General features: G+C 41.0%; 47 protein-coding genes (2 of these 47 running past the window's edge). 13 read left to right on the top strand and 34 right to left on the bottom strand.

Going from position 1 to position 57,671, the window contains the following annotated elements:
- Positions 1 to 1,173 carry the 5' portion of a sphingomyelin phosphodiesterase gene (locus ACQ96U_RS05970; protein WP_431720334.1) on the bottom strand. 555 nt of this gene lie to the left of the window's left edge, so the window shows 1,173 of its 1,728 coding nt (coding positions 1–1,173); it begins with the start codon at positions 1,171 to 1,173; its stop codon lies beyond the left edge, outside the window.
- A gap of 704 nt (positions 1,174 to 1,877) precedes the next feature.
- Here ACQ96U_RS05970 and ACQ96U_RS05965 point away from each other — a divergent pair.
- Complete coding sequence (locus tag ACQ96U_RS05965; RefSeq protein ID WP_431720333.1) at positions 1,878 to 4,823, top strand: Ig-like domain-containing protein; 2,946 nt, start codon at positions 1,878 to 1,880, stop codon at positions 4,821 to 4,823.
- Positions 4,824 to 4,894: 71 nt separating this feature from the next.
- Here ACQ96U_RS05965 and ACQ96U_RS05960 read toward each other — a convergent pair whose 3' ends face one another.
- Entirely contained in the window at positions 4,895 to 6,127 is a 1,233-nt protein-coding gene (locus ACQ96U_RS05960) for an adenylate/guanylate cyclase domain-containing protein (RefSeq protein ID WP_431720332.1), read from the bottom strand.
- A 597-nt stretch (positions 6,128 to 6,724) separates the two neighbouring features.
- On the opposite strand from ACQ96U_RS05960, the gene ACQ96U_RS05955 reads away from it, so the two are divergent.
- Together ACQ96U_RS05955 and ACQ96U_RS05950 are read left to right on the top strand one after the other, a co-directional pair.
- On the top strand, positions 6,725 to 9,247 hold the full coding sequence (locus tag ACQ96U_RS05955; protein ID WP_431720331.1) for a glycoside hydrolase family 15 protein: 2,523 nt from the start codon (positions 6,725 to 6,727) through the stop codon (positions 9,245 to 9,247).
- Positions 9,248 to 9,578: 331 nt separating this feature from the next.
- Complete coding sequence (locus ACQ96U_RS05950) at positions 9,579 to 10,265, top strand: substrate-binding periplasmic protein (protein WP_431720330.1); 687 nt, start codon at positions 9,579 to 9,581, stop codon at positions 10,263 to 10,265.
- 36 nt (positions 10,266 to 10,301) lie between these two features.
- Here ACQ96U_RS05950 and ulaR read toward each other — a convergent pair whose 3' ends face one another.
- The gene (gene ulaR / locus ACQ96U_RS05945) at positions 10,302 to 11,069 is read right to left on the bottom strand and encodes an HTH-type transcriptional regulator UlaR (RefSeq protein WP_431720329.1); all 768 of its coding nucleotides are present in this window, start codon (positions 11,067 to 11,069) and stop codon (positions 10,302 to 10,304) included.
- A 232-nt stretch (positions 11,070 to 11,301) separates the two neighbouring features.
- Between ulaR and ACQ96U_RS05940 the strand changes: the two genes are divergently transcribed.
- The 4 genes from ACQ96U_RS05940 (at position 11,302) to ACQ96U_RS05925 (ending at position 17,745) form a co-directional block, all read left to right on the top strand.
- Positions 11,302 to 11,790 carry a PTS sugar transporter subunit IIA gene (locus tag ACQ96U_RS05940; protein WP_431720328.1) on the top strand — a complete coding sequence of 163 codons (489 nt, stop codon included), beginning with the start codon at positions 11,302 to 11,304 and terminating at the stop codon, positions 11,788 to 11,790.
- A gap of 16 nt (positions 11,791 to 11,806) precedes the next feature.
- Positions 11,807 to 13,189, top strand: coding sequence for a PTS mannitol transporter subunit IICB (locus ACQ96U_RS05935; RefSeq protein WP_431720327.1), 1,383 nt, complete (start codon positions 11,807 to 11,809; stop codon positions 13,187 to 13,189).
- Positions 13,190 to 13,309: 120 nt separating this feature from the next.
- Positions 13,310 to 15,934 (top strand): phosphoenolpyruvate--protein phosphotransferase, encoded by a 2,625-nt coding sequence (gene ptsP, locus ACQ96U_RS05930; protein ID WP_431720326.1) that lies wholly within the window; start codon positions 13,310 to 13,312, stop codon positions 15,932 to 15,934.
- A 47-nt stretch (positions 15,935 to 15,981) separates the two neighbouring features.
- The gene (locus ACQ96U_RS05925) at positions 15,982 to 17,745 is read left to right on the top strand and encodes an alcohol dehydrogenase catalytic domain-containing protein (RefSeq protein WP_431720325.1); all 1,764 of its coding nucleotides are present in this window, start codon (positions 15,982 to 15,984) and stop codon (positions 17,743 to 17,745) included.
- A gap of 201 nt (positions 17,746 to 17,946) precedes the next feature.
- Here ACQ96U_RS05925 and ACQ96U_RS05920 read toward each other — a convergent pair whose 3' ends face one another.
- From ACQ96U_RS05920 to ACQ96U_RS05890, 7 genes are all read right to left on the bottom strand, one after another.
- Positions 17,947 to 18,438: a hypothetical protein gene (locus tag ACQ96U_RS05920; protein WP_431720324.1), complete on the bottom strand. Its 492-nt coding sequence runs from the start codon at positions 18,436 to 18,438 to the stop codon at positions 17,947 to 17,949.
- 230 nt (positions 18,439 to 18,668) lie between these two features.
- Positions 18,669 to 19,967: a Ni/Fe hydrogenase subunit alpha gene (locus ACQ96U_RS05915; RefSeq protein ID WP_431720323.1), complete on the bottom strand. Its 1,299-nt coding sequence runs from the start codon at positions 19,965 to 19,967 to the stop codon at positions 18,669 to 18,671.
- Positions 19,964 to 20,764, bottom strand: coding sequence for a sulfhydrogenase subunit delta (locus ACQ96U_RS05910; RefSeq protein WP_431720322.1), 801 nt, complete (start codon positions 20,762 to 20,764; stop codon positions 19,964 to 19,966). The genes ACQ96U_RS05915 and ACQ96U_RS05910 overlap by 4 nt, the downstream gene beginning before the upstream one ends.
- Positions 20,765 to 20,791: 27 nt before the next feature.
- Positions 20,792 to 21,622 (bottom strand): FAD/NAD(P)-binding protein, encoded by an 831-nt coding sequence (locus tag ACQ96U_RS05905; protein ID WP_431720321.1) that lies wholly within the window; start codon positions 21,620 to 21,622, stop codon positions 20,792 to 20,794.
- Positions 21,603 to 22,718 carry a 4Fe-4S dicluster domain-containing protein gene (locus ACQ96U_RS05900; RefSeq protein ID WP_431720320.1) on the bottom strand — a complete coding sequence of 372 codons (1,116 nt, stop codon included), beginning with the start codon at positions 22,716 to 22,718 and terminating at the stop codon, positions 21,603 to 21,605. Before ACQ96U_RS05900 ends, ACQ96U_RS05905 begins: the two co-directional genes overlap by 20 nt.
- Positions 22,711 to 23,517 carry a hydrogenase nickel incorporation protein HypB gene (gene hypB / locus ACQ96U_RS05895; RefSeq protein WP_431720319.1) on the bottom strand — a complete coding sequence of 269 codons (807 nt, stop codon included), beginning with the start codon at positions 23,515 to 23,517 and terminating at the stop codon, positions 22,711 to 22,713. The genes ACQ96U_RS05900 and hypB overlap by 8 nt, the downstream gene beginning before the upstream one ends.
- Positions 23,517 to 23,843 carry a hydrogenase maturation nickel metallochaperone HypA gene (locus tag ACQ96U_RS05890; RefSeq protein WP_431720318.1) on the bottom strand — a complete coding sequence of 109 codons (327 nt, stop codon included), beginning with the start codon at positions 23,841 to 23,843 and terminating at the stop codon, positions 23,517 to 23,519. Before ACQ96U_RS05890 ends, hypB begins: the two co-directional genes overlap by 1 nt.
- 599 nt (positions 23,844 to 24,442) lie before the next feature.
- On the opposite strand from ACQ96U_RS05890, the gene ACQ96U_RS05885 reads away from it, so the two are divergent.
- On the top strand, positions 24,443 to 25,288 hold the full coding sequence (locus tag ACQ96U_RS05885) for a hypothetical protein (protein ID WP_431720317.1): 846 nt from the start codon (positions 24,443 to 24,445) through the stop codon (positions 25,286 to 25,288).
- Between the two features lie 311 nt (positions 25,289 to 25,599).
- Here ACQ96U_RS05885 and hypE read toward each other — a convergent pair whose 3' ends face one another.
- From hypE to ACQ96U_RS05870, 3 genes are read right to left on the bottom strand one after another with little or no spacing between them, the layout of a single operon-like run.
- The gene (gene hypE / locus ACQ96U_RS05880; protein WP_431720316.1) at positions 25,600 to 26,631 is read right to left on the bottom strand and encodes a hydrogenase expression/formation protein HypE; all 1,032 of its coding nucleotides are present in this window, start codon (positions 26,629 to 26,631) and stop codon (positions 25,600 to 25,602) included.
- Positions 26,628 to 27,758, bottom strand: coding sequence for a hydrogenase formation protein HypD (gene hypD, locus ACQ96U_RS05875; protein ID WP_431720315.1), 1,131 nt, complete (start codon positions 27,756 to 27,758; stop codon positions 26,628 to 26,630). Before hypD ends, hypE begins: the two co-directional genes overlap by 4 nt.
- 37 nt (positions 27,759 to 27,795) lie before the next feature.
- Positions 27,796 to 28,035: a HypC/HybG/HupF family hydrogenase formation chaperone gene (locus ACQ96U_RS05870; protein ID WP_431720314.1), complete on the bottom strand. Its 240-nt coding sequence runs from the start codon at positions 28,033 to 28,035 to the stop codon at positions 27,796 to 27,798.
- A gap of 135 nt (positions 28,036 to 28,170) precedes the next feature.
- On the opposite strand from ACQ96U_RS05870, the gene ACQ96U_RS05865 reads away from it, so the two are divergent.
- The gene (locus ACQ96U_RS05865) at positions 28,171 to 28,773 is read left to right on the top strand and encodes a nitroreductase family protein (protein ID WP_431720313.1); all 603 of its coding nucleotides are present in this window, start codon (positions 28,171 to 28,173) and stop codon (positions 28,771 to 28,773) included.
- Between the two features lie 42 nt (positions 28,774 to 28,815).
- Here the strand turns inward: ACQ96U_RS05865 and ACQ96U_RS05860 are convergent, their stop codons facing one another.
- Positions 28,816 to 29,709, bottom strand: coding sequence for a LysR family transcriptional regulator (locus ACQ96U_RS05860; RefSeq protein WP_431720312.1), 894 nt, complete (start codon positions 29,707 to 29,709; stop codon positions 28,816 to 28,818).
- A gap of 236 nt (positions 29,710 to 29,945) precedes the next feature.
- Here ACQ96U_RS05860 and ampC point away from each other — a divergent pair, with 236 nt between their 5' ends.
- Positions 29,946 to 31,100: a class C beta-lactamase gene (ampC, locus tag ACQ96U_RS05855; RefSeq protein ID WP_431720600.1), complete on the top strand. Its 1,155-nt coding sequence runs from the start codon at positions 29,946 to 29,948 to the stop codon at positions 31,098 to 31,100.
- A 26-nt stretch (positions 31,101 to 31,126) separates the two neighbouring features.
- Here ampC and ACQ96U_RS05850 read toward each other — a convergent pair whose 3' ends face one another.
- The 14 genes from ACQ96U_RS05850 to acsA form a co-directional block, all read right to left on the bottom strand.
- Positions 31,127 to 31,867, bottom strand: coding sequence for a phosphatase PAP2 family protein (locus ACQ96U_RS05850; RefSeq protein ID WP_431720311.1), 741 nt, complete (start codon positions 31,865 to 31,867; stop codon positions 31,127 to 31,129).
- A complete protein-coding gene (locus ACQ96U_RS05845) occupies positions 31,854 to 33,473 on the bottom strand; it encodes a phosphoethanolamine transferase (RefSeq protein ID WP_431720310.1) in 1,620 nt (539 codons plus the stop codon). The genes ACQ96U_RS05850 and ACQ96U_RS05845 overlap by 14 nt, the downstream gene beginning before the upstream one ends.
- A 221-nt stretch (positions 33,474 to 33,694) precedes the next feature.
- Entirely contained in the window at positions 33,695 to 34,405 is a 711-nt protein-coding gene (locus ACQ96U_RS05840; RefSeq protein WP_431720309.1) for a lipopolysaccharide kinase InaA family protein, read from the bottom strand.
- Positions 34,406 to 34,421: 16 nt separating this feature from the next.
- Complete coding sequence (locus tag ACQ96U_RS05835) at positions 34,422 to 35,096, bottom strand: class I SAM-dependent methyltransferase (protein WP_431720308.1); 675 nt, start codon at positions 35,094 to 35,096, stop codon at positions 34,422 to 34,424.
- A gap of 86 nt (positions 35,097 to 35,182) precedes the next feature.
- Positions 35,183 to 36,460 (bottom strand): sensor histidine kinase, encoded by a 1,278-nt coding sequence (locus tag ACQ96U_RS05830; RefSeq protein WP_431720307.1) that lies wholly within the window; start codon positions 36,458 to 36,460, stop codon positions 35,183 to 35,185.
- A gap of 2 nt (positions 36,461 to 36,462) precedes the next feature.
- Positions 36,463 to 37,134: a response regulator transcription factor gene (locus ACQ96U_RS05825; RefSeq protein ID WP_431720306.1), complete on the bottom strand. Its 672-nt coding sequence runs from the start codon at positions 37,132 to 37,134 to the stop codon at positions 36,463 to 36,465.
- Positions 37,135 to 37,236: 102 nt separating this feature from the next.
- Positions 37,237 to 39,618: a carbamoyltransferase HypF gene (gene hypF, locus ACQ96U_RS05820; RefSeq protein ID WP_431720305.1), complete on the bottom strand. Its 2,382-nt coding sequence runs from the start codon at positions 39,616 to 39,618 to the stop codon at positions 37,237 to 37,239.
- Between the two features lie 36 nt (positions 39,619 to 39,654).
- Positions 39,655 to 39,849 (bottom strand): hypothetical protein, encoded by a 195-nt coding sequence (locus tag ACQ96U_RS05815; RefSeq protein ID WP_431720304.1) that lies wholly within the window; start codon positions 39,847 to 39,849, stop codon positions 39,655 to 39,657.
- A gap of 155 nt (positions 39,850 to 40,004) precedes the next feature.
- On the bottom strand, positions 40,005 to 40,508 hold the full coding sequence (locus ACQ96U_RS05810; protein WP_431720303.1) for a hydrogenase maturation protease: 504 nt from the start codon (positions 40,506 to 40,508) through the stop codon (positions 40,005 to 40,007).
- Complete coding sequence (locus ACQ96U_RS05805) at positions 40,492 to 40,740, bottom strand: acyl carrier protein (RefSeq protein ID WP_431720302.1); 249 nt, start codon at positions 40,738 to 40,740, stop codon at positions 40,492 to 40,494. The genes ACQ96U_RS05810 and ACQ96U_RS05805 overlap by 17 nt, the downstream gene beginning before the upstream one ends.
- Positions 40,737 to 42,014 carry a dihydrolipoamide acetyltransferase family protein gene (locus ACQ96U_RS05800; protein WP_431720301.1) on the bottom strand — a complete coding sequence of 426 codons (1,278 nt, stop codon included), beginning with the start codon at positions 42,012 to 42,014 and terminating at the stop codon, positions 40,737 to 40,739. The genes ACQ96U_RS05805 and ACQ96U_RS05800 overlap by 4 nt, the downstream gene beginning before the upstream one ends.
- Positions 42,011 to 42,997: an alpha-ketoacid dehydrogenase subunit beta gene (locus ACQ96U_RS05795; protein WP_431720300.1), complete on the bottom strand. Its 987-nt coding sequence runs from the start codon at positions 42,995 to 42,997 to the stop codon at positions 42,011 to 42,013. The genes ACQ96U_RS05800 and ACQ96U_RS05795 overlap by 4 nt, the downstream gene beginning before the upstream one ends.
- The gene (gene pdhA, locus ACQ96U_RS05790; RefSeq protein ID WP_431720299.1) at positions 42,997 to 43,986 is read right to left on the bottom strand and encodes a pyruvate dehydrogenase (acetyl-transferring) E1 component subunit alpha; all 990 of its coding nucleotides are present in this window, start codon (positions 43,984 to 43,986) and stop codon (positions 42,997 to 42,999) included. The genes ACQ96U_RS05795 and pdhA overlap by 1 nt, the downstream gene beginning before the upstream one ends.
- Complete coding sequence (acsA, locus tag ACQ96U_RS05785) at positions 43,983 to 45,770, bottom strand: acetate--CoA ligase (protein ID WP_431720298.1); 1,788 nt, start codon at positions 45,768 to 45,770, stop codon at positions 43,983 to 43,985. Before acsA ends, pdhA begins: the two co-directional genes overlap by 4 nt.
- Before the next feature lie 213 nt (positions 45,771 to 45,983).
- On the opposite strand from acsA, the gene ACQ96U_RS05780 reads away from it, so the two are divergent.
- Together ACQ96U_RS05780 and ACQ96U_RS05775 are read left to right on the top strand one after the other, a co-directional pair.
- Positions 45,984 to 46,688: an SGNH/GDSL hydrolase family protein gene (locus ACQ96U_RS05780; RefSeq protein WP_431720297.1), complete on the top strand. Its 705-nt coding sequence runs from the start codon at positions 45,984 to 45,986 to the stop codon at positions 46,686 to 46,688.
- Positions 46,689 to 46,999: 311 nt separating this feature from the next.
- Positions 47,000 to 47,356, top strand: a complete 357-nt coding sequence (locus ACQ96U_RS05775) for a hypothetical protein (protein ID WP_215820558.1) — start codon at positions 47,000 to 47,002, stop codon at positions 47,354 to 47,356.
- Positions 47,357 to 47,420: 64 nt separating this feature from the next.
- Here ACQ96U_RS05775 and ACQ96U_RS05770 read toward each other — a convergent pair whose 3' ends face one another.
- From ACQ96U_RS05770 to ACQ96U_RS05745, 6 genes are all read right to left on the bottom strand, one after another.
- Positions 47,421 to 50,210 (bottom strand): tetratricopeptide repeat protein, encoded by a 2,790-nt coding sequence (locus ACQ96U_RS05770; protein ID WP_431720296.1) that lies wholly within the window; start codon positions 50,208 to 50,210, stop codon positions 47,421 to 47,423.
- 2 nt (positions 50,211 to 50,212) lie between these two features.
- Positions 50,213 to 51,997, bottom strand: coding sequence for a hypothetical protein (locus ACQ96U_RS05765; RefSeq protein ID WP_431720295.1), 1,785 nt, complete (start codon positions 51,995 to 51,997; stop codon positions 50,213 to 50,215).
- A gap of 28 nt (positions 51,998 to 52,025) precedes the next feature.
- On the bottom strand, positions 52,026 to 52,442 hold the full coding sequence (locus tag ACQ96U_RS05760) for a hypothetical protein (protein ID WP_431720294.1): 417 nt from the start codon (positions 52,440 to 52,442) through the stop codon (positions 52,026 to 52,028).
- Positions 52,429 to 53,586 (bottom strand): AAA family ATPase, encoded by a 1,158-nt coding sequence (locus tag ACQ96U_RS05755; RefSeq protein ID WP_431720293.1) that lies wholly within the window; start codon positions 53,584 to 53,586, stop codon positions 52,429 to 52,431. Before ACQ96U_RS05755 ends, ACQ96U_RS05760 begins: the two co-directional genes overlap by 14 nt.
- 119 nt (positions 53,587 to 53,705) lie before the next feature.
- Positions 53,706 to 54,677 (bottom strand): GGDEF domain-containing protein, encoded by a 972-nt coding sequence (locus ACQ96U_RS05750; protein ID WP_431720292.1) that lies wholly within the window; start codon positions 54,675 to 54,677, stop codon positions 53,706 to 53,708.
- Between the two features lie 8 nt (positions 54,678 to 54,685).
- Positions 54,686 to 55,690, bottom strand: a complete 1,005-nt coding sequence (locus ACQ96U_RS05745; RefSeq protein WP_431720291.1) for a response regulator — start codon at positions 55,688 to 55,690, stop codon at positions 54,686 to 54,688.
- Positions 55,691 to 56,264: 574 nt separating this feature from the next.
- Here ACQ96U_RS05745 and ACQ96U_RS05740 point away from each other — a divergent pair.
- Positions 56,265 to 57,671: the 5' portion of an OprD family outer membrane porin gene (locus ACQ96U_RS05740; RefSeq protein WP_431720290.1), read on the top strand. The gene runs 165 nt beyond the window's last position; 1,407 of the gene's 1,572 nt are visible here — the first part of the coding sequence; the start codon lies at positions 56,265 to 56,267; its stop codon lies beyond the right edge, outside the window.

Raw genomic sequence — 57,671 nt, 5'->3', positions numbered from 1 at the left:
GGTATAAATAGCCTTATGCTGAAAAACATTCATATCTCCTGCGATGATGACAGCTTCATTGGCAGGAATATGTCGTTTGGCTATGAATTTCCCAAGTTCAGAAATTTGTGCCATCGTTTCGGTATTAGCTGTTTGCGCTTGTTTCCATACTGGGTGTGTACCAAAAACATGATAAGGTGTGCCATGCTTTAAAATCTTGACGTACCAGGCACCTTTATGCTCTTGATTAAAGTCACATGGGCATTGCGTGTAGATTATAGCGTTCTTGATTTCGTTATCCTTTGAATCCGTTGCAATGGGCCATTTGCTTAAAATAACCACTCCTCCGTCATCTTGAAATGTTTGGTTTTTGGGTAAATTAAGTGGGCCAGTCCAGTAAGGGTGGGTTTTCTGTAAAGCTTCTCGCATATCATTACGGTATTCGTCATTGAAGGTTTCTTCTAAGACAATAATATCGAATGGTTTTAAGTGAAAAGGAATTTCATTTTTACGATAGCTCGCCTTATTGGCCATTCCTCTTGGCATCCATGTATTGTAACTAATAACATCAATAACGTTCTCTCTATCTACATCTGTAGAAACAGTATAATTATCAGGGTGGTCTTGGTTCAGTATCAGGTATATTTGATCATCCCCTGTACCTGAATTGTATTGACGATATTGTGCTTGGATAGTTTGTCCGTTATCCAAGGTAAACGTAAATGTCTTAGGTTCGTAATTGTCTGTGAATTTTTTTGATCCGCTATAATTTGGGCCTTGTATTTTTGTTTTTATCGAACTTCCCTGGCCTGTACATAGACCAAAAAATTCATTGCAAGGAGCGCTGGTAATTTGAGTAGTTAGCGTTACCTTTTGTGACATGATATCTAATGTTGATACAAACTCAAATAAATTACTATACCCAAGTCCCTCATTACGATTGAGTTTTGCAATAGGGTTTTGTTCAATCCTTTTATCATCACCATTTCTTGCAGGGATTTTTCCTGGGTTATTTTCCCAATAATTATAGCTTAGGTGACCAATGGTGTTTTCTGTATTTACATAGACACTGTAGTCGGTGTTATTCGCAAAGTATATCCATGTTTCTGCATAGCTTAAGCTTGCTATGAAGAAACATGAAATACCGAGCATTATTTTTTTTATTGTTATTGATGGAGTATCTGAGTCACTCATATAGAGCCTATTAGGAGTTTAGATAGATAATTATGTATTAAAAAGAGGTTAAGAGGATTTTTTGAGAGCATCAACGCAGGAATACAGACTGATAAAAATTATTACACCTGCCATATTATTTTCTGATTTTTATATATAATTTATTATTTTATTAATATTTTATTACCAATAAGATAGGTGAATAATAGGCATGAGAAGGATAGTTTATGATGTTGAATATTGGATTTTACATAAAGGAACATAGGACGATAGTAGGATTATGGTAGACCTGTTGGCTAGGAGGTTAAACTGTTTAAAATACAGCCACCCTATTCCTTGATGGTATATTGACAACAAGTTAAGTATGCGCACTGCATCACAAAAAAATAAACTCAGTTGAACTTAAAACTAACCAACCTGATATTATTGCCCCGCGATTAAATAATGTGTTCTCTATTTTTGTTTGAATGATTTGTTTTTACACACAAGGTATTTTAATCGCACCTAAAAATCCTTCGCTGAGAGTATATGCTCTTTGCAAAGCAATAAATTTTTCGCGGTAGGAATATTCCTAACACTTCAATAAGCGTATATGTACATATACAACAAAGTTACAGTAGAGCTGCATCAATTAAGCAACAAATTTAATTTTCTACTTAGTAAAAAAGTACTACGTACGCTGTGCATATACCAATGACACACTATAAGGAAAAGGTTATCAGGCTATGGCTAAAAAAATACTGCCAATTACTTTGGTATTTGGTTTAAGTCAAGTCGCTACTGCCGTTTGGGCTGCAAACCAGGCCCCCATTACTCAAGGCCACAGTGAAACAATCACTCAATCAGGTAGCCATAACAGCTGGGTTTGGGCACAAGATCAAGATAGAGATGCTTTAACCTATGAAGTTGTTGTGCAGCCTAAATTTGGTCAAATCAAAATGGACCAAAAAACAGGCACATTTGTTTACACTCCTACTTCAAGCGTGAATTATGATGAGTTTTACTATCGTGTAACGGATGGGAAAATATACTCAAATAAATCAGTGGTTCAGTTAAACTTTGATTTGGATGAGCAAGCTTCTAACTCAAGTGGTTCAAATTCCCCAAACAGTTCAGCAAATAAGTGCCAAGTTTCTGGTTCTGTTATGGGGATCGACTCAGATACGACCGTTAAAGTAACGTTATCATCTGAATCTGAACTGCAAACCCGGTCAATACAAGGTAACGGTCGTTTTTGTTTTGAGCAATATTCCGGCAACGCTACCATTGAAGCTTACGCGTCTGGGTATGTTCTACAAAACCATCAGCGAAAAGTCACTTCTGATGACGTGACACTTAATTTTGAGAAAGCCACTACAGATCAATATTCATACCATTTCCAGTGGGAAGATACTGAAGAGTACGATAAATCAGAATATCAAACGCATATTAATAAAAAGCGTACCGTTAAGTTTTTAAATCAAACAATAGAGGTTGTTGATAACTCAGCATCGGATGCCCTACTGCATGATTACAATATCGTATTAGTTGATACAAATAATAAAATGTGGTCTCTGGAGCATGCTACCCGTTTACTAAGTACTATGAGAATGATTCCACAGCAGGAACGAAATTCTTATGGTGAACAAAATTTAAGCCAATCGATTTGGGAGATCACATCCGAAGAGCTTGTGGATGATATTGAAATCACAACGAAAGGCAATGCTCGTAAAGTACGCATCAATGAGAAAGCATTTACTAATGCAGCACCTCGATTGGCTGAAATTGATGGCGTTAAAGGACGGTTTTTTTCTAAACGTCTACACCATGCACTTGTCAACTTTGTCACTGACTATGGTAATGATAGTGACCGTGTAGAAAAAATAGTGAATGAGCGTTATGGTGTTAGTTTCAAAGCGGATATTAGCCAGTTAACCGCGGGTACCACTAACGAAACAGAAAATTATTTTCAGGCATTTTTACCCAAAGAAAAAGTTAAACTCATTAATATTTTTGAAGACATGCCAACGGGTATGCATAAGATAGAAGGTTTAACCCATTTAGTCAGACGTAAAAATGGTTTAGAGCACCCACTCTATCCTACCGCACCAGCTGTAGCGTGGCGAACCAGCCAAGATGCGGGTAAAAATGGTTATATTGAGTTTATGGAAAGTGCGTTTCGACAACAATCTGATGATTATATTCATCGTTTGATTGTTCATGAAAAAGCGCACTTTATTTATGGAAAAATGCTCAATGAACAAACCCGTGATGACTGGGCGGCAGTGGGTGGCTGGTATTTAAATCCTAATGATAATGATGGTTGGAGTACCTCGAAACAAACTGAGTTTGTTTCAGCCTATGCTCATGCGAAAAACCCCAACGAAGATATGGCGGAGTCAATTTCTTACTACATTATCAACCCTGATAAACTACGTTCTCGATCACCCAGTAAATTCGACTTTATCCAAAAGCGAATTATGAAAGGTAGCCAGTACGTATCAATTATTGATCAAGATAAAACATTTGAAGTACTCAATCTGTATCCCGACTACATTTACCCAGGAAAAATTAAAAATGTTGAAATTGGGGTTGTCACTGAAAATAATGGCGATAAGAAGGTTAATGTCACCATTAAGCTGCATGCAAAAGATAACCAGCTAGAAGGTGCAACACGTACTTCAGTTCGTGTATTTAGCCCAATAGGCACTTATAAAGACTTCTGGTTAACGCCTGTTGATCAAACAGGTGCAAGCATCAATGTGGGTACGGTATTAACGGGTAGTTTTACTATCGATAAAAATGCTCCCAGTGGTTACTGGCGCCCTGATCAAATTGCATTGAATGATGTGAATGGTAATGAGCGATTCAGTGGAATCGATGACTTTGGCTGGAAGCTGTATATTGGTAATGATAATTCAGATACGACACCTCCTGCCTATGTGCCCAATAGTCTGAAGCTGAGTGTTTCTCAAGATACCGAGTCTTATGCAGAACCCGTCAGTAAAGTACTCGCTGAGTGGCAAGTGGTTGAAAAAGTCGGTATGGCTGACAACTACCCTTGTTATGGCTCAATGGTGCATGAATCAGCGAAGTTGTACTCTCTTTATAAATACGGTGACTTCGATGTAAATACCAATACCTGTAAACTGGTTTATCTCATGCCAAACTATATGGCTTCTGGCTCTTACAGTATCCATCAAATTAGAATGAAGGATAAAGCACTTAATGAAGGCAAGTTTGACTTCTTTGAGAAAGAAGCTTCGCCTATGGTTACGATTAACTCAACTAATCCAGATACCCAAGCACCGGTGCTAGATTTAAATCAAATTAGTGTGAGTGCTGAGCCTGTATCGCCGAATAACCCTAATGGTGAAACCATTGTCACGATTAGTTATAAAGTGAGTGATAATATTTCTGGATTTAAACATGCCAGAATTAAGCTGCGAGACCCACAAGGTGTGATTCACAATTTTATTCACCAACCTAATAATGATGGTCGTTTATTCTTTAAGGGTAATCCTAACGAGCAGAAAATGTATACCAAGAAAATCCACCTACCCGCAGGTTCTGTACCAGGTATTTGGGGCGTTGCTGAAATGAGTGTTTATGATTTAGCTAGTAATTATCAAAATCATAACTTCACCGAAGTTGCCCTATTTGAACCGACGTTTAATGTAATTAATAACTAACAACGTTCCTATGTCCATAAAAAAAGCGCCTTACGGCGCTTTTTTCTTCGTGGATTAACCGAATAAGTAGATTATTTATTTTGAGTACATTGTTGAAGTGTATGTACTTGTAGAGGCTCTGGTACGCCGCGTACAGTAAAACTTCCTAAATAGTGAGTAGGTTCAGAAATATAGTGTGCAAATTCTTCCGTCAATAATAAATCTACACTGAGCTTTTTCGTTAATGCTTCAAGTCGCGCAGTACGGTTAACCGCCGGCCCCATCACCGTAAAATCCAAGCGTGATAATGAACCTACATTGCCGTATATCACTTTTCCTTCATTTAAACCAATGCCAAATGAAAGTTGAGGCATATTTTCAGCGGATAATTCTTTATTCAGTATTTGTAATTGAGTATAGGCATCAATGGCGGCTTGTAGTGCTGCCTGGCACGCTTGTTTAATGGAGCCTAGTTCGTCTGCTGTAAAAACGATGAGCATCGCATCACCAATAAAACGTAATACTTCCCCACCACGCTGTGTTACAGCATTGGTGACAACTTCAAAATAAGCATTTAAGAGCTGCAGCATGGTTTCTGTTGAAAGTGACTCCGTTAAAACAGTAAAGTTACGCAAGTCGCTATACCAAAGCGCACATTCAATTAACTCTGAGTCGCCACGTTTTATAATACCTTTGAGGATTTTTTGCCCAGTACTAGGACCTACATAGGTATTTAATAAAGACCGAATCGTATTGCGCGCTGAAAATACCTCAAGTACAGGCAATAAATACAAAAGAAGGGCTTCCCATTTATTTAAATCACTTTTTGATAAGCCTTTGGGGTCATCACTGGCAATAATAAAGGTGCTGACAGTATTATCCGTAAACTGGATAGGAAACACCACATAATCGGTGATTCCTTGACTATAAAGCTCTTGTAAAACGATATGAGCATCTTCAGGTAAGCCATCTGTTAGTCTATGGTGCACGATACGACAGTTGCTACGGGCCTCCTCGATAGGACTACCTTTATAAGAGGGTGTATTCTCTATACCATGAGGGGGTGTAAATACATCAATTTCATCCCGGTCTCGCCACCAGGTATAGACACTTGCTCTTATTTCCGGGTCAATAGTATTGAGAGTAATACGAATTCGAGCGACCTTGGCATGTGCTTTTGTGAGTTTGTCTCCTAGTTCCTTCAAAAAAACAGCTGGGTCCGTGAGGGTTCTTCCTGTCGTAAGTAACCAGTTTAAGGTTTCTGTTATACTCCAGCCTGTATGCCCTCCCCATAGTATGTCTTGCCAGTCTTGATTAGATGTCATTAGTTGATTCACTTATTGCTGCATGATAATAGTTATTTTATCAGATAGTTTCCGTATATCACTTAAATTAGTTTTTTAGGTAAGTTAACTATATCTTTCTAATGTGTGAGGTGTTAAGCCTAACTTCTACTGCTCAGGTTACAGCCATTAGTGACCCAAGTGATTTTGTATTAAGGTTGGTTAAAAATGATACACTATGGGCTGTTTTCAATTATGGCATAAGTGACTTGCATCAACATCCAGACAAATAGAGGATATATAATCCACTTAAATGGCGTCTATTCAAAATAATAAAAGAAGTTATCATGATGGAGTTGACTGAAAATGTGTCACCAAAATATGCCACCCTAGAACGTTGCCCCCTTCCCTTTTCACACTCATTGAGTCGTTAGTTTCAAGTGATTATGATTTTTTATGCTGTTGTCCAGCATTAACGCAGTGAGAGTAAACGCATTATTAATAAATAATAACGATTGAGAGAACATAAAAATAATAATCAGCTGTTTAGCATTTAAAAAATAATTACGATAACAATTTATTCTGTAAAAAATTAATTCTATATCAAGACAGTGATAGCAGTTTAAGAGGAGATTAACTATGGTGAGTCTTAAAAAAAAGGCACTCACATTGTTTATTGCCAGTGTAACGTCCGGTTTGGTTTGGAGTAATACGGGAGCAGCACCAGGAGCCCCTGGTGTTGATCATCACTGGACTTCAGCCAGTAAGACAGGAATAGGTACAGCCAATAATAAAGTGTCTAAAGTTTGGTTTAGTCTGGTTGATGGTGTTGTGTCAGAAGTGTATTGGCCACAAATCGATATGGCACAAATTACTGACTTACAGTTTATGGTCAGTGATGGTAAAAGCTTTTTTGATGAAGAAAAAAAACATACTGAGCATAGCATACACACTTTAGATAAGAAGTCCCTGGCTTTTGAGCAAGTTAATATCGATAAAGAAAAAAAGTACGAAATTCATAAAAAAATAATTACTGACCCGCAAACCAATGCTCTCCTGTTAAACGTCACATTCAAAGCCTATGAAGATAATTTAGATTTATTTTTATTGCTTAACCCTGCGGTCAGTAATACAGGCTTGTATGATTATGGTGAGGCCACTAAAGACACTTTATTTGCTTGGGATGAACGCGCCAAATTTGATGATGGCAGTAACCAAATTGCTCAATATCAAGCGTTGACTGCGAGTGTACCGTTTAAGCAGACCTCAGCAGGTTTTGTGGGGCGAAGTGATGGTTGGCAAGATTTAAATGACAACTTTAAGATGGACTGGGCCTATCAATATGCCAAAAATGGCAATGTTGCACTGACAGGACAATTGGATCTTCCAGCTAAAGCTGGAGAATATACTTTTACTGTCGCCATTGGATTTGCAGATAATAAAAGCGATGCTCAACACATTGCAGTAAACGGTGCCAATAAAGCCTTCAACCATGTATTAGCTCGCTATAACCAACAATGGAATAACTACTGTAATGGTCTAGAAGATCTAAGTCAGCAGTCGTTTGATAATGGCGCACTGTATTATGCTTCAGCTATGGTACTAAAAGCTCACGAGGATAAAGAAAATAAAGGTGCAATGATCGCTTCTTTAAGTATACCTTGGGGGCAAAGCCAGTTTGATAAAGATAGTGATGATGAACGGGGTATTTTGCTAGGATCAAGGCCTGATGGCTATCAAGATGGCCCTATTGGCTACCATGTCGTCTGGCCTCGCGACTTATATCAAGTAGCGACTGCATTTCTTGCTGCAGGAGATCAAAATACGGCACAAGCAGCATTAAGTTACTTAAAACGAGTTCAGCTTACTGCAAATGATGGTAATTGGCAGCTCTGCGGTAATACGGTTAGTAAGGATGGTTCATTTCCACAGAATTTCTGGCTTTCCGGACAAACGCACTGGCCTGGAATGCAGCTTGACGAAACCGCTATGCCTATTGTACTCGCGTGGCGCTTATGGAAGGAGGGTCTAATCAAACCTGCAGACTACTATACGTCATTTGTAAAACCTGCGGCTGATTTTGTGGCGAAAGTGGGTCCCTGGACACATCAAGAACGGTGGGAAGAAAATCATGGAATTTCCCCTTCAACACTTTCTGCAGCCATTGCGGGGTTAATTACGGCGGCTGACTTTGCTGATAATCAAGGCGATAAAGAGGCTGCACGTTATTACCGATTAAAAGCAGACCTATGGGCTGATGGTGTTGCCGATTGGACATTTACGCATCAGGGCGCACTAGGTGAAGGGCTTTATTATCAGCGTATTGAAGGCGCAAACTATTGCCACACTGATTATAATCCAGAAGATGATAGTATTCTGTATATTGGTAATGGTGGTGGTCAGCATTTAGAACGAAATGTGATGGATGGAGGTTTCCTTGAACTTGTACGCTTTGGGATTAAGACGCCCACAGATCCTTCAATTATGAATACCGTAAAAAGCTATGAAAAATCATTAAAAGTTGAAACACCGAATGGACCTGGTTTTTACCGATATAATCATGACCGTTATGGCGAGAAATATGATGGTAGAGATTTTGTCGCCGATGCGGGTGATGGCATTGGTCGACTATGGCCGCTGCTGACAGGAGAAAGAGCTCATCTGGATATTGCTCAACATAAAAATGTTGACCGATATATTAAGGCTATGGAAAAGTTTGCTAATGAAAGCAATATGCTACCTGAGCAAGTATGGGATAAAGCTGAAGGGCCTTACCAATTTGGCGAAGGTACTGGCGGAGCAACGCCGCTGGCCTGGTCACATGCTGAATATATAAAGCTGTTAAAGTCTAAAAAAGAGCAACGTATTGTTGATACACCAGACATAGTTGCAAACCGTTATCAGGGGTGTATAACGACAGTTAATGTACATTATGATGCCGGTTGGGGTAACACTATGTCTATTCGAGGGGATGCAGCGCTGCTTAGTTGGGATGAAGGAGCACCTGCTCGCTGGTCAGAGGGTAATGTTTGGCGGCTAACACTTCCCCAACAAACGTCAGCATTTAATATAAAAGCGCTTATTAATGATCAAACATGGCAAAATCAGGAGAATTTTTCGGTGAAGCCGTGTGAAGAAAATCATTATTGGCCAACGTTTTAACTGGTAGTATAAACAGATAGACACAGGCTCAGTCTTTACTGGGCCTGTATACGTTGTAGCCTTCCATTTTTTGGCTTTTTACGAGCGGGGCTAGTTTGACCAGAACACCCTGTTGTGTCACGCATGGATACGTCTAGGATTGTCAAATCACTATTGACTGAATGGTTATGCTATAGTGAACATAACATTATACAGGCCAATAACATCACCTGGTTTGGTGAGAAAATACATAATGAAAAGCTATTGCCGATCAACTATTCATAAAGTAGTAGTCACTGGTTGTCTCCTTTTATCTTTATTACTGTCCCTATCAAGTTACAGTCAAACTATCTTGCTTGCAGGTGATGATTGGCTTCCGTATGTTGATAAAAATGCAGAAGATTATGGATTTGCTTGCAAAATTATTACTAGTGCTTTTGCTAAAGTAGGCATTAATGTTGATTACCATTTTGTTGATTGGGCAAGAGCACTTGAAATGGTTAAAAATGGTACAGTAGATGGTTCATTTCTTTGGTATAAAACTGCCGAGCGTGCGCCCTTGTTCTTCTTCAGTGAACAACCGTTACTTAAAATTTCAGTAGTTTTTTTTCATCGCAGTGATTTTGAGTTTAAATGGAATACATTAGACGACTTGAGCGGATATAAAATTGGTGCGCCAATTGGCGCTTTAATATCTCCAGAATTCAGTGCACTTGAAGCACAAGGAAAGCTTAATGTGATTAGAATTAAGTCAGATATTAATCTATTCAAGATGTTATACAAAGAAAGAATTGACCTCTTTCCTCATGATTTTTTTGTTGGATATGCCGAACTTAATACACATTTTTCTCCAAAATATGTTGGTATTATCAAAAATGACCCTAAACCCATATTGGAAATGCCAGCCTATTTATTACTATCAATGAAAAAGCCTAAAAATAAAGCATTAATAACCTTATTTGATAAAGGTTTATCTATGTTAAAAAGAAGTGGTGAATACGACAAGCTCTTTGATGAGTTTATTTTAAAATCTCATTAAGGCTGCTCTTAATAGTTCATCTTTTGATGTTGTCTATTATACCAAGAAAACCTGAACATTTTTTTCTTCTAACATCGCTATAATATTCGGGTCAGCATCTGTGCCCGTAATAACCATATCGAGTTCATCCAGACTAAATAAAGAAATTCCACCAAAGACACCAATTTTTTCTGAATCAACCAGTGCAATGACTTTGTCGGCATAACGTAGCATTTTCTTTTCTTCCATGAATGCCAATAATGCTGACTTGGTTAACCCTGCTTCTGTCAAACCATCACCACTGACAAACATATAGCGACCTTGATAGGACACATGAGTATCAGGGGATACCAACATATTTTGGTTTTTAATGTACTGTCCCCCAAGTACGACAAGATGCGGATAGTCTTGAGAGATTAAATAGGTAATCAGTGGTAAAGAATTAGAATACACGTGGATGTGTGAGTTAAGTAAATACTTGCCCATTAAGAATGTTGTTTTGCCTTCACCAATGAAAATGTTGTCTTTTTCTTGGCAAATGGCTACGGCTTTATGGGCAATCCGATCACATTCCTCATAACTGTTGTAGTCAGAGATATTGGGATAAAAGCCCTTCTCTCTTGGTGACATAGAAAAACTGGGCGACAACATTTTTTCTGCACCATTACGGATTTTCTTTAGTTTCCCCTCGGCATCCAGTTCGGTGATATCACGACGTACTGTCGCTGGTGAGCACTGCAATATTTCCACGAGTTGCTTTACTGTGACAATGGTGTGCTCTTGCAAGTAGTCCAGTATTTTGTGATGTCGCGCACGTGAAGTCATGATGCGTACCTAGGGTAACTTTTTGATTTAATTTGATTGTAAATGACTACTTGATCTTTTCAATGGGGTTTCATAATAAAAAATGATTATTTATGATCTAATTTGAGCTAATAATCATAAAAAATAGCGATTTATACTTATTTTTAATTATATGACACTTACAGCGAGTAGCACTTTTGACGAGATTTGAGCAGTTTGTATACTCGATGGTGAGTGGTGAGAGGTTAAAAGAATGAAAAAAAGTCTAATCACAAAAGAAACAATCTTGCTCGATATGGATGTTGAATCAAAAACCGATGCGGTACATAAAATGTGTGCACATCTGTTTTTGTTAAAGAAAACGGATAACCCGTCTTTGCTTTACTTGGACATAATGAACCGTGAACAGGTAGTGAGTACCTTTGCCGGTATGCACACCGCTATCCCACACACGGTCAGTCAGCACATCAAGGAACCTGTTTTATGTTTTGTCCGTGTTAGAGGAGAGGACTTTACATGGGACGGCGACGATGAGGATGTGCGCTTCATTTTTTTGCTATCCGCGCCAGCTCAGGATGATTTAAAAAAGTTAAGACAAAGTCAGTCTTATGTTTTTTCATCCGTTGCTCAGTTAATTAGTCGCCCAGAAATCATTGATCTTTGGTTAACGACGAAAGATGAGCAAGTCATTCTCGATAGTTTAAATCAAGCTTTTGAATCCAATCTAAATACAACAATGTAATTTGGAGGGAATGGTTATGTCTGGCAATAACCTTAAAGTAGTCGTCCAAACGACTGGACGTTTTTTAAGTGGTATGGTGATGCCAAACATTGGGGCATTTATTGCCTGGGGACTCATCACCGCACTGTTTATTCCTACAGGTTGGTTACCTAATGAAAGTTTAGCTGCACTCGTAGGGCCGATGATTCGTTATTTGCTGCCACTATTGATTGGTTACACGGGTGGTAAAATGGTCGGCGGTGACCGTGGTGCCGTTGCCGGTGCTGTGTCTACGATGGGTGTTATCGTTGGTACCGAAATCCCTATGTTTTTAGGTGCCATGATCGTTGGACCGCTGGGTGGTTTGGCCATCTCAAGGTTTGACAAGCATATTCATAACAAAATCAAACCTGGCTTTGAAATGCTCGTGAATAACTTTTCACTGGGCATTATTGCCATGTTGGTCGCGTTAATTGCTTTTGTCGTGATTGGTCCTGTGGTTGCTGTGGTTACTGAAGCGCTTGGTAATGGGGTTGGCTGGATTGTTGAGCAATCTTTGCTGCCACTGGTATCAATCATTGTTGAGCCTGCGAAAATCCTCTTTCTTAATAATGCGATTAACCATGGGGTATTTACACCACTGGGTGCAGATCAAGCAGCACAAACCGGTGCTTCCATTTTCTATCTAATTGAAACTAACCCTGGGCCTGGTCTGGGCATTCTTTTAGCCTACATGGTTGCAGGTAAAGGCATGGCTCAAAAGTCAGCCTATGGCGCGACTGTTATCCACTTTTTAGGTGGTATTCACGAAATTTACTTCCCCTACATTTTGATGAAGCCTCGGCTTATGGTCGCTGTCATTGCCGGTGGCATGGCGGGTGTTGCTTTTAACATGATGACGGGTAATGCGTTGGTAGGTCCTCCCTCCCCTGGCTCTGTCTTTGCGCTGGCGTTGATGTCAACCAAAGGGGCTGGATTGCTATTAACACTTTGCTCAATCGCCGTAGCGGCCACGACCTCTTTTGTGATTGCCGCCCTGTTGATTCGTCATGATGCGTCTGAGCGTGATGATTTAGCAGCCGCCAAGGCCGAAGTAGAAGCTAATAAAGCACAGGCTAAAGGTCAGCAGAATGAACCCGTAACGGCAGCTCAAGTACGCACTATCGTTGTTGCATGTGATGCCGGTATGGGTTCATCTGCGATGGGCGCGACCGTGTTACGCGGCAAAATCCAGGAGGCAGGCTTGAATATCGAGGTGACGAACTCTGCCATTAATGACTTGGAATATGCCGATATTGTCATTACTCAGCAAGCGCTGTCAGACCGTGCGCGGGCCAAGCTTCCTCATGCTCAGCATCTTAGTATTGGCAATTTTATGGATGCCAGCTTTTATGATGAGCTGGTTGCCAAACTGGTGTAGCGGTTGAGTGCGGATGCAGTGCTGGCGCAGCCTGGGTACTGCATCTTTAGCACTAACACACAGAAATAACAGGCTGAATGGAATAAATGAAGTTAATTGCTGAAAGAAAAAGGGATCACCATGTCCTTCCTAAAAAATTTCTTCGTCGGTACTCGAACACGGACACCAGAGGTCCAGCAACAAGCGTGTCCCAAACTGAATGAGGAAACAGTAACCTCAGAACATACGCTTTGTGTTGGTCGCGAGCAGATCTTGCTTAATCAAACACTTACCAGCAAAGAAGAAGCTTTGCGGTTAATTGCGCATGTTATGCAACAACAAGGCTTGGTCAGTGATGATTATTATGATGCCTTGGTTGCTCGTGAGCAGAAAGTCAGTACCTATTTGCTTAACGGCGTTGCTATTCCCCATGGTGTCAATGAAGCCAAAACGCTTGTGCAAAAGACCGGTGTTGTCATTGTGCAGGTGCCAAAAGGCATTATCTGGAATGATAAAAATGAAATCGTGCGTTTGATTGTGGGCATAGCGGCCAATGGCAGTGAGCACCTTAGCTTGCTGCAAAAACTGACGACAGTTGTCATGAATGCTGATCTGACTGATCTTCTCGCAACCACCCATGATGCAAATGATGTGGTTCGAGCCTTGGGAACTGATAGTCCTGCCCAAGCACCGTCTGAAAAAGTGCAAGACTTTGCGATTGCTGTTGAGGCACAGGTTGTCGATGAAGCGGGTATGCATGCTCGCCCTGCCAGCTTACTGTCGGAGCAGGCATCTGTATTTGCTGATACTGAAATTCACATACGCAATGGTGATAAGGTCGCCAATGCCAAGTCCATGGCTGCGTTACTGACAATGGGAGCGCAGTGTGGTGACACGCTGGTGGTATCTGCTCAAGGCATACAAGCCAAAGAAGCCGTTGAAACACTGTGCCAAATGATTAACTCCGGGTTGGACTGCGATGAGGACAAGCAAACGGCCACTTACCGTGGGTTGTCTGGACTTCCTGCGCTTACAGATACTGTAAGTCGATTGACCTTTCAAGGCGCGGCTGCCTCACCTGGCATTGCCATGGCTGAATTGTTCATCCACCCTCAGCAAACAACAGTAGCGATCAAACAGGATACGTTAGGTACTGTTGACGCTGAAAAAGAGAGCCTGTACCAAGCGTGTGAGCAGGCCAAGCAGGAACTGGATGCGCTGGAACACAAGCTACAAAAACACGCACCACAGGAAGCGGTTATTTTCAAAGCACAAAAGCAGTTGCTGAGTGATGAACTGATCCTGAAAGATGCCCATCAACTTATAACCGAACTCAACAGTGCCGCGTGGAGTTGGCAACAAGCCATCAAGAAGCAAGTTAATGCGTTGAATGCCGTTAATGATGAGCGGATTAAAGCACGGATAGCGGATCTGTATGATATCTGTGATCGTGTTGTGGCAAAGCTGGTGTCCAGCTCCGTCAGTGTGCAGTACCCCGCTACTGACTTTATCTTACTGGCTCATGACTTAACCCCTTCACAAATAGCGGCACTTGATGGGCAGCCTATTCTGGGGATTGCTACGGAGCTGGGCGGGCCAAACAGCCATATGGCGATTCTTGCCCGTGCGTTGGGAATTCCCGCTATTGTCGGGCTGGGCGATGGTATTTGCCAGCAAGTGAATAATAAAGAACGGGCCATTATTGATCCTCAAGGCTCAGCATTAATCATTGCACCTAACGATGCTACGCAACAACGTGCTTTTGAACTCATTCAGCGGTGGCAAACACTCCTGGCTGTAGAGAATGAGAAGAAATTCGAGTCAGCTCAAACGTTGGATGGGCATCGAATAAAGGTTGTCGGTAATGTCGCTCAACCCGATGAGGCTGCCACGGTGACTGCTCAAGGGGGTGAAGGTGCCGGTCTTCTGCGTACTGAGTTTTTATTTGAGGCGTCTGAATCAGAGCCCAGCGTGGATGAGCAAGTCGCGGTACTGAAAAACATTGTTACTGACTTAACTCATCACCCACTGGTGGTTCGTACAGCAGACATTGGTGGTGACAAGCCAGTGTCTTGGTTGAACATGGCTACAGAGGATAATCCCTTTTTAGGGGTACGAGGCATTCGCCTGTCATTCAAGCATGAAGCCATGTTCCGCCGTCAATTAGAAGCAATCTATCGTACGGCAATATGGCAGCAGCAGACTACTCAACAGTGCAGTTTACATATTCTGTTTCCAATGATTGCCAAACAGTCTGAATGGCGAAAAGCAAGTGATCTAGCTGAACAGGTTCGCTGTCAATTGAATGCCCCCGTACTGCCACTGGGGGTGATGATTGAAGTACCTTCAGCGGCGTTAATTGCTGAACAGTTAGCCCAGGAAGTGGACTTCTTTTCTATCGGCTCTAATGACTTAACTCAATACACCTTAGCGATGGATCGTCTGCATCCAGAACTGTGCCATGAAGCGGATAGTTATCACCCAGCCTTATTACGGTTAATTGAAATGACCACGAGTGCTGCTCATAAGCACGGTAAATGGGTTGGTGTTTGCGGCAATATGGCATCTGATCCCGCACTCGCCATGTTGCTGGTTGGGCTTGGGGTTGATGAACTTTCCGTCAGTCCAGCCAGTGTGCCATCCATCAAAAACAGTATCCGCTCAGTTTCCTATACCAAGTTGCAACAGAAAGCCCAAAAGGCGTTGCAATTGGGTAGTTCTGAAGCAGTGATGGCGCTCTATCAGAATCATGATGACCTGGTCTGAGACCAGGTGACAGACGAACTTAATATTAAAAGAACAAGGGTTAAACCATGACCACAAAAAATGACATGACAACAGAATATGAAAAGTACCTAAACCTTGCGCAGAACATTCCTGAAATGACAAAAACCTGGAATTTATACGGTGCAGGTGTAGAAAACATTGGCAAAAATAATCAACCGGAATCGTTTGAGGTACCAGAGCCAGATGATGGGCAGTTACTGGTACGGGTAGATGCCGTGGGTTTATGTTTTTCAGATGTAAAGTTGATTAATCAAGGAGGAAAGCACCCCAAACTTTACAACCGGGACTTAAAAAAAGAGCCAACACGGCTGGGTCATGAAGCCACATTGACCATTGTTAAAGTTGGAGCAGCCTTGCAAGACCAGTTCAAGGTGGGTGAACGCTATGCTGTGCAACCAGACATCTATCAAAAGGGTAAAAGTACCGCTTATGGTTATACCGTTCCAGGCGGGTTAACTCAGTACCACCTTATTGGGCCAGAAGTGTTGGAGACTGATGCCGGTTCCTGTCTACTTAAGGTCGATAAGCAGTTGGGGTTGGCCGAATCTGCTTTGCTTGAACCCTGGGGCTGTGTGTGGGCCGCGTATACCCAACGGCGTCGGCTTGAACCCAAAGATGGTGGTGTGATGTGGATTGTCGGGCAGCACGGTGATAGCAGTCATTATCGTTTTTCCAAAGGCCTGGCTGCACCTGCCACCATTATTCTAACTAATGTACCGGAGTCTGTTCGTTTGCTGGCAGAACAACAAGGTCAACAGGTGGTCATCCGTAATGAGGTGAGCTTTGACAAGCTAAATGGATTCGTGGATGAATTTACCCATGGTCTTGGTTTTGATGACATCGTATTGCTTGCCCCTGAGTCAGCCACTCAAGTAACCGAAATAGCAAAATACATTGCGCGTCGTGGAACCATGAATCTGGTGGGTAAAAAACCACTTGATGGCATGGTTAATGCCGATGTCGGTCGATTGCACTACGACTATATTGCTTTTGTTGGCACTAAAGGTGAAGACATTGCTGACGCTTATAGTGAAACACGTAACCGTTGCGATTTAAGGAAAGACGGTGTTGCCGTATTTGTGGGTGCCGGAGGGCCTATGGGCCAAATGCATGTGCAGCGTGCCATTGAGTCTCGTGAAGGGCCTCGATTGGTTATTGTGACCGATATTAATGATCAGCGTCTTGCAGAAATTGAGTCACGCTTTATACCGCTGACAGAAGCAAATAATTGTCAGATGTTAACGTTTAACCCTCTTAAAAGTGATGAATCCTTACCTGAATTTGTACATGCCCATACCGATAACCAAGGTGCTGATGATGTGGTGGTCTGTGTCCCTAACGCCGATATCATGGCGGAGTCAGCTAGCTTCATGAAATCTGATGGTATGTTGGTGCTGTTTGCGGGTGTGCCGAATGGTACATTGGCGCCTGTTGATTTTAGCTCTGTTTATCTGAGCAATGCGCAATACACAGGGACATCAGGTTTAACGATTAATGATCAAACGATTGTAATGGATAACACGGTGCAAGGGCATATTGCACCAGCCATTTGTGTTGCCGCTATTGGCGGAATGAATGTCGCCAAAGAGGGTATTCAAGCGATGATTGATGCCCGTTACCCAGGTAAGATTTTAATCTTCCCTCAGTTGGAAAATTTACCATTATTAGGGTTAGATGAACTGGCTGAAAAACTACCAGCAGTGGCAAAACAGTTAGGGGCTGGAAATACCTGGACACTAGCAGCAGAACGCGCGTTGTTTGAAAGCTGTCTGCATGATGAATCAAGATAGACTTATTACATCAAATACATTGTTATTTAATAAATTGCATTTGATTTAACCAATAATTACGGCGCTTCTCCTTCCTTAGCCCAGGCCAATTTTGTTGTTACAAGGTTGGCTTTTTTTTTATGTGAGATAAAAAAATATCATCACTGTGCAGTATTTTTAGGTAAGAGAAATACAGTGATATTCAAATAGTGTTAACAGGCCCTAGTGATGTGAGGCTGTCTTGTGTGTTTTTTCTTGCTCTACAGGTTTAACGCTGAGTGTTTCAAGCATCACACTTTCATCTTTACTCAGCCCTGTGCAGCATGCTTTTAAATATTCAATGTCGCCTTTATATTCGATTTCTACCGTGTTCGAAAGCATCATTGAGGTAGATGAAGACGGTGGTGCTTCTTCAACAATAACACCAAACTCACCAGTAACATCTTTGTAAACTAACATAAAGGTAATTGTTAGTTTAGGCGGTGTTATAAAGTGTAGCCAGACTACGGCGTTAAGCTTTAAGGTGTGTTTTTCTTTTTTAGGTGTCGGTGCCGTTTTATGTGGCGTTGTACTGCGTAATAATTTAAAGAAAAAATTGCGCTTTTCGGCATCTTGTAAATCACTAGGCTGAGCCTGCAAGTCCATATACACTGAACGTGGCACTTCACCTAATGTATGCAGTTTCAAACAGTTTGTAGGTACCTTTTGAAACATATTTTAGTCCTTTATCGCATTAATGCATGGATACTCCATTGATTAAGCATATTAGCTTTTAGAGTGCTTATTTCAAATAATCATTTAAAGAAATAAAAACCTCGTTTTGATAATAACTGAAAAAGCGATACTTTCAGGTAATTATAATCATGGTATTTGTGATTCAACCAATAAAAGTTAATTGTTGATTTTTTGTTAGTTAAATCGGAAGAGAATAAGCGTAAATCTTTTTAGCTGCGAAGTATTTTAAAGTCCAAAAAATGCGTGGAACAGGAAATACAAGGGTCATAATTACGAATAATTTGTTCGCAAAAAAACTTTAATGCGCTATCTGATTGATCAAGACCAAATTTTTTTACCGAAACTTTAAGGTCTTGTTCAATACGGGCCTGGTTTTGGCTGGTGGGGGGAATAATGGTACAACGCACAACATTCCCCTTTTCATCAAGCTGATATTGGTGATAAATCATGCCACGAGGTGCTTCTGTACAGAAGCAGCAGGTGCCAGCTTTGGGCTTCACTATTGTATGTGATTCTCCTGTGGGATGGCCCCTTGCCATTATTTTTCTGGCTTCATACAACGCATAATATATTTCTATAGCTCGGGCTTGGATGCTGGTAAACATATTTTGGTTGGGAAACACGATGCCTTGCTGAGTAACATATTTTTTGATGGGGCTAGGTAACATAGTGTAGTTATTATTGAGCCTGGCTAACGGGCCGACCAAATAATCCTGACCATTGAGTAGCGAATAAAATGCAGTGGAGTGGGCTACCTGATGTTCATGAAAGTGTTTGGCATAGCCTTTGTAGGTAAGACTTAACCCATTACTCGTTACAATTCGTCCACCATTAATGGGATATTTTTTTGAGTGTTTTAAGCTTACCCAAATGAAATCATGGCTATAATCAGGCAAGTTTAAGGTTGTGGTCCAGTCAATCAAGGACTTAGCAGCAGGCAGCGCATTATCGACTTTGTTACGTACGTCATCCCAACGTTTACGGTCTGGTAACCGACCAAATCCGCCTACTTGAAGCCCTACGGGATGAACCGATCGCCCACCAAGTAGCGCCATTAACGCATTGCCTGCTTCTTGTAATAACATGCCTCGCTGTAATATTTGCGGATACTGTTTTGCCATGTGAATAGCACTGTCAAAACCCAAAAAGTCTGGTGCTGCAAGAAAGTGAATATGTAAAGCATGACTTTGAATCCACTCTCCCAAATTCATTAAACGACGCAGTTGTACTAAGTGTTTAGGTAATTTAATACCAAATAATTGTTCCATGGCTTGAATGGATGTGAGCTGGTAAGCCATGGGACAAATACCGCAAATGCGGGCATTCAGGTCGGGTACATCCTTATAGGATTTGCCCTCCAGAAACTTTTCAAATAACCGAGGTGGCTCAAAAATTTTCAGATGCAGTTTTTCAATGCTGTCACCTTTAGCAGAAAGTTCTAAAGCCCCCTCGCCTTCCAGGCGTGTGACAAAGGGAACATTCAACTTAATCGTACGGTTATTATTCATTCCACTTCCTTGGCATGAATGATCTGCCAACGATGAAATTGATCGCGAAAGGGTTGGCTATGACTGTGGATTGCTGCAAAACGATGGGCTATCTCAGCTGAAACCATGCCAAGCCCTGCAAATCGATTCGCTAAGCTGTCACAGTTAGGTTGTTCCGATGGCCCAAAGCATCCATAGCAGGCGCGCCCAAAGGTTGGACACAGTGCACCGCAACCGGTTCGTACCACCGGGCCTAAACAAGGTGCTTGTTGGGTCACCAGCACACACACTTGTTGCTGACGTTTGCAGTCCATGCATAATTTTTCGCCCGCGGGTTTAGGTTTACTGCCGAGCAGTAGCTGCTGAATAAAGTGGTTCATTTGTTGGACGGTAATAGGACAGCCCCAAAGCTCAAAGTCCACCTTAATATGTTCTGCAACGCCTGTAGAGTGTTGTAGGGAGGATACAAATTCCGGTTTGGCATAAACTGCTTGTAACCAGTTTTCATCAGACAGGTTGCGTAGTGCTTGTATGCCGCCACTGGTGGCACAAGCGCCGATACTGACCACTAATTTACTGCGCTGACGAATGTGTTGGGCACGTTCAAGGTCTTCTGGGGTTGAAACACTGCCTTCCACAAAAGCAATATCCACATCAGCGTTAACGTTATTAATACCGCCTTCTATAAAGTGCTTAATTTCAACCTTATTTAATAAATCCAGTAAAACGACCCCTTGATTGAGAAATGCTAGCTGACAGCCTGAACAGGAGGTTAGTTTATGAATCGCAATGGCCAGTTTGAGTTTGCTAGGAGGCATAAGCGTTTCTCATTAAATTCCTACGCATCAAATACCAGACAGTCCAAACCAAGGTTTAACTGTGGGGTAATGAAATACAGGACCGTCTTTACAGGCGAAGAATGGCCCTATCTGACAATGACCACAGGATGCTTGACCACATTGAAAGTTACGTTCCAGGCTTAAATAAACGGCGTCATCCGTGACATGATGTTTAGCCAGTTGTTTAAGGGCGGCTAGCATCATAATTTCTGGGCCACACATTAAAACCGCACAGTTTGCAGCATCGAATTCAGCAAAGTTTAAGAGTTCAGTAACCATACCCAAGCGCCATTTATAGCGATGCTTGTATTCTTCACTAGCGGCTAATAGTACTTGGCAGTTTCCGGTGTTTTGCCAGTGGTCATATTGTGTTTGCCAGAGTAAGTCATTGTGGTGTTTTACGCCTTGTAAAATCACAATACGCCCATAGTGGTGTTTATGTTCAACGGTATGGTTAATAGCCGCAACGACAGGAGCACAGCCCAGCCCGGCGGTAATAAAAACAATGTCTTTGCCTTTAATCTGCTCCAGTGGCCAACCACAGCCAAAGGGACCACGTAGCCCAAGTTGCTGTCCCGGCTCTAACTGAACTAATGGTTGGGTAACACGTCCTACGGCACGTATCGTATGTAACAGTAAATTGTTTTTCCAACCCATAATTGAGATGGCGACTTCGCCTATCCCAAATAAATAAAGCATATTGAATTGACCAAACGAAAAATTAAATGGCGCAGATGTATTAAGTGCCAGGTGTAGTGTAAATATGCCGGGTGATTCCTGATGTTTATCCATCAAGGTTGCGGTTAATGGCGTAAAACTAGCAATCGGTTGATTCATGAGGGGTGCCTTTTACCAGTATTTGCGCCTCAGCCACTAAATCGATCCCCACTGGACACCAGCTGATACAACGACCGCAACCCACACAGCCACTTCGACCATATTGTTGCTGCCAATTCGCTAACTTATGTAATAACCATTGACGGTAACGGTGGCGAATTTCCGGCCGGAACAGTTTGCCTGCAATATAACCATGTTGTTCGCTGAAGCAGGAATCCCATAAGCGTACTTGCCCTGCTTGTTGTAACTTAATATCAGAAATCGATTCTTGTTTTGAACAAAAACAGGTAGGACACACCAGCGTGCAATTACCACAGGCTAAACAACGGTCAGCGACATCTTGCCACTGGGGGTGTTCCAGGTTTTCTGTCAATTTTAGCAGTGAGTGTTCATCCGGCATGTGTCGTTGTTGTTGACTGGCATCCGCTAACTGTTTTTGGGCCGTATTTAGTTGGTCCGTGGAGGCTTGAGGCCCTAATGTGAGCTGTTGAAAAATAGCCTGCCCCTGTTCACTGCCATAGCCAAGTAAATAGCCCTCTTCCAGTTCGTCCAAAACCAGATCAAAGCTGTGTGTTGCGGCTGGGCCATCTCCGGTTGAGACGCAAAAGCAGGTTTCTGCACTTTGGGCACAATTAACAGCAATAATGAAAAGTTGCTCGCGCTGAGCTTGGTAATATGGGTCAGGATATGGTCCTTGCAGAAAATGCTGGTCCTGTAGTTTTAAGGCGGCTAGGTCACACCCTCTTAAGCCGATAACTGCAATGGGATGAGCGTCTACGGAGGCTTGACGAAAACATAGCCCTTGTTCCGTTTGCTCTGCTTGCCAAAGTGGTTGTTCTGGCTTGAATAGCCAGGGTTTTAATCCTTGCGGACCAGTATTCCAGGCAAAACAGCGATTTGTTGATGTAGCAGTTAATTGATAATGGCCTGGTTTTGCTATTTCCTGCCAGCCCCAAGGTAGCTGTTCCACATGGCTAAGCTCAGTAAATATGATGGCATTGTCTTTAACCGTAGGCCCAACAACCTGATACCCTGCGTCAGTTAATACGCTGAAAAGCTGGTCTAGATGCTGTTTTGCTAAAAAATGTTTAATCATGAGTCAGGGTTGGAGACATTTCCTGAGTGCGAATAAAGCGGCCACTGTTTAAATATCCAGTATTGATTGCAGAGGTTAACCATTCCCGCCATTGATCAAAGCCAAGCTGGGTTTTGGTTGAGAGTAATAAAACCTCTGCGTGAGGGTTTAATTGAGCAATCGCTTGCTGGACGGTGTTAAGGTCAAAATCAACATAATCCATTAAGTCAGCTTTATTAATAATGACCAACTCACAGCTACTGAATAAGTGTGGGTACTTGTTTGGCTTGTCGTTTCCATCAGTGACTGCCATCATTGCTATCCGGTGTGACTCTCCCAAGTCAAATAATGCAGGGCAGACAAGATTACCGACATTCTCAATAAAAATAAGCGAGCCAGGTTCTGGTGCTAACGTGTCGAGACCATTTTTAATCAAATCAGCATCTAAGTGACAGCCTGTCCCGGTATTGATTTGTACAACATGCCCCCCTGCTGCTTTCACGCGATGGGCATCATTCAGGGTTTGCTGGTCTCCCTCCAGAATGGCAACGGGTGGTAATTCGTGAGCGAAAGTTTGGAGTGTAGCTTCCAATAAAGCTGTTTTACCTGCGCCCGGTGTGCCCATTAAATTTATACAGGTCATACCCTGTTGATGTAGTCTGTGTCGGTTTTGCTCTGCCAGGTTTTCATTTTCGGCAAGTAGTGCTTGTTGTAAATGCAGCGTTTGGGATTCTGCTGGGAGGTGATGGTGGCTATGATGATCTGACGTAAACTCAGTCAAAATCGCTTTATCTGAAGAACATCCGCAATGAGTACACATTAGACAAACTCGATTTCAGTCAGCGTTAGTTGCTGTCCAGATAGCAACGTATAGTCATAGCTGCCACAGGGACAGGATTGACCCAGTTGGGTTAAGGAAAAATCCTGGTGACATTGCTGACAAGAAGCTTTAGCTGGGTGAAGGTCGATAATGAGTTGCGTATCGTTTAAGCCTACCGTGGCTTTTACCCAGTCAAAACACCCGATCAGTCGTTCAGGATCAATACAACTCATACTGCCTACTTCAATTTTAATACATTTTATCTTTCGATTTAAATACGGCTGTATATGTTTCAATAAAGCATTAATGATGGATAATTCATGCACATTATGGTCCTTTCCTTAATAGTCCTTATCTATTTTTGTGTTTAATGTGACCCTAAAGTCTAAAAACATTTTGATTAAAGCACTTGTGCAACATACTTAGTTTGCTACAAAGTCTAATTAATACCTGTCGAACACGCCGTGAATCCCTCCCTGGAGGCTCGGCTGCCGCTTCCCTGCGGCAGACGGTTCACAGGCATTACCCAGACTTTGTCTAAACCCTGCATACTTGGAAGATACTACAAAAGTGCGTTGATTAGATTTGATGTTATTGAACTGATGAGTAAATATTAGACTTATCAGGGTCTTCATGCTGTATAAATCACGGTAGTAATCTGAAATTTAAATTTTCCCCAGGTTTGTTTTCTATAACGGTTAACTCCCTTCTAGCTTTATAGGCTTAAAACTCATGAATGATAATGTGTAGAAGTTAATGTAAGTTTTTATATCCTATAGTAAACGTATTTTTGTAAATAAAAGATTTTGTATAAAAAAACATTGTACGGTTAAGCTTATTTACGCATCTACAGTATTGTTATTATAATATTTGAGAAGCGATATGAGAGCTTATTGACTAACTTTTGTGAATTGAATATTTAGCTATGATTAATGTTTTTGTGGATACCATGTGTTTTCAATATGCTGCAAGTGTGAAGGTTATTAATAGTACTAGATGTGAAAAGGGAGTTGTTTGTAGCTCAAGTGGAGAGAAAAACGATACAGAGATTATCATAACTGAGATAAATATTCTTGAAAAGAAAGCTAATTTTGAACTAGGAATTTCTAGAGATATTGAGGCAATCAATTCAATTGCTACAAATGCAAAGCTTGGTAGTGTCTCTCTTTGCTATTCTCATGAAGTAAACTTAGAGTTACTTTGCCAACCGGCTGTTGATCTTGCTGTAGGTCGTTTACATGGAGCACCAATTAAAATTATTCACTCCCCTTTATTGAAAAGGGCTAAAAAAAACTTTGATTCAAATGATAGCGAGATATATCCATTAAAAATATACCCTAGAAACATAGTTAATAACTCTAGGAGAGAATTTGGTCATCTAAGTGAAGATGAAATAGACAAGATTATGAGGGATGAAATTTTTAAAACACCCATAAATAGCTTTAGGTATGGCTTAGAAATTAAGCGTTTAATCTCATTTTTTAAAAATAAATATAATTATTGCGCCAATACTCCAAAACTGTTTTATCCGTTGTTAAAAAAAATAAAATACGCTAGATATCGTGAGATACTAAACTTACTAAATGTAAATGGTTTTAGTGAGAAAAATAAACCCAACACATATATGGATGCTCTGCATCTTTGGACGGCAGAATGTGATGGTTGTAATATATTTATGACTCTTGATAAAAATATAATCACAAGATATAAAAATCCTTCTTTAAAGGTTTTAAAGCCAAGAGATGTTCTTAAAGAAATAGAAAGAAAATAGCTTTCATAAACGTTGATTTAGGTCACTACTGTTTTTCACTAACTTTTTGCAATCCTTCAATCACTCTTAAATAAACAACCGTGATACCTCGATGTTTGCTACTGGCAAGACAAAGGCTGGATAACATCCACCGAACTGTTTGCCGCAAGGATGCGGCAATCAAGCCTCCAGGGAAGGATTTACGGCGTGTTCGAAGAGGGTTATGCAGACTTTGGCCAAAAGGTAATTGAAAAACAGAACAAATAGCTTTAGGCTATGCAACGTTAAAAGCACAGCAGTATGCCATTACTCTAGAATGTTAAGGGTATTTTTCAGCAAATTCTTGGTAGTTGAAGTCCATAAGGTATATTAACGATTCTTTTTGCTCCATAACGAGTTTTTAAATGTAAATGGTTGATGGAATACTCTGTAACTTCACCTACTATTTGTGTATGTTTTCCTAAAGGATGTTGTTGCATTAATTGTAAAACAGTTTCAGCCTGTTTATGGTCCACCACAAATACCGCAAGTCCTTCATTAGCTAAAAATAAAGGATCAAGACCAAGCAATTCGCAAACACCTTGGGTTTGAGGTCGAATAGGCAAAGCTAACTCGTCCAGCTCAATGGTGATATTTGAGGCTTGAGCAATCTCCGTTAGTACGCCCCCTAACCCACCTCGCGTAACATCACGAATACAGCGAATGTCATGAGCATGTTGCAGCAATACATGCTTAATAACGGGATATAATGCAGCACAATCGCTTTGTAAGTCAGTGTGTAAGCCAAGGTTATCCCTTGCCAACATAATGGTGGCACCATGATCTCCAATAAACCCATTCACTAATACTTTATCTCCCGGTTGGGCATTTGTTGCACTTAACTGAACTACTTTAGGAATGACCCCCACACCTGTAGTATTAATAAATAGCTTATCGGCCATACCTCGTTCAACGACTTTAGTATCACCCGTAATAATGGAAACGCCTTGCTCTTTCGCTGTTGTTGCCATTGAATAAACAATTTTTTCCAGTAAAGATAGTGGCAACCCTTCTTCGATAATAAAGCCAGCACTTAAATATAAAGGCTGAGCGCCACCTACGGCTAAGTCATTTAATGTGCCACATACTGCTAGCTTGCCAATATTTCCTCCAGGAAAAAATAAGGGAGAAACGACATAGCTGTCAGTGGTAAATGCCAGACGATCGCCTTTAACGTGTAGTTCTGCGAGTGGCAATCTGGCTTGATCTTCTTTTAATGCTAATGATTCATTATTAAATGCTTTAAGGAAAAGGTTATCAATGAGCTGTTGCATGGCAGTGCCACCAGCACCATGTGCAAGGGTAATGATGGAGTTATTGCTCAAGACGTTGTCCCTACAGCGGTCTTAGCGTGTGAAGCATAATAAGCAGCACAGGCACCTTCTGATGAGACCATAAGGCCACTTTGAGGGTGATGTGGTGTACATCGGGTACCAAACCACGGGCAATGATGAGGTTTGAGTGAGCCGGTTAAGACCTGTTTACAGAAGACAGGATCTGTATTATTACTGGCGATGTGTTGTGTATTGAGTAGTGGGAGTGCATCATGCGGTTGGTATTTGGGGCGAATGCTAAGCCCTGACCCTGGAACTAAATCCAGACCCCGCCACTCGGCATCTATGCCAGAAATAAAAACATCCTGTATACACTGTTGTGCTGCTTTATTACCCTCCTCCGACACAACACGAGAATAAGCATTTTGGATAGTATGCTGCTGCGTAGATAATTGCTTAATGAGTAAATACATAGCATGCAGTATATCTACTGGCTCAAACCCAGCAATAACCAGTGGTTTATGGTATTTCTCGGCAATTGACGCATATGCTTTAGCGCCAATAACCATACTGACATGGCCTGGTCCCAGAAAGCCATCCAGTTGGATTTCCTGACGTTCCAGTAATGTGGTGAGAACCGGTATAAGGCAAATGTGGTGACAAAGCACTCGGAAATTTGTAATGCCTTGCTGTGCGGCTATTTGCAGTGTACAACCAGTACTAGGGATGGTGGTATCAAAGCCAATGGCAAAGAAAATAATTGTTTTATTGGGGTTTCGCTTAGCTAGTTTAAGCGCATCCAGCGGTGAATATAATGTTTGAATATGTGCACCATTGGCTTTGGCATCAAGCAAACTATGTTGACTGCCAGGTACACGTAATGGATCGCCAAAGCTAACCAGAATATGGTTGCTATTTTCAGCTAAAGAAACCGCTTGATCGATTGCTTGAGTAGGCAGTACACAAACAGGACAGCCAGGGCCATGAATTAGCTCAATAGACGACGGTAGTAGTTGATTAAGCCCAGTATTCACAATTGCATGGGTATGCCCCCCACACACTTCCATAATCTGTAAAGGGCGTCCTAAGCGTTCAGCAATAGGAGCTGATTCAATTTGGATGCATTTTATTAACTGATTGACACTAGATGGATCACGAAATGCGTTTGTTTGTGTCATTACATCCTTTCACTCTTTCCTTAAGTCAATGATGTGGTTAACCCTCAAGGGATGCTAATAGTGATAGGGTACGAAGTGCCTCGTCCTGATCAATAATCGCCATTGCAAATCCAACATGGAGAAGCACCCACTGCCCTATCAAGTCATCAAGCGAACTGCCTTGCAGTGACAGTAACGCAATACAGGCTTCTCGCTTCACGCCAGTCGTTTCAACTAAGGCGGTGGCATTTTCCTTATCAAGAATAGCAATAATTTTTGCAGGAATACCTAAGCACATAAGCGTCCATTCAGTTTCATACTATGCTTTTTACTTTTATATCTATAAACAGCATGGTGCTCAAAATACACTACACTAGCGTTGTAGCTTAAGGCAATGACATAACGATTAAATTGGTTGCATTTAAAGGTGAGCATGATGAATCACAATGAAAAAGGATCAGATAATCTATCGATTGATTTTAGTGCTCGTGATGTTGTATCTGGTGTGAATCGTTTATTCATTGAACGTTGGTCCCCTCGCGCGTTTGTACAAAAAGAAATTGATCAAGCAACATTGACTCGGTTGTTTGATGCGGCACGTTGGTCTCCCTCCTGTTTCAATGAACAACCTTGGTGTTTTTATACTTCAACGCAACAAACATTCAGTGATTTTTTAGGGCTGTTACAGGAAGGTAATCAGGCGTGGGCCAAAAATGCCAGCGTGATAGGCTTTCTTGTGGGAAATACCCAGTTTGCTCGTAACAATAAACCGAACTCATCTTTCCAACTGGACTGTGGTGCAGCATGGATGGCAATGACGTTACAGGCACGAATAGAAGGACTTTACACACATGGTATGGCGGGTATCCATTACGAAGCCGTAGCGCAATATTTACAGTTAGACGACGACCAACAGGTATTGATGGGGTTTGTCATTGGTTATTTAGGTGATAAAGCAATGCTTAATGATTCGTTGCAAGCAAAAGAAAAACCTTCTGCTCGCAAAGCGTTATCAGAAATTTGGCAGCCAAAATAACATAAGGCTTAGAATTTATTTTTCACAGGCACATTTCTTTTCCTAAGTAATAAGGCTGGCTTGTTTTTCGTTCGTTGCTTCACCAATAAGCCAATCATGGAAGCATTGCATGGCTGGTGTTGTAGGCCTTGATTTAAGTGACGTCAGCCAGTAACTGCCAGCATCGACATAATGATCAAAGGGACGCACCAGTAACCCAGCGGCTAGTTCGCGAGAAAACATTTGACCAGGCGCTAATGCAACCCCCTCACCCAGTATCGCTGCCTCAACCATTAATCGTGATGAATCAAACATTGGACCACTTATAATCCATGGTTCAAGCCCTGCTGTAGTAAGCCAGTTATTCCATTCCTCTGTACGGTATGAACGTAATAATGTTTCTTTTTGAAGGTCTTGCGGATGGTTTAGTCTTTGAGCAATATCGGGGGAACACAACACCGTCAGTGGTGCTTCAAACAATAATATATTCTGTGTGGTTGGCCAACTGCCATCACCAAAACGAATAGCAAAATCCAATCCCTCTGCGGCAAGATTAACCAGATTATTGTTGGTCAGTAGTCTTAACTCTATAAAGGAATTGTTTTCACGAAACGCCTTCAGTCGAGGCATCAACCAGCTGACTGCAAAGGTACCCACGGCACCAATAGTCAATACTTCATGGCTATGATGATTATGCTCAAACTGTTTTAAGACCGCCTCAATATGAGCAAAAGCATTGGTTAGCACGGGAAACAATAAACGTCCTTCGTCGGTCATTTCTAACCCTCGCGGTAAACGTTTAAAAAGGACCGTTCCTAACCGTTCTTCCAGCATTCTGACTTGCTGACTGACAGCAGCCTGTGTGACATGCATCTCTTGAGCGGCTTGGGTAAAACTGAGATATCGAGCCGATGACTCAAAGGCTCTCAGTGCATTAAGAGGAAGATAAGGTCGCATATTAAAATCGATACATAAGATTTTCTTTACCCTGTATAAAATTATTCTCGCTTGTCAATATATCGTTATGGGAGGATAGTTAAGTCTGAAAATTGACTGCGAATATTTCGTTCTGACCCCATCTCCACGGTAAAAGTTCTATATATCAATAACAATATTCCAAGCTAATGCGTTGGTTGCAGTGGAGGTATTATTGACTGTTAACAGTAGTGAGTTAAACCATGTATGGAAAAATGATGAAAGCTAAAATAGTAAAATTATGTTGTATTTTAGTGTCTGGTGTAGCTTGTGTGAGTTATGCTGGCAATGGACTGGAACCAGGTAATTTAAAAGGTTCGGTAGATAGCGTGGTCCTTCCTGTGCTTAAACAATATGCAATTCCTGGCATGGCCATCGCTGTTACCTATAACGGCCATCATTATTTTTATAACTATGGGATAACATCAAAAAAGACTCAGCAACCGATAACCGAAAATACCCTGTTTGAAATTGGCTCTTTAAGTAAAACATTGACGGCAACACTGGCTTCTTATGCTCAGGTTACGTCAAGGTTATCGTTCTCGGATAGTGCCAGTAAATATTTGCCTGCCTTACATGGTAGTACATTTGATGCAATCAGTTTATTGAGTTTAGGTACCCATACTTCAGGGCTTCCATTATTTGTACCGGAAAATATCCATAATAAAAACCAATTAATGGATTATTATAAAAACTGGAAACCAACGTATACGCCAGGTACTCACAGAACCTATTCTAACCTAGGTATTGGTTTGCTGGGTAAGGTCACTGCTGAAGTTCTTGACCAGCCTTTTGATTTGACAATGGAAAAGCGCTTATTTCCAGCACTAGGCATGAAACATAGCTACATTAATGTGCCTGCCAATCAGATGAAATTTTATGCACAAGGGTACACTAAAAAGGATGAACCTATTCGGTTAAATGTGGGTGTGCTTGCCTCTGAAGCTTATGGTGTAAAATCATGTACCGCTGATTTAATTCGGTTTATTGATGCTAATATGCAACAACTTAAACTGGATAAAACGTGGCAACAGGCTATCGATAATACGCATATCGGTTATTTTAAGTCTGGTAATATGATGCAGGGTTTGATGTGGGAGCATTATGATTATCCACTCAGCTTAAAGCAGCTATTAGACGGTAATTCCCCCGCAATGATTTTAGAACCTTCTTCAGTGAAAAAACTTAATCCTCCAAAACAACTGCAAGCTGATGTACTGGTTAATAAGACAGGTTCAACCAATGGGTTTTCCGCATACGCAGCATTTATCCCGTCCCAAAAACTGGGTGCTGTGATACTCGCCAATAAATCCTACCCCATCGATCAAAGAGTCACCTTGGGTTATCAAATTTTAACCACGCTGCATGATTAAGAGTGCACGCATGTCTGTAGAGAAAGCTATGGAGGGCTTTCACCAGGCTGTAATGAAAGGTTTTTGATAACATTTTTTGATAGATTAGCGTTTATTGCTTGTACCTTTTGATCTACGAGTACAACAAAGCAAATTAATAGCCACGAAATTTCCATTGTAATTAACGTATGGCTAAAGAAGTGATCACCAATGACCATTTTATAACCACCCATTAACCAGCCTAGACATAGTGCAAAAATTAGTGCACCTTGACGATTAGGTCTACGTTGGAATAAAAACATTAATGACAATAATGCAAAGCCACCACTGGCATGTCCCGCTGGAAAACAACGTTGTTGTTTAAGTGGTCGCTCATTATCTGGGTAACTTTCTAATACTTTGATATAAGGTATCTGTCCACCAAATATGTGTAAATCATGAGGACAGGCTACATTTGTGGTGGCTTTTAGCGTACTGATTGTTAAAGGCACCAAAATCAGTGAGATTAATACAATACGCATACCATATGAGTGTTCCTTAACCCAATGCGTATGCCGTAAACACGTCAAACAGATGATCAAAAAAAATGCGAATACGATGAGTAATGCTTTTATACCATCATAGAATACAAATTGAGCGATAGGCTCTGATTTATCCCATAACCATTGTTGTTGCTCACTATTGAAGAAATATTGTTGTATCCAAAGATCCAGTGATGTCCACTCAAACAAAAGCATACTCAAAATGAATAGGCTACTCGTTAAAATAATCTGTTTACTGAACGACATTGACTGCTCTCAAGTAGAATAATGGTTTGATTTGGTTAAAATATGAGTCGATATCTGTTTTTAATTCAAAGACGTCTAATAGTGTTTTAGCAATATCATCATGAGAGTTAGGTCTTTCTTTTAGGGTTAGTGAGCGTGAATAATCAATAGTGGAGTTAGGCCCTACCCAAGTAATCAGAGGTACATGCGTTTGAGTATCAGGTGCGAACCAGTAGGGTAATCCATGAAGGTAAACATTATGCTCACCCAATGATTCACCATGATCACTAACATAAAACATGGCTGTTTCATATTGTGCAGTATTTGCCTTAAGTAAAGATATAACTTGCGATAAAAAATAATCGGTATATAAAATGCCGTTGTCATATGCATTAATGATTTCTTCGCGAGTACAAGTTGATAATTCAATTGAGTGACAAGCAGGCTTAAATTTCTCAAAACGGGTTGGATAGCGTTTAAAATACGCTGGACCATGACTGCCCATTTGGTGCAATACAATGAGAATATCCCCCTGCTGATGGTTAATGTATTGCTGAAGCCCAGTAAGCATACCAACATCACGGCATTCAAACTCATCACATTGAGGATTTAGTTTTTTATCCCTAAAGTCTTGATAAGGGACTCTTAATGCCACCCCTTTTGAGTCTGAATTATTGTCTCGCCACAATACATTGACTCCAGCACTGGTTAATACATCCAAGACATTTTCGGTATACTGTGCGGCATTGAGATTAAAATCTGCCTGGTTTGAAAAAGAAAACATACAGGGCACAGAAACAGCAGTTGATGTGCCACAAGAGTGAATATGTTGATAGCTAATAATGTTTTTTTCTTTTGATAAACCTGGGTTGGTATTACGTGGATACCCATTTAGCGAAAAGTGATCAGCACGGGCTGTTTCACCAACAACCATAATAAAGAGCTTTGGTTGACCATTATTTTTTACTTTTTCTATTGTATGTACCACCCGAGTATACGTAGTGGATGTCTCCGAAGTATTCACTGCGCCCACAATATACTTTGTCGCCGAGTACAGCGGATAGATAGGATTGGCATAATAGCGTAAGGGTTTATGTTGACGAAAAAAACTTGCGTAGTAGTCACTGAAAGGCAGCATGGCAAGTATAATGATGCCCAGTGCAGTACAGCCTGATAGCAATGTAAAACCTAGCTCTCTACCCCATCCTGCTTTTTTAACCGGCAGCCACCACACTAGCGTTGCAGGTACGATACCCAATAGCACAATACGTAAGATGAGTTCTGTACTGGCCAGGTCCATAGCCTCTTGTGTATTGGTTTCGACCATGTTTTCAATCATGCTGATGTCAATGATTGAGCCAAATTGATCTGAAAAATAACTGATAGCCGCGGAAAACAATAGAAAAAGACTGGCAACAACTCTGATAGGAATAACAAGAGAAAATAAGCTTAAAAGCAACATGATAACGCCGCCCAACATGACGGATAATGAGAGAATGAATGCGGCATTATCCGTCCATGGATAAACGGCTAACACTTGTTTAAAAAAAGCTATATTACCTGAAATGAGGATAAAAATAGTCGTAAGAAGAATTATCCACCTGGCGGTGAGAGTGTAGTTACGCATATATTACGTTATTTCCAATCTTATTTTACTAACCGTTATAAATAAGTAAATTAGCTAGCGAGCAAATAGAGACGTTATTTGACTTTTCAAGCAAAATTATTTGAAAGGGTTATTGCTGAATTCCTTGTAGGTTTTTATGTTATTATTAATTTAATTCAACTTCGATTTGTTAGAATGGTTTTTCATTATAACCCATTACCAGAGCCGTAACACTTACTGTTTTATGAGTCATAAATAACGCTCTTTTTTTCTAAAATATTACGTGGTTGCATCACTGTTTTAAAATAACACTTCAAAAAATATTGTTCATCTTTTTGAGCCATATATGGACTGTGACGAAATAATTGTCGAAGGTCATGAGTCGACGCTTTTTTTACGGTTAATCTTTGTCGACTTTTTTCAAGGTCAAGCAATGCTACTTGCACATTACTGGCGTGTTCATTTGGTTGTGCTTTAACAAAGATGTGTTTTGGGTAACAACAACCATGTTGCCATCGTGCTAAATGTAAATGCCTTAATGTTTTTGCGACAGCATGAAGTACTTTTTCCCGTTGCCCGCGTTCCAGAGGCTGTTGGTAAAATGCCTCAAGACTTATAAACCCTGCCAATGGTTCGGTAATTAAAAGTGCTTGCCACTGACCTGAATATTTTCTCGCTGAACAATAGACAGTGCGAGGAACCTGAATACCAATGCGCTGAAACATATGCAATGCATGCCACTCGCGCAGTATGGTTGGACGACCAAAAGGATGGCAAAATGAATGATATAAATGTCCTTGCTGACGCTTACAGTAAAGTTGAACCTGTTCTGGGAATAGTAAGCGTTGGACACCACTCTCGCCTCCTCTGCGCCGATTTGGTGGTTCAACCCATGCTCCTTTACATTGCCACCAGTCTTCAAATGAGAAGCTACTGAACTGCGTGCTTATCATGAACTCGAACCTCGTTTTAGGCTGCTTTGCGCAGGGTATAAATACGCCACATTGCATAGCCAGGAAGGAAATCTTGCTGATGCAAAATAGTAAAACCAGCTTGAATTATTTCGCTTTTAATTGTGTCTCGTTTCACCACAAATCGGTTTTCGTTTTTCTTTCCTTGATCAACACGCTGTTGCTCTAGACGTTTGCGCTTCCAAGCCTTGTAGTTCCCATCAACCCATAGAGATAAAATGACGGTATCGCGGGTCACGCGGTGAAACTCCTGTAAAAGTGCAAGACGGTGGTCGTGCTCCGCAATGTGGTGTAGCAGTCGAATACAAAAAATACAGTCCACCGCATTGTTATCCAGATCAATGGCGAAAGCGGAGGTTTGGAAAGTATTAATGCGAGCGACGACTTCGGGAGGTTGTGCGGCCAATGCCGTTTCAAGCATCGCTTTTGAATTGTCGGCAGCAATAATCACTCGATTGGGATTTTCAGCTAGTAAAGGCCAGAAACGACCTGCACCACAGGGTAAGTCCAGAACTAATGTGGGATCACCCGCCTGTTTTAATGCCTGGCGGGCAAGTTGAAAGTCTCGCCAATTGGATAATCGTCGGGCAAGACCATCTTGATGTTTAAGCAAGTATTCCTGGGCATGTTCAGATGTATATTTTTGTGAAAACTCAAGTTCGATATTGGGCATGGCGATCCATCCACGTAATCATGGCTGAAACCATCACTCTATAGGAGGGGTCGTAAAATGCCCGTTAGGGAAATGTCAAAAAAACGTTAAGACCGAGAATTTAATAGCACATGAAAGCAACTGCCGCCCAAAATTGACGGATTAACGCTAATTAACCAATTTTGATGTTCGCAGATACGTTTAACTAAGGATAAGCCTAATCCTAAGCCTTCTCCTCTGGTTTGGCTTCCACGGATAAAAGGATGAAAGATTTGTTCTTTTTGTTCACTGGGAATACCAATCCCACTGTCTTCTACTCTGAATCCATCGGTCATTAAAATCAACTGAACCTGACCTTGTTCGGTGTAGTGAAGCGCATTACGCAGTAAATTAGCAATGACCGTTTTTAGGAAGGATAAATTGTACTGAGCTAAATCTTCATTAACATTTTGTTCATCAATCACTTCAAAAGAAATGCCTTTCTCTTTAAATTGTGTTGCCCATATCTCGCTCTGCTCTTTAGCAGCCTTAAGTAATGTTGTGCTCCCTCCAAGTGTCGTTTTGTCATGCTTTGAGCGAGCCAGCATTAAAAAGGTTTGAACCAAATCACGCATATCATCTGTGGTACGTTCAATGCGCGTTATTTGATTATATTGAGGCTTATTAAGAGAGGTCTCCTTAAGTAACTCACAGGAGCTGGCAATTATCATTAGTGGTGTGCGTAGTTCATGACTGACGTCGCTTGCAAATAATTTTTCTCGTTCCAGCAACTGCTTTAACTTATTCAATGAGTCATCAAAGGCGGCTGCAAGATGACCCACTTCATCATCAGCATACTCTTGTGCCAATGGCGGTGCTAAGGCGTGTAACTGGTCCCGATAGCGAACTTGCTGAGCCAAACGGGTTAACGGTGAAATAACCCGCCGTGCAGTTAACCAGCCTAGACAGGAAGCGCCTAAAATGCTGACTAAAAAACCGATAAGGACTGCAGTAAAGAGAGCTTGTTCGTGAGCCTCAAATTCATTTTGCTCTTGAACCAAAATATAACGTTGGTCATTGACATCACGAGCATAGACATAAAATGCTTCATTACTTCGAACAACTTCAGTAAAGCCTGTACCCAGGTTAGAAAAATACTTTGGAATGGGCTGATTGGGGGAGTTTGTCGTATAAAAGTGAAGGTTGTCATCCAGGTTGGATAATATGTCACTCCCGTTGGAAGAGATGATTTTATTGAGTTTATGATCCAATTGTTCAGAAACCATTTGCTCTTCAATGAAATGAACAATGGCAACAATACTTAAGGAAAATACACCGCTGACAATAAGTGTCATGACTAAAAATGCAGTGGTGATACGCCAGACTAAAGGTTGTTGAAAAGCCATAGCTATTTTTCCGCAAGGCGGTAGCCTATGCCATGCACAGTGTGGAGTAGAGACGTAGCAAAAGGTTTATCAACGACTTGACGTAAATGATGAATATGTGTCCTTAAACTGTCACTGTCTGGCATTTGATCCCCCCAAAGTGCTTCTTCAAGTAATTCTCGACGGACAACTGCGGGACTTTTTTGCATGAGTAACGCTAACAGTTTTAACCCTAATGGATTTACTTTGAGCATTTGGCCTTTACGTTTAATCTCTAATGTATCCAGATCATACGACAAATCACCCACTTGTAACTGACGTTGCCATGTTTTCTGGCTACGTCGCAAAATGGCTTCAATACGTGCCATAAGCTCTGATAGAGCAAAGGGTTTTATAAGGTAATCATCTGCACCTGAATGAAGGCCTTCCAATCGATCGTTTAATTCATCACGAGCCGTAAGCATAATAATAGGGGTATCGATTTGGGCGTCATTACGTAATCGTTTACATAACTGAAAACCATCAATACCTGGTAGCATAATATCTAGCACAATAAGATCATAGTGTTCCGTGGTGGCTAAATGTAATCCTCCAAGCCCATTTTGAGCGCAATCAACAGAACAACCTTTAAGCTCCAGGTAATCTAGGATGTTATTCAGAATGTCTTTGTTATCCTCAATTACCAAAATACGCATTTTATTGACTCATCTTGATTAAAGTCTATACTGCTGTCCAGTCTAACATATTGTATGAACGAGAAAAGCTTAAATGCTAGGAAAGGTTTATTGTTTAACAGTCTAAATTTTAGATTGAATTTGTGTTGATGCCACAGCAATTTGTCCCAGTGCTATACCACCATCATTGCAGGGCACTTGCTGTTGGGTGTAAACAGTGAAATTTTCAGATTCAAACTTATTTTTCAGTGTTGAAAGTAATAACGTATTTTGAAAAACACCACCACTTAATGCGATGGCATTAAATACAATTTCTTGTTTTTTTAGTGTGATCACCGTTTTTATAATGGTATTGACAAGAGTATCGTGAAATATAAATGCTAATTTTGCTTTATTTATATTATTTCTTAACTGTTCAATTAGGAAATACCAAAGTGGAGAAGAATCTAGTAATAAGTGTTTATGTTGTGGGATAATTTTAAAAAGCTCATAATAAGCTGGTAGGCCAGTATACTGTAATGCAAGTGCTTCCAGTTGCATGGCCGCCTCACCTTCATAAGTTTGTTCATAGGGTGCAATATTTAATAATGCAGCAACTGCATCAAACAGACGTCCTATTGAGCTGGTGAAAGGATATCGTGAGCTTAGTTTTAACAGTAATTCAATTTCTTCATCTGCAGCATATTGAATAGATAAGTTTGCTTTTAAATGATGTAAACAACCACTTTGAGCGAATAATGCAATCAGGTTACGCCATGGTTGCTGGTTGGCTCTTTCTCCTCCTAATAATGGAAAAGGCTTTAAGTATGCCACACGTTGAACGGAAGCGTAATTACCTAATAAAAACTCACCACCCCAAAAAGTGCCATCATCACCATATCCAAGTCCATCAAAAATAATACCTAACACAGTCTGATCTGGGGAAACCTGATTCTCTAATAAACAAGATGCAAAATGGGCATGGTGATGTTGAACACTGATGATGGGAGCTTGGTATTTTTCAGCTAAATGCCTTCCATAGCGACTGGAATGATAATCAGGGTGTGAATCAATAATGATTGTCTGAATATTTTTATTTGATAAATTTAATAATGTTTGGAAATTTTTGATGTTTTGTTGCATCGCGTGTAAACAGGCAAAATTGGCAAGATCACCATGATAGGGAGAAAGCAGTGCGTGGTGGCCCATCGTTAAACCAACGCAATTTTTTAAGTCAGCACCCAAAGCGAGCAGGTATTTCTCTTTCTCTAAGTGTTGTACTATGCCACTAGGTATTGGTAATGTGTCAGGGACAATTCCTCGTGCACGACGGATGGTGTGAGAAGTATTATTCGTAACATTTACCACAGAATCGTCACATCGATGAATAATCTTTCGATCATGCAATAACCAGCCATCTACGAAAGGTTGTAACTCACGTAATGCATGCTCATTGGTTATGCATATAGGCTCCCCTGATATGTTTCCTGATGTCATAACCAACGGTTTTTGAAATAAATTCAACAATAACCAGTGCAGTGGTGAATAAGCCTGCATTACGCCGAGGTAATGTTGCTCTGGTGCTAATATATCGGGTAACGATTGTTTCAATATTTTTTTAGGAATCAGTACAATAGGAGCTGCAGTGCTTATCAGCTGTTTCTCGGTTTGTGCCAACATATCTGATGAGAACGAAAAATAGGCCTGTAAATGCTGACGATCCTTCAACATAATGGCGAGTGGTTTGCTTGGCCGTTGTTTACGTTTACGCAACAAATGAATCGCTTGCTTATTTGTGGCATCACAAGCTAAATGAAAACCACCAATACCTTTTATGGCAATGATTTTTCCCATAGATAATTGTTTGACACATATTTTTAATGTATCTAGTGTCGTACAATGCGCAGTATTCTTTTCAAGTTGTTCAGTATTGTGTTGAAAACCGTCCGTATTATTTTGAAACCAAATTACTGGTCCACATTGGGGACAGCAAATGGGTTCTGCATGAAAGCGTCGATTAAGTGGATTGTTATACTCAGCTTGACACTCAACACATAAGGTAAATGCAGCCATACTGGTATGCATTCGATCATAGGGTACTTTATTGATTAAGGTATAACGTGGGCCACACTGAGTGCAATTAATAAATGGATAGTTGTATCGGCGATTTGTAGGATCCGTGAGTTCTTGGATACATGCTTGGCAAATCGCTAAATCAGGTGGAAATGAGAGGCCTTTTTTTCCTTCAGTATGACTGGATAAGATAGAAAAGTTGTCTGGTTGTTCTGTAAAGAGATAAGGCTGCTGCTTAATCGATTCGATAAAACCTGGTTTGGGACACTGCTGAATGAGTAACTGGGAGAATTTATCAACCGTTGGCTGGTCAGTATAAAGTTTAATTTCTACGCTGGCAGAGATATTTTTGACACTGCCATATAACCCAAGCGATGTTGCTAAACGAAAAACAAAGGGACGAAAGCCAATACCTTGTACTCGGCCTTTAACATCCAACAGGAAACCACTCATAATAACGATATGGTGTAGTGTTGTATTTAACAGCTGTTATTTAAATTGCTTTCGCCATTGCCAAACCATCATTGTGATAAGTCCAAATAGCAGAACAAATACGAAACCATGTTCTGGCTCTACTAAGTAATGCAGCCATGTATTTAACTCAAATAAACCATGGTTGGGGTGAGCAAAGGCTGAAATAGGTAAAACACATAATATACTTAAAATATAGACTTTAGTATTCATAGCAGCAATCCATGCATGTTCTCATGATAATAAAATATCATACGACAGATACATTTTGATAGTGTTTTACTCGTTTTTTAAAATGATGATGTCTGTAATAGAAGTAGAATGTGTGCTGCGCTTGAGTTTGAATTGGTTTGATAAACAGGCGCTTTCTATGAAGTGCTTTTCACCTCTTTGCATATTATCTCATATACTTTTTCACAAATGGCTGGCAGTGTACGGTTAACGGCCTGACTCAGTTGATGACTAAATGAATTAAACGTTTTGCCTGCAATCGCAATGATATCAATGACGGGTAATGGTGGGGCTGATATTGCTAATAACTCAAGCAGCGAGCTTGCATTCCCTCCATGCTCAAATACGTGGCCATTCGTATTAGTGTGTAAAAAAGTCGTGGGATTTACTCCAGAAAAGTAAGAAAGTTGGCCTGCTTGTGAAGGATTATTCACTGCATCAATAATAATGACTTTATCGCAATGGTGAAACCAAGGGAGTAATGTTACCCCTCCTGTTCCACCATCGATTAATTCAATATGAGGTGGCCATTTATACTGTTGATGTAGCCTATTTAAAAGGTGAAAACCAATACCATCATCACCGTGAAGTGGATTACCCAGAAAAATAACATGTATTATGGGGTTAGATGGTTCGTTCACTGATATAACTGACCATATTGTTCAGTGTAGTGATTTTATTGTAATCAACTTCAGGAATATTGACATTCAATTGCTTGGAAATAGACTCCAGTAGTCGTAGGAAATCCATAGAGTCTAAATCGAGCTCATCTCGCATGTCCTCGTCCGGATCTAAACTTTCTGTATCGCTATCAGGTGCAATGGTTTGAATTTGCTCTAACAGAAAACGTGTTAATGTTTCTTTATCTTTCATGTTAGCTGCTCCGGCTTTTGCAATAGTTTATTAATTTTATTCAGTAAGCGAGCACCATCATGCCCATCCGTGACACGATGATCAGCCGCAAGACTCATACTGACAATGGTAACAGGCTTGATAATCTGGTCTTCTACCCAGGCCACCTCGCGGACACGGCCTAACCCAATCAACGCAACCTGTGGTGGAAAAATCACGCCTAAAATGGCATCACTCCCCCGGTCACCCAAATTAGAAATAGTAATAGTCGCATCCTGCATCTCTGACATTTTAAGATGCCCTTCTCTCGCTCTGATAACCTGATCTTTCAGTTTTGCCATCATGGTGGCTGGTGTCAGCGTTGCTGCATTATGTATGGCGGCCACCATGAGTCCACCTTGACGCAAGTTAATTGCATTACCTAAGTGAACCTGTTCTGCTGGTTGAAAATGGTTATTTTGATAAAATCCATTAAAGGTAGGAAACTTCTGTAGTGCTTTAGCTATAGCACAATAAACCAAGGCATTAATAAGTAGTCGACTTTCAGGTGGTTGATTTTCGTTGTAATGTTGTAACCACTGAAGCGCACGCGTTAAAGAAATATCCTGGTTTAAATAGTAATGTGGAATTTCACGTTTGGATTGGCTGACCACGGCAGCAATAGCTTGACGCATTTTTTGTTCATTTGCATCTTGCTCAACATAGCCATGTTTTTTTACTGGCGTGGCATCGTTTAAATCGAACTTTTCCGTTTGAAAGTGATGCTGGATATCGGCTAACACGATTGCACCATTAGGACCCGTTCCCTTTGGTATTGTTCGCCAGTCAAAACCTTGTTGCTCAGCCTGATAGCGTGCAGCAGGTGATATTAACTGGTTCGATTTTTCTAAAGAGAAAGAAAGGTGAGGTTGAGTAGAAATCGTGGTTGTCGTTTCTGGCGGTGGTGTGCTGATAGGTGCTGTTTGAGTTGCTTTGCTGCTAGCGTGTTTCGGTGCTGATGGTTTTTCTGATTTTTCAGTGGGGATTGTTTTAATCGGAGGTGTTTCTACAGCCACTTCACCTAACAGTCTTAATGTAGCAATAGGTTCACCCACAGGAACCTCACTGCCAGGTTCTACCAACAGTTGCTCAATAATGCCATCATCGAAGACCTCCATATCAATTAAGCCTTTCATGGTTTCAATAGTGGCAATGATCTCGCCTTTATGCACGGTATCGCCGGGTTTTATATTCCACTCAGCAACTTTACCCTGCTCCATATCCGCGCCAAAGGAAGGCATAGTGATGGTTTTCATCGATATACTATCTGCTTTGCTGTTGTCACAATATGTTCAATCTGTGGTGTGGCCGCAATTTCTAAGTGTTTTGGATAAGGTATCGGGACCTCTTGACTGCAAACACGTTGCGGTGGTGCATCCAACGCCCAAAAACAATGTTCTGTCACCAATGCACATATTTCCCCAGCCAAACTACCTGTTCGCCATCCTTCATCAACGACAAGGAGTCTGTGGGTTTTATTAACCGAAGAAAACAGGGTTTGTACATCAAGTGGGCGTAAACAGCGTAAATCGATAACCTCGGCGCTGATCTGTTGTTCTGTCAGCGCTTCTGCTGCGGCTAATGTTTTAAACAATGAACCTCCGTAACTCACCAGCGTAATATCTGACCCTTGCTGTCGAACCACTGCTTGTTCCATGGCTGGACAGTCTTCTGGTTTGGGAAGGGCTTCTTTCCTGTTATATAGCATGACATGTTCAAAGATCAGTACCGGGTCGGGATCAACTAATGCCATGGCTAACATATAACGCGCATCTGCGACGGTTGCCGGTGCTAACACTTTAATACCTGGTACATGGGCATACCAGTTTTCCAGACTATGGGAGTGTTGAGCGGCTAATTGTTTACCTGACCCGGTCGCCATCCGAATGACTAATGGTACGCCAAGCTGCCCACCCGACATGTGTCGTAAGGTTGCCGCATTATTTACAATTTGATCCAACGCCAGCAGGCTGAAATTAACCGTCATCACTTCAACAATAGGTCGCATACCGCCCATGGCTGCACCAATACCCGCCCCTACAAACCCTGACTCGGATAATGGGGTATCAACGATGCGCGATTCACCAAACTCTTGCAGTAATCCCTTAGACACCGCATAACAACCACCATAATGACCAACATCTTCACCCATCAGGAACACACTGGGGTCTTGCTGCATGGCTTCTCGAATCGCTTCACGCATGGCCTCACGATAAGTGAGTTGCTCAATATGACTCATCAGGCGGACTCCAGATAGACATCGCGACATAATTCACTGGCAGCTTCAAACTCAGACTGCTCAGCAAAAGTGACAGCCTCTTCGATTTCTTGCTGAACCTCCACTTCTATTTGTTGCCACTCGGCTTCATCCAACTTGCCATTGTGCTCCAGCCACTGCTTTAACTGGAGAATAGGCCCCTTTTGCTGCCAGGTAGAAACCTCTTCAGGAGAGCGATAAAGCTGGGTATCAAACATAGAATGGCCTCGGAACCGGTAGGTATGACACTCAATTAAGTGGGGACCTTCGCCCTGACGTATCGCGGTACAGCACTTTTGTGCGGCCGCTTCAACATCAACCACATTCATACCATCCACTTCGACAGCTGCGAGACCATAACTTTGGGCTTTTTTGAAAATATGCTGTTCAGACTCTGAGATAGATAAGGCCGTCCCCATGGCATACAGGTTATTTTCACAAACAAACAGTACGGGTAATGACCAAAGCTTGGCGAGATTGAGGCTTTCATGAAATTCGCCTTCAGCCGCAGCCCCTTCGCCAAAAAAGCAGACGGTAACACGATTGCGGTTTTGCATTTTATCCGCCAGCGCTAACCCTACAGCCATGGGTAATGCACCAGCCACAATAGCATTGCCGCCATAGAAGCGTTTGCTGGCATCAAAAATATGCATAGAGCCACCTCGGCCTCGACTGCTGCCAGTGACTTTGCCAAACATTTCTGCCATCACCGCATTCATGCTTAAGCCTTTCGCCAGTGCATGACCATGTTCCCGATAGGTAGCCACGACAGCATCGTCGTCTTGCAGCACTTTCATCACCCCAACGGCAACGGCTTCCTCTCCAATATAGAGGTGTAAAAAACCGCGAATTTTTTCCTGCATGTAGAGTTCAGCGCACTTTTCTTCAAAGCGTCGAATGCGCACCATTTGTTTGAGTAAAAAATGCAGATGGGTTTTATTAATATGGGGTTTGGTATCGGCTGCTGTCATACTTCATCCCCTGTATTTTGATGAGGTGGGTGCTCATCACTTTCCAGTGTTGAAATATCACCTTCAGGTAGGCCTAGCTCACGAGCTTTTAATAACCGGCGCATGATTTTACCGCTACGTGTTTTCGGTAGATTATCTTTAATATGGATTGTTCGAGGCGCAACTGCGGAGCCTAGTTTTTTTCGTGCGTGGGCCATTAATGCGGTTATCAGCTCTTCATTAGCCTCATAACCTGGCTTGAGTGCCACATAGGCAATCACTACTTCTCCGGCTACCTCATCGGGTATACCAATGACACCCGCTTCTGCGACCGCCGGATGCTCAACCAGAACACTTTCTACTTCAAACGGACCAATCAAGTGGCCTGCTGATTTAATAAGGTCTTTACTGCGACCCACAAACCAGAAGTAACCATCATGGTCTTCGTAAGCCAAATCACCACTGAGATACCAGTCACTATTGAAGCAGTTTTTATAACGCTCAGCTTCATGCAAATAATCGCGAAACATAGAGGGCCAGCCAGGTTTTAGTGCTAGCTCACCAATTTCACCCTGTTGATTCAGTTCAGTTAGCTGTCCTTGTTCATCCACCCTGACAATACCGGCTTGAATTCCAGGTAACGGTTGGCCCATTGAGCCAGGCTTAACAGGCTCAGCTGCAAAGTTAGCCAGCATGATGCCCCCTGTTTCAGTTTGCCACCAGTTGTCGTGGAAAGGTTTACCAAATACCCGTTGGCTCCAAGTAACGGCTTCAGGGTTTAATGGTTCACCGACACTGGCGAGAAAGCGAAGCGTACTAAGGTCATAGTGTTGAATCAGCTCCTCTCCCACTTTCATCAGCATTCGGATCGCTGTTGGTGCGGTATACCAAACATTAACTTTTTCTCGTTCAAGAATTTGATACCAACGCTCAGGATCGAACTCTGCTTCATCCACAATCAATGTCACCCGATTGCACAGCGGTGAAATAATGCCATAGCTGGTACCTGTCACCCAGCCTGGGTCTGCAGTGCACCAGTAAGTATCACCAGGGTGTAAATCCAATGCATAAAAACCAGAATGTTTATGATGTACCACTGCTTCATGGACATGAACGGCGCCTTTGGGTTTTCCTGTTGTACCACTGGTGAAGTGTAATAAGGCGGGTGCTTCTGCTGCGGTTTCACAGACTGCAAATTGCTCATTCGCAAGAGGTAGTTGGCTATCGAGGTCGATACAATCATCAGGGCACTGTCCCTTACAGTCGTACAATAAGACATGTTGCAACGTACCGAGTTGATGCCGCCAAGCAGCAACTTTCTTTTTGTACAGTTTTAAACTGCTGACCAGAATGTTTGCATCACCAATCGTCATTCTTGACTGTATAGGTTCAGGACCAAATGCAGAAAAAAGCGGGCAAAATACGCCACCTATTTTTAGCGTGCCTAAAATCGCGGCATAAAGTTGGGGGGTGCGCCCTGCGAGACTAAAAACACGATCACCAGGTTTGGTACCTAATTGACCTAAAAGATTAGCAAAGCGATTACTCAGCACTTTTAAGTCAGTATAGGTATAGGTTTGACGCTCTCCCTTTTTGCCTAACCAAATCAATGCATTTTGTTCGCCATGTCCCTCATCGACATGCCGATCAACGGCTTCAAAGGCAATATTAATCCCTTTACCATAGCCTTTGATATTGGCACGCGCCTGCTGCCAGCTAAATGACTGATAACAACGATGATAGTCAGTAAGGTTTGGCGTAAGACTGAATTTTTTCAGGTTTTTATGAATAATTGGAAAGTCCATAGGCCACCACTTGTTTCAGGCCCATCTTTCATCATATGTTACGGGCCTATTTATATACTGTTATTGTGTCACTATCCTAAATGTGACTTTTTACAAGACGTTTACCGTCTTACTTTTAAGACTTAATAATATTGATGGATAAGTTAATTCGATATGGCTTCTACTCAGTCTTAAAACTTAGACTGTCATGGATAGGCAAACTGGAAAAAGAATATGAAAAACCAATTAGTCACCCTTGGACTAGCCCCATTTTTGCTTGCTCAAGGTTTATATGTCAGGCGAAAAACACCTTGTTTACCAGAACCTGCAGGTCCACGACAAGGTATACAGGGACAAGGACCCGCGCTTAAACTACTTATATTAGGTGACTCTTCTGCTGCGGGGGTGGGAGCACCTTCTCAACAATTTGCACTGTCAGGGCAGTTAGTAGAAATACTCAGTGCGTCGTACACGGTTGCATGGACCCTGACCGCGAAAACCGGCTATACCATAAAAGATTTGATTAACATATTACACACGATGCCACAGATGCCACTTGATATTGCTATTGTGGTGGTGGGTGTTAACGATGTCATTAAGGGGACCCACCAAAAGCAATGGCAACAGCAGCTGGATCTGCTGATTCAATTATTAACAGAGAAATTTGCCTCCCCTACACTGTTTTTTTCTGGCTTACCACCCATGCATTTATTCTCAGCATTACCTTTTCCACTAAAGTGGTATTTAGGAAAACGAGCCCGTTATCTTGACGGTACGTTATCTACGCACTTGTCTAAATATAAACATTGCCAATACTTGCCCATGAATTTACCATTTGAACCCTCTTACCTTGCTTCCGACGGTTTTCACCCCAGTCCGGATGCTTATAAATGCTGGGCAGCAGCCCTTGCTACAGAAATTGTAAAAAAAAACGCATGATGTCTGATTTTAGTCAATTAGCTGAAACTGTATGGCTTATATTCGTGCTACGAAAGTACTAAAATATGCTTTTCTAAATAAGTCTTAAGAGGTTTTTTATAGGGAAATTTAAATTTAGCCAATTCACACAGCACACAAAGTATTCTTTATTGTATTAAACACAATAATTTGATTGATGATTGCATAGATTATACTGATAAGGGTATGCGCCTAATACGCAACGAGATAAGTTAACATAAAAGTCAATCAACAAGTTTATGCGTCACATCTTTTAAAAAATGGATTTTTGCTCAGTCTAAAGGGTGACCGCAATGAAAAAAGTATCAATTCTTACTTCACTTGTATTATCAGCTATAGTAAGCCTGCCTGCATCCGCTGAATGCACTCGTGATGCCTGGAAAATGGGATGGACAGGTGCCCAGTTTACATGCAATGAGCTTGTCAATGGTTGGGCTGCCAGACAACCAACTCGTCCACGCTCCTGTTCTTTTCAGGATGTTGTTGATTGTAAGCGAGCTATGGCAAGCTATCTGGAAGAAACTCATGAAGGTTATGTATGTAAAGGGCTAATCGACCAAAAAGCGCCAATTTATGATGACAATGGCAATTTTATTGGCACAGCTGATCGACTGTGGATTCAAACCCAAAAACATATTTGCAATATGTAGTTTATGAGTAACCCATCGAGTCTCACTAGGGTGGGACTCGATTTTTGTTTTAAATATTGGGTGTTCATATATTGAGTTGATTAATTTTCTGTCCGGTTAATGTATTGATGACTAAAATACTGCCAGAGCGAGAGAATACAATCATATAATGTTGATAATGTGTTATTTGTAATGGGCCATCTGCAGTAATATTTATTAATTCCTTTTCAAATTTATTGCTTCGTCTTGTAATAGGTTGTTTCATACTAAATAGGCTTACATGGTAAGCTTCTGTTTGATAACTAATAACAGCTACATTGTGAAAATAAGACAGCTGATAAAAACCTGCGAGATTACCCGTTAACGGGAAGCTAAACCACTTTCGCTCTAATGTACCTGAGCTCATAGGCACATTCTGATATGCAGATTGGGATGATGAGATATTAACCAGGCTCTGACAACCCAGTAAAAGAGCTTGCTCTTCGACATATTTTGCAATAATAACCTGTTGAGTATTGGAGAGCATGGTTATACCAAGCGCTTTTTCAAAAGTGCAATGCTTAATGGGTTCGCGCCATTTCAATGTAAGCGCAGGAAAACGGTAACTCCAAAACTGAATATCATGTTGAGTTTCAATTAAAATATTTATATCTTGTTCATTACGTTCAATATAAATAACATTTCCAGGCAAGTCATTAATTTGCCAATGTGTGCTGCCAGGATCCGTTAAAAAGTCAAAGCAATAAATGCTTTGTTTATTAGCACAAAACCAAAAAGTACCATCATAGGTTTTAGCCCAATGGTCAATCTCAAAATCACCTATCAGTGTGAGTTTACGCGAAGCGAGCTCAAACTCAGCAAGTGAGATAAATGTTGAGCGCTGGCATATAATTAAAGCCTTATTACCGTGATCTGATGGAATAAGTTTATGGCCTGGTTGACTGTATTTTTGTATAGTTTTTCCTGTAATATCAATAAGCTTTAAGCCTGTATCACCTTGAGCAACTAACAAGTTAAAATTATCAAAGCACACTACATCAAATAATGGTGTCTGCGGGCAACTGGTGGATAATGAGAAACATAAAGGAAGGTTTGTGCGTTGGTTAAGTCCTTGCCATTCACGTTGAATTTTTACTTTGCGTGCTTCTGAAAGAAAGCATGGATCATCAATTTTACTTAGTAATTTTTTAAGAATATCTGAGGATAACTGATATTCACCGTGCTCTGCTAACCGATAATAACAGCGTGTAGCAAGCTTCGCAACCCAGGCTATAGCCGTTGTGTAAGGTTTTAATGCTATAAGCTCATTAATAACTTGTAACCGTAAATGGTTTCTGATGGAGTCAGTTTCCGCGTTAGTATTTTCTTGTATTTGGAATAGGTTGTGAAGTATTTGTGCATGGTGGCTGGCATTTGCTTTATCATAGTATAAGCCGTGTACATGTAACTTTAGAGAAAGAGCACTGTCTGTAACTTGTTCCAAGTAAGCAAACCACGCTGTTATTTCATCCTCAAGCTCTGCTACACCTAACCCTATTGTTATGGCATTTAAATAGTCACCTGCAAGTGCATATTGTCGTGCACTATAAACCTTTAATGCTTCTGCCAGGTCAGGGTGTGTTTTTTCCAATAAGTTAATTGCTTCTGGTAACTGTTTTGTTGAGAGGGCTAACCAAAGTGCATGCTTTTTTTCTCCTGCAAGCATCCATAAACGGATTACTCTGGCAATAGAAAATTGTTTTGCTTCTGCTAACTCAGCGGCAAGCTGGTACATTTTTTTCTGTTCTAAATAGGATACAGCGTCATCATGTTTATTGAGTAGTTCACCTAAGACAAATGCAGCATCTTTATAACGGCCTGCTTGATCAAGTTGTCGAAAAGATTGCTGGTAAACATCTCGAAGATGGTTATTTAAGTCATCATGAACATTAAGATATGAAGTACCACTGGTTTGTTCATTGCTAAAACTTAGGGCATTTCGTTGCTGACTCAACCAACCTGAAGGCATATTCTGTTGTGGTGAGGTCGGCATGTTATCAATAGAAATAGCATGCTTAAGCGCTTCATCAAAGTTGCCTTGTTGAAACATCTCCAACATGTTTTTAAGGTAACTTGCTTGTTGATGACCGATAAATGCTCCGAGTCGTGAAGTCAGCAACTTTTTCATTAACCACTGCTGCCACCCTCTCGGTTTAACTAAACGTTGAGAAGAGGATTGATCGACTGAGGTGGAGTGCTCTACTGTGGTGTTATTTGAGCTATGATGAGCCGGAGTATCAAGTCGTTTTGCTAATTGAAAAAGCATTTTTTGCCAAAATGACGGCTTTTGGGTTGGAGCTGAACGAGTAGATTTCCCTGCTTCTTTTAACGCATCTGCAAGCGTTTGCTGTTCACTAGAGGCGGCAAATTTTTCGGCACCAAATACATCACGAGTCCTTTTATCAATCTTGTTATCAATGAGCTTGGGTTTTGCTGGAGGAAAAGCAAGTTCAGTTAGAGTAATAACATTATAATTTTCTAATGTCACCCACTCCCCAGGATGACAACGCACACTATCACTCAGCTTATAATGCTGTACTTGGCCCTGGTTATTATGAGTTACTGTGTGTGGATAGCATTCATCATCTGAGAAATGATCCCCTGAAACATAACGAGTACCTTTTTTGACCAATGCATAGCCTGGTGTTAGTTCGCATACAAGTTGCACTGGTTGAGCATAAATTAAAATATAAAATGATGAAAATTTATAGAGTTCTGCTCCAGGTTGCCAGCACTGCAAAATAGTCGACTGAATTTTTTTTGCCGATTTGGAGTTGGGTATCAATAAGCCATTTGCATTTACTTTGCCGCTAAAAACCCATTGTGGTAGTTTCATTGTTAGCGCTGCACCGACAAAATAGTTGAACGTTGATCAATAGAAAAAAATGTTACTTTATTTTCCTCACATATAAACGCAATAGTATCTTGTACTGGATTGACAACAGCCATCATGATCGTCGCTTCAGCATGATGAATGACTTCGCTTCCAGATGACATAAGAGCAATAATCTGCAAGCGATTTTCACTGAGTACGAGTATTACAGGTTGCTCATTATTAGCCGTTCCTTTAACCGCATGGTGTGATGGTTTAAAGGCGTGATAGACACCAAAGGCATGAACAGTGTCTGGAACGGGTATGGCAGTGATTGAGTGCTGATTGGGACAGGCCACAATGTGCCAACTTGATGTGTTGTAGGGGAATGCAACCCAATAATTACTTGATGCTCCATGAATAAATAGTGGCGGCTGCTGGAATGCACCCAATTCATACCGACAGCACTTTTCATAATCACCTACCATCCGTGCCAGAACTAATTCATGCTCATTTCTTTCATTAACGTCGACTTTAATTTTATATACATAAGAAAATAGCTTACCAATAGACAACACCTGTTGATCAATAGTTGTGACTCGATAAGGTGCTTTAAGCTCAAGCCGTCGTAGTTGGTTTTTGATGTCTCTTATCTGTAAATGAGCCTCCCCCTGCTCTGCTGTATTTTTACGATAAATGAACGTATTGAAGACAGTGTCTTTTGGTAGTGTCAGCGATTGTTCTTTGGTTTTAATAAACGAGCACATACCTGGCACATCTATAAACTTTAACCCCTCGTGCTGCACAAGAATTTTTGTTTGATAGCGTTTGCTAAAGTGAACTGCAGCAATAGGACTACCTGATTGTTGACGTGTGATTTTGGCCTGACGCTGCCCCTGTTGAGGTACATAAATAACGTTTACGCTTTGTTTTTTATCAATGATAATCAGTTTTTTTCCATTACAACTAAAGCCAAGTTCTTTGATTTCATGATGTGTGTCTGTAAAAACAACGGGGAGAGTTTGTTTGACAATAAATGGGTTACGAATAATGCGTAAACATTGTTGTGCATCAGGCAGTGGTAAGGTAATGAATTTTTCAGTTCTTTTTTGTTGCTTAATGGCACAATTAATTAAAACAGGCTGGGAGAGGATCTGCTCCTGCAGTTGAATGAGATGATGGTTTAGTGTGGAAAGGTGAAGCGAATGCCCACTGATTAGCCATAAGTCAGTTAATTCACAACTGAGATCATTTAGCTTGTTATCCCAATACAATAGATGTTGATTTGTTACTGGTTCACTGTAGCGTGCAGATAGCAAAACGTTTATGGTGTCTTGTTCAAGTGTGTTTAGGCTATGAAGTGTTGTATTTTGTAAGAAGCCAAATGCAAAGGTGGCATTTGCAAACTGTGCCCTCCGCCACAGTAAAATTAGTAATGCTAGCAAGATTACTTTAGGTTGTCCCAGTAAGTCTGGACCACCGTCAAATAATACGACACTGTGTTTTCCCTCATCTTGATTGATTCGTTTGACTTTTGTAAATAAGTGCTCTTGCATAATAGCTCTACGAGTAAACTCATCAGGATAATCGTCAAGCAATGCCCATTCGGAAAGTAGCAGGCGTTGATAATCCCCCCGTGTAGAAAGTCCATCTATTCCATCAGGAAGAGCAACACCTTCGTACTCGTTGTGTTGTATTGGTTGAATATGACCTGTTAGCCGTTTGATGAGAGAGATGAGTACGACCTGAATATCATCTGGAAAAATGCTTAAAATTACATGCCAGTGCTTTAAACCTGAGGGTAACTGCATAACATTAAAATAGGTATTGAGAGTTAGTTTAAGTCAGTAGTGATTCAAGATAAGCCGCTTGAATTTGACGTGCCTGATGTAATGGAAGTATTTGCTGCTCTGTTGGATCAATTAAGTACAAGCCGGAGCCAAGTTTTTGAGTCACACTAAACTGCACAATATCAGCACTAATCGTTGGTGTTAATAAGGTAGGCATCATTAAATTTGGAGCAAGATGATCTTTGCCAAAATAAATGCAACCTGGTAACCATGGTAATGTCTCAGCTTTACCTATTAACACCATAAGTGTTTGTTTAAAATGTAAACCCTGTAGCGCATTTTGCTTTGTTGCTGACCAGCCTAGTAAGCGCTTGACCATTGGTTTAAATTGGCGCTGTTTGCATAACACAGCCATGGGTTCTAGAGGATATTGTCTTGGTTGCCAGTCAAGCTTAGTTTGAGCCATTTGCAGAATGTTCCAACAGTCCAATCAACTTTTCTCTTAATGCCTTAAGTTCTGGTGGCATTTGGGATGGTGAAAAACTGGAATCAATTTCCCGACCAATGGCTTCGAGCTTGGTTAAAGCATCTTCTGGTAAAGGTGCATTGGCTTCAGGTAGCAGTGTTTGAGCACGATCAATAATATGCTGAGCTCGGGTTGCTAGGCTTAATGATGCTAACTCAGCTGCAGCATTTAATGTTGTGTTTTCAGTTTCTTGCAAAATATCATGTAGCACTTCTCGACTTTGTTCTTGACCTTCTTGGGTGGGAATAACATAAACTAATGCCCATAAATCGCGTGCATCGGGCTTGGTACTTCCGCGTAATGCAGCTGCTGCACTGATCAGTGATAATGACTTCACTAGACGACGGTCCGATAACATAATGCCTTCTTTTCGCAGCAAACTGACACAATGAGTCAGCGGTTGATAGACTTGCTCCATATCAGCATTTGCTGCTGCTTTAGATAAGACATCAAGGTGTTCTAATGAAGTGACATTGCTAACCGCTTTATGTCTTACTTGCCAGCCACCTCTTAACAAATCTTCGAGTAAGTTTTCACTGACAGGCTCGATAAATGTATGTAATAAAAAGCGGTCTGCGAAGGCTGCGAGGGCTTCATCTTCTGGTAAATGGTTAGCCGCTGCTACACATACTTTTAAAGGACACTGGTGAAGAGTATGTCCTCGTCGAAAAATACGTTCATTTAATACACCCAGTAATGTATTTAAGACTGCAGTTGAAGCCAAAAAAACTTCATCTAAAAAAACAATGTCTGCCTCTGGAAGCATTCCTTCAGTAGCCGTTTCAACGGTGCCATCACGTAGCTTACGTAAGTCAACTGGACCAAATAGCTCACTCGGCTCAGTAAATCGACCTAATAAATATTCAAAGTATTCACCACCTAATGCATGGGCAACACGTCGAACGGCTGCACTTTTGGCTGTACCTGGTGGACCAATAATGAGAAGATGTTCTTGTGCTACTGCAGCCAACGCAATTAAATCGACTAAAGACTCACGATCAATAAGTCCTTGAGTGGCTTGTTTAAGCCCTGTTCGAATAGAATGTGCTGCTGACTCGACTAAATGAGACAAGTGTTCAGGCATACGGCGTATTATTACTCATTAAAAATTTGAGTGGGTTAATTTAAAACATAATAATTTGTGATGCTATTATTATTATTTTTAGAATAAGACAAGGATAAATTTATCGTTGCTCAAGTCGTTTATTTTTTACTTATGCCGTATACAGTGGATTGATTTCGTCCATTCTGTTTAGACTGATAAAGTGCTTGGTCTGTCCTTTCTAACCAAACCTTGTAATCTTGAATTTCAGGAATAATTTGAGCAATCCCTAGGCTGATCGTAACATTAATATCACGTCCTTCATGCGTTACAGTCGTTTTTTCAATAGATTTTCTCAACCGTTCAGTAAAGTATAAAGCACTAGGAGAGTCAGTATTGACCAAAATAACCGAAAACTCCTCTCCACCATAGCGCCCGGCAATATCCGAAGTGCGTAAATTGTCTTTTAATTTTGTTGCTACCGTACTGATAACAGCATCACCGGCTGGGTGGCCATAAGTATCATTCACCTTTTTAAAATGATCAATATCAAACATAACGAGACAACTCGTTTCATGAGTGCGTACAAACCGAAAAAATTCACGTTGCAGGCACTCTTCCCAATAACCTCGGTTAAACAGTGTAGTCAGACGGTCTGTGCGACTTAATTCTTCAAGCTGATGATTGGCCTTTTCTAAACCACTTTTATTTATTGCGATATCCGTTACATCATAAATAATAAGGCATATGTGGTTTACTTCACCATTGGCTGAAACCAAAGGACTCACTGTGATATTCTGGTACATGAAAGGTTCAGTACCAGTTATGGGACGGTAACTACGAAAGCGGAATAAGTATGGACGCTGTTCCCAAGTGGTAAAGGTTTTATTTTTTAAGAGAAAGACGGGCTCAGTTTTATTTCGAAACCACTTTTCCTGAATTTCATCAAAAAGCGAGAAGAGAACTTGGCCTTTGACTTTAAGTGGTCCCATACCACTGTGGTTTTCCATAAAGCTATTCCATACCTGGATTCGGTATTCATGGTCTAATACAACTAATCCTACTTCAATATCTTGAAGCATCCCCATCATCCAATGGAGTTCTTTGAACCCTAATAAACTGTGGTCAACCATGTAGCCCCTTACTCTAATAAATAAGCGATTTTTTGTCGTAGTGATGTAAGTGAGTCTTCAGTAAATAAAAGCAACAGATCACAATTGATATTGTAGTTTTCGATTGAGTAACAAATTTCGATAGTTAAGGTTTTTTTCCAATAACATGCACCTTGCTTTATTAAGTCACCTTCTTTGACATGCTGACCAAGTACAATAGGATGTCCTTGGCTAAAGTTGACATCAAGCTGTTCACTAAACCCTTTGACACAAGCACCTATCAGTAAACTGGCAACATCCATGATCAACTCTAACTCCATTTTTTCATCTCGTTCGCCCTGATATTTTGTTAGCTTCGCCATATCTTCGAAGCTGGAATCATAAAACAGCAGCAGTGCTTCACCGGCAATTCCAGAACCAATAAAACCTTGACACACAGCAGAAAAAGTATCGGTATCCGCTGATGATTGCAATGCCATTGTGAGCTCAGAAACTTCAAGGGTATTGACTTTAGGAATGGGCATTACCACAAAAACATGTAGTAATCGGGCAAGTAAATCAGCTGCACGTCCCATAGCAACATTAGCGATTTCCCGGTAGCATTCCATTTCATTTATTGGGTCAGGCTGTGTTGATGCTACTTCGGTTACTTTTGACTCCTGGCTTTCAGCCAATAATCCGTATTGACTTAGCAAATGTTCAATTTCTTCAGCAGAAACTGGCTTTTTAATAAACTCAAGTGCCCCCAGGTCCATGACGCGTTTCCTGGCATCGGGTTGTATATCACCTGAAACGACGATCGTTATAACATTAATACTTTGTTCTTGAATTTGCTGTAACACACCATAACCATCAAGCTCTGGCATATTGAGGTCAAGAAAAAGGATATTGATAGTACCTTCCTGTAAAATAGAAACTGCTTCTTTACCGTGCTTGGCAAACTGGATATCTGCATCCCATTTTTCTGGTAAAGCGCGAGCCATTTGCTTCCTTGCAACACTGGAATCATCACAAATTAATACTTGATGAGTCATTGGTTAACCATTACGCCTGATATTTTTGTTACAGTATAGCTGCAAGCGTTTGGGTAAGCCGAACAAATTCAGTTATTCCTTGGAATGTCATTGAGAAAAATTGATAAGCATTTGCATCTTTATTGAGGAAAACATCAAGAATAGTTAATTTTTAGAGAATGTATTGATTTTATTTTATGCGAAAAGCGCTGATGTTATTTCAAACGATTTGAGAGAAATGGTTAGCAATAATAAGATTGATTGATGATGTACACCAAAGGCTACAGCCTTAAATGTGACCTGCATGCTGTATATTTTGTTTGTATCTTTTAAAATACGCCGCAAAATAGTAAACACTACACCTCCATTATACCTATAAAAATTAAATTAATTCACTTGTTTTGGGTTAACCAAAGCATTCCTGCTGAATTTTTAGTGGGTGTAAATGTATTAGTAGAAAGAAGATGTATGTTAGTGAATCGTTTTGAAAAAAAACAAATAGATTCTCTTTAAGGTAAGCCTCAATAGGTATATCTACATAAATAATTATTATGTAGTCAGTATCATGGTCTGTTATGGACGGCAGTTATAAACAATGTGGAATTTATTTAAACACTGGATTTTAAATAATCCGTTAACCGTTACGCTAGCGCTATTCACTTCTTTTAATGTCTATGGATTAAGTTTTGACTCGCAGTCTACACGTGACTCACGATTGGATAATGATCCAAAACATAGCTTATTTAGTATTAGTTATGATAATCATTTTCTATCAAAAAATACTTCTCAGCGCAGTGAAATTTTTGATCTCGATGAGTGGGTGCATGGTTTAAAAGTTGATTTTCAGTCACGCTATTACTTTAATTTTATTGGAGTGGATGTGTCTCTGGGTAGTGCCACCTATATCAATAATGGCATAGCTCAGGGTAGTAATACCTCAAGTGGGTCATCAGGCAATAATAATGTGGGGATTGGCCAAAACCAGCAACCAGGAACTACCGCAGGGAATGGGGACGAGCAGACATTTAATTATGTAAGTGCAAGTTATGAAAGCTTGACTGGAGTTTTGGGTGATAAGATTAAAACATGTAATGCTACCCCAGGTGTAGGTTGTGACAGTCTACCATATTCCACCAGTCGGGAGCGGGTAGACTATCTCCGCCAACCACAACTGGGTAATTCCTCGGTCAATGAAGTCTCTGCTATCACTCAAGCTTACACAAAAATGCGTTTTGGTAGTGAACAACAGCCATTTCATGTGCGTTTTGGTTTACAAAGTCTTCATCTAGAAACATTTTCTACTTCAGGTTCTTATGTACTCCCTAGTTCAGTGTTTGGTGCCCTAGTGAGTACCAATGTTTCTGGAGCTGATGTGTATTATGGGCGCTTTAATCAATACCATGAACGAGGCTCTAGTCAGTTTATTAAACCATTCACCAGCTATTCCCAAGAACAGCGAGTGAAGTATATTGATGTTTTGGGTACCCAATATGCTTTTGAGAATGGTTTGGTTGGTCAACTTGAAATGGGTCGTGCGGGTAATCAGCTAAAAAAATACTTTGCCAAGCTTTATTACCTGGTGGATGTAGTAGAAGGTATTTCATTATCTCTTGATGGCCGTGCAGGGCTAGCACAAGGAAAACAAGCCTATGGATATTATGACTGGCTGTCTCCTCTCAATCAGTTTTTCTACGTTCAATATGAAGATTATAAAAGTCGTTATTATAATGTAACTGCTGCACTGCACACACAAAACAGCAAGCTTTACTTTGGTATTAATAAAACAGAGTTAGCCGACTGGGGAAGTGGTTACTTTTACGATGATCAAAGTGCATTCAACTCCACTTTGGCTTTGTATAAAAATTATAACCATAAAAATGAGCTGGCCTGGGTCATCGGTCTAGACTACGACTTTTCGGGTATCAAGCTTCCTGGCCTTAATTTGGGCATTCACTATGCACGAGGGAAACGACCTGGTGAAGATATTGTCCTTGAACTTGAC

The sequence above is a fragment of the Zooshikella sp. RANM57 genome, assembly GCF_050749885.1.
GTDB lineage: Bacteria > Pseudomonadota > Gammaproteobacteria > Pseudomonadales > Zooshikellaceae > Zooshikella.
The sequence above is the reverse complement of the archived record's forward strand: the minus strand, read 5'-3'. Positions and strand labels throughout refer to the sequence as shown.

Excerpts from the sequence above, each read along its gene's own strand:
- ACQ96U_RS05965 (WP_431720333.1), top strand. The coding sequence starts at position 1,878 with ATGGCTAAAAAAATACTGCCAATTACTTTGGTATTTGGTTTAAGTCAA.
- ACQ96U_RS05960 (WP_431720332.1), bottom strand. The coding sequence starts at position 6,127 with ATGACATCTAATCAAGACTGGCAAGACATACTATGGGGAGGGCATACA.
- ACQ96U_RS05955 (WP_431720331.1), top strand. The coding sequence starts at position 6,725 with ATGGTGAGTCTTAAAAAAAAGGCACTCACATTGTTTATTGCCAGTGTA.
- ulaR (WP_431720329.1), bottom strand. The coding sequence starts at position 11,069 with ATGACTTCACGTGCGCGACATCACAAAATACTGGACTACTTGCAAGAG.
- ACQ96U_RS05940 (WP_431720328.1), top strand. The coding sequence starts at position 11,302 with ATGAAAAAAAGTCTAATCACAAAAGAAACAATCTTGCTCGATATGGAT.
- ACQ96U_RS05935 (WP_431720327.1), top strand. The coding sequence starts at position 11,807 with ATGTCTGGCAATAACCTTAAAGTAGTCGTCCAAACGACTGGACGTTTT.
- ptsP (WP_431720326.1), top strand. The coding sequence starts at position 13,310 with ATGTCCTTCCTAAAAAATTTCTTCGTCGGTACTCGAACACGGACACCA.
- ACQ96U_RS05925 (WP_431720325.1), top strand. The coding sequence starts at position 15,982 with ATGACCACAAAAAATGACATGACAACAGAATATGAAAAGTACCTAAAC.
- ACQ96U_RS05920 (WP_431720324.1), bottom strand. The coding sequence starts at position 18,438 with ATGTTTCAAAAGGTACCTACAAACTGTTTGAAACTGCATACATTAGGT.
- ACQ96U_RS05915 (WP_431720323.1), bottom strand. The coding sequence starts at position 19,967 with ATGAATAATAACCGTACGATTAAGTTGAATGTTCCCTTTGTCACACGC.
- ACQ96U_RS05910 (WP_431720322.1), bottom strand. The coding sequence starts at position 20,764 with ATGCCTCCTAGCAAACTCAAACTGGCCATTGCGATTCATAAACTAACC.
- ACQ96U_RS05905 (WP_431720321.1), bottom strand. The coding sequence starts at position 21,622 with ATGAATCAACCGATTGCTAGTTTTACGCCATTAACCGCAACCTTGATG.
- ACQ96U_RS05900 (WP_431720320.1), bottom strand. The coding sequence starts at position 22,718 with ATGATTAAACATTTTTTAGCAAAACAGCATCTAGACCAGCTTTTCAGC.
- hypB (WP_431720319.1), bottom strand. The coding sequence starts at position 23,517 with ATGTGTACTCATTGCGGATGTTCTTCAGATAAAGCGATTTTGACTGAG.
- ACQ96U_RS05885 (WP_431720317.1), top strand. The coding sequence starts at position 24,443 with ATGATTAATGTTTTTGTGGATACCATGTGTTTTCAATATGCTGCAAGT.
- hypD (WP_431720315.1), bottom strand. The coding sequence starts at position 27,758 with ATGACACAAACAAACGCATTTCGTGATCCATCTAGTGTCAATCAGTTA.
- ACQ96U_RS05870 (WP_431720314.1), bottom strand. The coding sequence starts at position 28,035 with ATGTGCTTAGGTATTCCTGCAAAAATTATTGCTATTCTTGATAAGGAA.
- ACQ96U_RS05865 (WP_431720313.1), top strand. The coding sequence starts at position 28,171 with ATGATGAATCACAATGAAAAAGGATCAGATAATCTATCGATTGATTTT.
- ACQ96U_RS05860 (WP_431720312.1), bottom strand. The coding sequence starts at position 29,709 with ATGCGACCTTATCTTCCTCTTAATGCACTGAGAGCCTTTGAGTCATCG.
- ampC (WP_431720600.1), top strand. The coding sequence starts at position 29,946 with ATGAAAGCTAAAATAGTAAAATTATGTTGTATTTTAGTGTCTGGTGTA.
- ACQ96U_RS05850 (WP_431720311.1), bottom strand. The coding sequence starts at position 31,867 with ATGTCGTTCAGTAAACAGATTATTTTAACGAGTAGCCTATTCATTTTG.
- ACQ96U_RS05845 (WP_431720310.1), bottom strand. The coding sequence starts at position 33,473 with ATGCGTAACTACACTCTCACCGCCAGGTGGATAATTCTTCTTACGACT.
- ACQ96U_RS05840 (WP_431720309.1), bottom strand. The coding sequence starts at position 34,405 with ATGATAAGCACGCAGTTCAGTAGCTTCTCATTTGAAGACTGGTGGCAA.
- ACQ96U_RS05835 (WP_431720308.1), bottom strand. The coding sequence starts at position 35,096 with ATGCCCAATATCGAACTTGAGTTTTCACAAAAATATACATCTGAACAT.
- ACQ96U_RS05830 (WP_431720307.1), bottom strand. The coding sequence starts at position 36,460 with ATGGCTTTTCAACAACCTTTAGTCTGGCGTATCACCACTGCATTTTTA.
- ACQ96U_RS05825 (WP_431720306.1), bottom strand. The coding sequence starts at position 37,134 with ATGCGTATTTTGGTAATTGAGGATAACAAAGACATTCTGAATAACATC.
- hypF (WP_431720305.1), bottom strand. The coding sequence starts at position 39,618 with ATGAGTGGTTTCCTGTTGGATGTTAAAGGCCGAGTACAAGGTATTGGC.
- ACQ96U_RS05815 (WP_431720304.1), bottom strand. The coding sequence starts at position 39,849 with ATGAATACTAAAGTCTATATTTTAAGTATATTATGTGTTTTACCTATT.
- ACQ96U_RS05805 (WP_431720302.1), bottom strand. The coding sequence starts at position 40,740 with ATGAAAGATAAAGAAACATTAACACGTTTTCTGTTAGAGCAAATTCAA.
- ACQ96U_RS05800 (WP_431720301.1), bottom strand. The coding sequence starts at position 42,014 with ATGAAAACCATCACTATGCCTTCCTTTGGCGCGGATATGGAGCAGGGT.
- ACQ96U_RS05795 (WP_431720300.1), bottom strand. The coding sequence starts at position 42,997 with ATGAGTCATATTGAGCAACTCACTTATCGTGAGGCCATGCGTGAAGCG.
- pdhA (WP_431720299.1), bottom strand. The coding sequence starts at position 43,986 with ATGACAGCAGCCGATACCAAACCCCATATTAATAAAACCCATCTGCAT.
- acsA (WP_431720298.1), bottom strand. The coding sequence starts at position 45,770 with ATGGACTTTCCAATTATTCATAAAAACCTGAAAAAATTCAGTCTTACG.
- ACQ96U_RS05780 (WP_431720297.1), top strand. The coding sequence starts at position 45,984 with ATGAAAAACCAATTAGTCACCCTTGGACTAGCCCCATTTTTGCTTGCT.
- ACQ96U_RS05775 (WP_215820558.1), top strand. The coding sequence starts at position 47,000 with ATGAAAAAAGTATCAATTCTTACTTCACTTGTATTATCAGCTATAGTA.
- ACQ96U_RS05770 (WP_431720296.1), bottom strand. The coding sequence starts at position 50,210 with ATGAAACTACCACAATGGGTTTTTAGCGGCAAAGTAAATGCAAATGGC.
- ACQ96U_RS05765 (WP_431720295.1), bottom strand. The coding sequence starts at position 51,997 with ATGCAGTTACCCTCAGGTTTAAAGCACTGGCATGTAATTTTAAGCATT.
- ACQ96U_RS05760 (WP_431720294.1), bottom strand. The coding sequence starts at position 52,442 with ATGGCTCAAACTAAGCTTGACTGGCAACCAAGACAATATCCTCTAGAA.
- ACQ96U_RS05755 (WP_431720293.1), bottom strand. The coding sequence starts at position 53,586 with ATGCCTGAACACTTGTCTCATTTAGTCGAGTCAGCAGCACATTCTATT.
- ACQ96U_RS05750 (WP_431720292.1), bottom strand. The coding sequence starts at position 54,677 with ATGGTTGACCACAGTTTATTAGGGTTCAAAGAACTCCATTGGATGATG.
- ACQ96U_RS05745 (WP_431720291.1), bottom strand. The coding sequence starts at position 55,690 with ATGACTCATCAAGTATTAATTTGTGATGATTCCAGTGTTGCAAGGAAG.